The sequence below is a fragment of the Pseudomonas arcuscaelestis genome (assembly GCF_016881005.1).
GTDB classification, from domain to species: Bacteria; Pseudomonadota; Gammaproteobacteria; order Pseudomonadales; family Pseudomonadaceae; genus Aquipseudomonas; species Aquipseudomonas arcuscaelestis.
In genome coordinates this window covers 53211-108769 of the sequence record NZ_JACOPV010000015.1, presented here as the reverse complement: position 1 = coordinate 108769, position 55559 = coordinate 53211, and the positions used below count along the sequence as shown (strand labels likewise).

The 55559-nt window shown below is 59.2% G+C and carries 57 protein-coding genes and 1 pseudogene (2 of these 58 cut by a window edge); 16 read left to right on the top strand and 42 right to left on the bottom strand.

Annotated elements, in window-relative coordinates:
- A protein-coding gene (locus tag H8F21_RS22410) for an OprD family porin (protein WP_203543610.1) crosses the window boundary here: on the top strand, positions 1-1298 show its 3' portion. Its footprint begins 37 nt before the window's first position; only the last 1298 of its 1335 coding nucleotides appear in the window; its start codon lies off the left edge, out of view; its stop codon occupies positions 1296-1298.
- Between the two features lie 153 nt (positions 1299-1451).
- On the top strand, positions 1452-2945 hold the full coding sequence (locus tag H8F21_RS22405; RefSeq protein ID WP_203479537.1) for a GGDEF domain-containing protein: 1494 nt from the start codon (positions 1452-1454) through the stop codon (positions 2943-2945).
- Here the strand turns inward: H8F21_RS22405 and H8F21_RS22400 are convergent.
- Positions 2942-3418 (bottom strand): ferritin-like domain-containing protein, encoded by a 477-nt coding sequence (locus H8F21_RS22400; protein WP_203543611.1) that lies wholly within the window; start codon positions 3416-3418, stop codon positions 2942-2944. The genes H8F21_RS22405 and H8F21_RS22400 overlap by 4 nt on opposite strands.
- Before the next feature lie 202 nt (positions 3419-3620).
- Between H8F21_RS22400 and H8F21_RS22395 the strand changes: the two genes are divergently transcribed.
- Positions 3621-3842, top strand: coding sequence for a DUF3820 family protein (locus H8F21_RS22395; protein ID WP_203479433.1), 222 nt, complete (start codon positions 3621-3623; stop codon positions 3840-3842).
- Here the strand turns inward: H8F21_RS22395 and H8F21_RS22390 are convergent.
- The 3 genes from H8F21_RS22390 to ptsP are packed head-to-tail and all read right to left on the bottom strand — an operon-like array spanning position 3839 to position 9381.
- Positions 3839-5575 carry a PTS fructose-like transporter subunit IIB gene (locus tag H8F21_RS22390; RefSeq protein ID WP_203585364.1) on the bottom strand — a complete coding sequence of 579 codons (1737 nt, stop codon included), beginning with the start codon at positions 5573-5575 and terminating at the stop codon, positions 3839-3841. The genes H8F21_RS22395 and H8F21_RS22390 overlap by 4 nt on opposite strands.
- Positions 5572-6522 (bottom strand): 1-phosphofructokinase, encoded by a 951-nt coding sequence (pfkB, locus tag H8F21_RS22385; RefSeq protein WP_136474591.1) that lies wholly within the window; start codon positions 6520-6522, stop codon positions 5572-5574. Before pfkB ends, H8F21_RS22390 begins: the two co-directional genes overlap by 4 nt.
- Complete coding sequence (gene ptsP / locus H8F21_RS22380; RefSeq protein WP_203585363.1) at positions 6523-9381, bottom strand: phosphoenolpyruvate--protein phosphotransferase; 2859 nt, start codon at positions 9379-9381, stop codon at positions 6523-6525.
- A gap of 283 nt (positions 9382-9664) precedes the next feature.
- Between ptsP and cra the strand changes: the two genes are divergently transcribed.
- Positions 9665-10660, top strand: a complete 996-nt coding sequence (cra, locus tag H8F21_RS22375; protein ID WP_203585362.1) for a catabolite repressor/activator — start codon at positions 9665-9667, stop codon at positions 10658-10660.
- Positions 10661-10662: 2 nt separating this feature from the next.
- On the top strand, positions 10663-11472 hold the full coding sequence (locus tag H8F21_RS22370) for a TatD family hydrolase (RefSeq protein WP_203585361.1): 810 nt from the start codon (positions 10663-10665) through the stop codon (positions 11470-11472).
- On the opposite strand, the gene H8F21_RS22365 is transcribed toward H8F21_RS22370, so the two are convergent.
- Positions 11452-11802: a helix-turn-helix domain-containing protein gene (locus H8F21_RS22365; protein WP_203585360.1), complete on the bottom strand. Its 351-nt coding sequence runs from the start codon at positions 11800-11802 to the stop codon at positions 11452-11454. The two genes, H8F21_RS22370 and H8F21_RS22365, sit on opposite strands and share 21 nt — an antisense overlap.
- Entirely contained in the window at positions 11799-13115 is a 1317-nt protein-coding gene (locus H8F21_RS22360) for a type II toxin-antitoxin system HipA family toxin (RefSeq protein ID WP_203585359.1), read from the bottom strand. The genes H8F21_RS22365 and H8F21_RS22360 overlap by 4 nt, the downstream gene beginning before the upstream one ends.
- A gap of 336 nt (positions 13116-13451) precedes the next feature.
- Between H8F21_RS22360 and H8F21_RS22355 the strand changes: the two genes are divergently transcribed.
- The 4 genes from H8F21_RS22355 (at position 13452) to H8F21_RS22340 (ending at position 18056) form a co-directional block, all read left to right on the top strand.
- Positions 13452-14858 carry an NAD(P)/FAD-dependent oxidoreductase gene (locus H8F21_RS22355; protein WP_203585358.1) on the top strand — a complete coding sequence of 469 codons (1407 nt, stop codon included), beginning with the start codon at positions 13452-13454 and terminating at the stop codon, positions 14856-14858.
- Between the two features lie 11 nt (positions 14859-14869).
- Positions 14870-15217, top strand: a complete 348-nt coding sequence (locus H8F21_RS22350) for a cupin domain-containing protein (protein ID WP_203585357.1) — start codon at positions 14870-14872, stop codon at positions 15215-15217.
- 107 nt (positions 15218-15324) lie between these two features.
- Positions 15325-16497: an aromatic amino acid transport family protein gene (locus H8F21_RS22345; protein WP_236043175.1), complete on the top strand. Its 1173-nt coding sequence runs from the start codon at positions 15325-15327 to the stop codon at positions 16495-16497.
- Positions 16498-16559: 62 nt separating this feature from the next.
- Positions 16560-18056 (top strand): PucR family transcriptional regulator, encoded by a 1497-nt coding sequence (locus tag H8F21_RS22340; protein WP_203585356.1) that lies wholly within the window; start codon positions 16560-16562, stop codon positions 18054-18056.
- A 34-nt stretch (positions 18057-18090) separates the two neighbouring features.
- Here H8F21_RS22340 and H8F21_RS22335 read toward each other — a convergent pair whose 3' ends face one another.
- Entirely contained in the window at positions 18091-18693 is a 603-nt protein-coding gene (locus H8F21_RS22335) for a transglycosylase SLT domain-containing protein (RefSeq protein ID WP_203479421.1), read from the bottom strand.
- Positions 18694-19256: 563 nt separating this feature from the next.
- On the opposite strand from H8F21_RS22335, the gene H8F21_RS22330 reads away from it, so the two are divergent.
- The 3 genes from H8F21_RS22330 (at position 19257) to H8F21_RS22320 (ending at position 20871) form a co-directional block, all read left to right on the top strand.
- A complete protein-coding gene (locus H8F21_RS22330; protein WP_203585355.1) occupies positions 19257-19484 on the top strand; it encodes a hypothetical protein in 228 nt (75 codons plus the stop codon).
- An 81-nt stretch (positions 19485-19565) separates the two neighbouring features.
- Positions 19566-19850, top strand: coding sequence for a DUF3077 domain-containing protein (locus H8F21_RS22325; RefSeq protein ID WP_203585354.1), 285 nt, complete (start codon positions 19566-19568; stop codon positions 19848-19850).
- A 79-nt stretch (positions 19851-19929) separates the two neighbouring features.
- Entirely contained in the window at positions 19930-20871 is a 942-nt protein-coding gene (locus H8F21_RS22320; protein ID WP_203585353.1) for a LysR family transcriptional regulator, read from the top strand.
- A gap of 82 nt (positions 20872-20953) precedes the next feature.
- Here the strand turns inward: H8F21_RS22320 and H8F21_RS22315 are convergent, their stop codons facing one another.
- The 3 genes from H8F21_RS22315 to H8F21_RS22305 form a co-directional block, all read right to left on the bottom strand.
- Positions 20954-22138 carry an MFS transporter gene (locus H8F21_RS22315; protein ID WP_203585352.1) on the bottom strand — a complete coding sequence of 395 codons (1185 nt, stop codon included), beginning with the start codon at positions 22136-22138 and terminating at the stop codon, positions 20954-20956.
- 429 nt (positions 22139-22567) lie between these two features.
- Positions 22568-23215, bottom strand: coding sequence for a hypothetical protein (locus H8F21_RS22310; protein WP_203479418.1), 648 nt, complete (start codon positions 23213-23215; stop codon positions 22568-22570).
- Between the two features lie 195 nt (positions 23216-23410).
- Positions 23411-24187, bottom strand: coding sequence for a phytanoyl-CoA dioxygenase family protein (locus tag H8F21_RS22305; protein WP_203479417.1), 777 nt, complete (start codon positions 24185-24187; stop codon positions 23411-23413).
- Positions 24188-24404: 217 nt separating this feature from the next.
- Here H8F21_RS22305 and H8F21_RS22300 point away from each other — a divergent pair, with 217 nt between their 5' ends.
- The 4 genes and pseudogenes from H8F21_RS22300 to H8F21_RS22285 form a co-directional block, all read left to right on the top strand.
- Complete coding sequence (locus H8F21_RS22300) at positions 24405-24932, top strand: sigma-70 family RNA polymerase sigma factor (RefSeq protein ID WP_203479416.1); 528 nt, start codon at positions 24405-24407, stop codon at positions 24930-24932.
- Positions 24929-25870, top strand: coding sequence for a FecR domain-containing protein (locus H8F21_RS22295; RefSeq protein ID WP_203585351.1), 942 nt, complete (start codon positions 24929-24931; stop codon positions 25868-25870). The genes H8F21_RS22300 and H8F21_RS22295 overlap by 4 nt, the downstream gene beginning before the upstream one ends.
- 84 nt (positions 25871-25954) lie before the next feature.
- The gene (locus tag H8F21_RS22290) at positions 25955-28393 is read left to right on the top strand and encodes a TonB-dependent siderophore receptor (RefSeq protein ID WP_203479414.1); all 2439 of its coding nucleotides are present in this window, start codon (positions 25955-25957) and stop codon (positions 28391-28393) included.
- Between the two features lie 165 nt (positions 28394-28558).
- A pseudogene (locus tag H8F21_RS22285) lies at positions 28559-29473 on the top strand (transposase); the annotation flags it as partial.
- A 279-nt stretch (positions 29474-29752) separates the two neighbouring features.
- Here the strand turns inward: H8F21_RS22285 and H8F21_RS22280 are convergent.
- The 32 genes from H8F21_RS22280 to H8F21_RS29865 form a co-directional block, all read right to left on the bottom strand.
- Entirely contained in the window at positions 29753-30526 is a 774-nt protein-coding gene (locus H8F21_RS22280) for a hypothetical protein (protein WP_203585350.1), read from the bottom strand.
- A 66-nt stretch (positions 30527-30592) separates the two neighbouring features.
- Positions 30593-32800 (bottom strand): hypothetical protein, encoded by a 2208-nt coding sequence (locus tag H8F21_RS22275; RefSeq protein WP_203585349.1) that lies wholly within the window; start codon positions 32798-32800, stop codon positions 30593-30595.
- Positions 32801-32823: 23 nt separating this feature from the next.
- Positions 32824-34467 carry a phage terminase large subunit gene (terL, locus tag H8F21_RS22270; RefSeq protein WP_203585348.1) on the bottom strand — a complete coding sequence of 548 codons (1644 nt, stop codon included), beginning with the start codon at positions 34465-34467 and terminating at the stop codon, positions 32824-32826.
- Positions 34457-34795 carry a hypothetical protein gene (locus H8F21_RS22265; protein ID WP_203585347.1) on the bottom strand — a complete coding sequence of 113 codons (339 nt, stop codon included), beginning with the start codon at positions 34793-34795 and terminating at the stop codon, positions 34457-34459. The genes terL and H8F21_RS22265 overlap by 11 nt, the downstream gene beginning before the upstream one ends.
- Position 34796: 1 nt before the next feature.
- On the bottom strand, positions 34797-37364 hold the full coding sequence (locus tag H8F21_RS22260; RefSeq protein WP_203585346.1) for a hypothetical protein: 2568 nt from the start codon (positions 37362-37364) through the stop codon (positions 34797-34799).
- Positions 37365-37430: 66 nt separating this feature from the next.
- A complete protein-coding gene (locus H8F21_RS22255) occupies positions 37431-37802 on the bottom strand; it encodes a hypothetical protein (protein ID WP_203585345.1) in 372 nt (123 codons plus the stop codon).
- Between the two features lie 35 nt (positions 37803-37837).
- Positions 37838-39769 carry a hypothetical protein gene (locus H8F21_RS22250; protein ID WP_203585344.1) on the bottom strand — a complete coding sequence of 644 codons (1932 nt, stop codon included), beginning with the start codon at positions 39767-39769 and terminating at the stop codon, positions 37838-37840.
- Positions 39766-41781 (bottom strand): hypothetical protein, encoded by a 2016-nt coding sequence (locus tag H8F21_RS22245; protein WP_203585343.1) that lies wholly within the window; start codon positions 41779-41781, stop codon positions 39766-39768. The genes H8F21_RS22250 and H8F21_RS22245 overlap by 4 nt, the downstream gene beginning before the upstream one ends.
- Positions 41781-42287 (bottom strand): hypothetical protein, encoded by a 507-nt coding sequence (locus H8F21_RS22240; RefSeq protein ID WP_203585342.1) that lies wholly within the window; start codon positions 42285-42287, stop codon positions 41781-41783. The genes H8F21_RS22245 and H8F21_RS22240 overlap by 1 nt, the downstream gene beginning before the upstream one ends.
- Entirely contained in the window at positions 42277-42735 is a 459-nt protein-coding gene (locus H8F21_RS22235; protein ID WP_203585341.1) for a GNAT family N-acetyltransferase, read from the bottom strand. Before H8F21_RS22235 ends, H8F21_RS22240 begins: the two co-directional genes overlap by 11 nt.
- A 5-nt stretch (positions 42736-42740) precedes the next feature.
- Entirely contained in the window at positions 42741-44906 is a 2166-nt protein-coding gene (locus H8F21_RS22230; RefSeq protein ID WP_203585340.1) for a phage tail protein, read from the bottom strand.
- Positions 44906-45502 (bottom strand): phage connector family protein, encoded by a 597-nt coding sequence (locus H8F21_RS22225; protein ID WP_236043168.1) that lies wholly within the window; start codon positions 45500-45502, stop codon positions 44906-44908. Before H8F21_RS22225 ends, H8F21_RS22230 begins: the two co-directional genes overlap by 1 nt.
- A 73-nt stretch (positions 45503-45575) precedes the next feature.
- A complete protein-coding gene (locus tag H8F21_RS22220; RefSeq protein ID WP_203585338.1) occupies positions 45576-46040 on the bottom strand; it encodes a hypothetical protein in 465 nt (154 codons plus the stop codon).
- Between the two features lie 45 nt (positions 46041-46085).
- A complete protein-coding gene (locus H8F21_RS22215; RefSeq protein ID WP_236043167.1) occupies positions 46086-46955 on the bottom strand; it encodes a phage capsid protein in 870 nt (289 codons plus the stop codon).
- A gap of 202 nt (positions 46956-47157) precedes the next feature.
- Positions 47158-48015: a hypothetical protein gene (locus tag H8F21_RS22210; RefSeq protein ID WP_203585336.1), complete on the bottom strand. Its 858-nt coding sequence runs from the start codon at positions 48013-48015 to the stop codon at positions 47158-47160.
- Positions 48012-48245, bottom strand: coding sequence for a crAss001_48 related protein (locus H8F21_RS22205; RefSeq protein WP_203585335.1), 234 nt, complete (start codon positions 48243-48245; stop codon positions 48012-48014). Before H8F21_RS22205 ends, H8F21_RS22210 begins: the two co-directional genes overlap by 4 nt.
- Before the next feature lie 2 nt (positions 48246-48247).
- On the bottom strand, positions 48248-48493 hold the full coding sequence (locus tag H8F21_RS22200; RefSeq protein WP_194936583.1) for a Bbp19 family protein: 246 nt from the start codon (positions 48491-48493) through the stop codon (positions 48248-48250).
- Positions 48490-50109: a portal protein gene (locus H8F21_RS22195; protein ID WP_203585334.1), complete on the bottom strand. Its 1620-nt coding sequence runs from the start codon at positions 50107-50109 to the stop codon at positions 48490-48492. Before H8F21_RS22195 ends, H8F21_RS22200 begins: the two co-directional genes overlap by 4 nt.
- On the bottom strand, positions 50106-50312 hold the full coding sequence (locus tag H8F21_RS22190; RefSeq protein WP_203585333.1) for a hypothetical protein: 207 nt from the start codon (positions 50310-50312) through the stop codon (positions 50106-50108). Before H8F21_RS22190 ends, H8F21_RS22195 begins: the two co-directional genes overlap by 4 nt.
- Positions 50313-50316: 4 nt before the next feature.
- On the bottom strand, positions 50317-50724 hold the full coding sequence (locus tag H8F21_RS22185; RefSeq protein ID WP_203585332.1) for a hypothetical protein: 408 nt from the start codon (positions 50722-50724) through the stop codon (positions 50317-50319).
- A gap of 49 nt (positions 50725-50773) precedes the next feature.
- Positions 50774-50959: a hypothetical protein gene (locus tag H8F21_RS22180; RefSeq protein ID WP_203585331.1), complete on the bottom strand. Its 186-nt coding sequence runs from the start codon at positions 50957-50959 to the stop codon at positions 50774-50776.
- Positions 50960-51021: 62 nt separating this feature from the next.
- Positions 51022-51471: a lysis system i-spanin subunit Rz gene (locus tag H8F21_RS22175; protein WP_203585330.1), complete on the bottom strand. Its 450-nt coding sequence runs from the start codon at positions 51469-51471 to the stop codon at positions 51022-51024.
- On the bottom strand, positions 51468-51980 hold the full coding sequence (locus tag H8F21_RS22170) for a glycoside hydrolase family protein (protein WP_203585329.1): 513 nt from the start codon (positions 51978-51980) through the stop codon (positions 51468-51470). The genes H8F21_RS22175 and H8F21_RS22170 overlap by 4 nt, the downstream gene beginning before the upstream one ends.
- A complete protein-coding gene (locus H8F21_RS22165; protein ID WP_203585328.1) occupies positions 51977-52225 on the bottom strand; it encodes a holin in 249 nt (82 codons plus the stop codon). The genes H8F21_RS22170 and H8F21_RS22165 overlap by 4 nt, the downstream gene beginning before the upstream one ends.
- 119 nt (positions 52226-52344) lie before the next feature.
- Positions 52345-52620, bottom strand: a complete 276-nt coding sequence (locus H8F21_RS22160) for a hypothetical protein (RefSeq protein WP_203585327.1) — start codon at positions 52618-52620, stop codon at positions 52345-52347.
- 10 nt (positions 52621-52630) lie between these two features.
- The gene (locus tag H8F21_RS22155; RefSeq protein ID WP_203585326.1) at positions 52631-52966 is read right to left on the bottom strand and encodes a hypothetical protein; all 336 of its coding nucleotides are present in this window, start codon (positions 52964-52966) and stop codon (positions 52631-52633) included.
- Positions 52959-53168, bottom strand: a complete 210-nt coding sequence (locus H8F21_RS22150; RefSeq protein ID WP_203585325.1) for a hypothetical protein — start codon at positions 53166-53168, stop codon at positions 52959-52961. The genes H8F21_RS22155 and H8F21_RS22150 overlap by 8 nt, the downstream gene beginning before the upstream one ends.
- A 292-nt stretch (positions 53169-53460) precedes the next feature.
- Positions 53461-53709, bottom strand: coding sequence for a hypothetical protein (locus H8F21_RS22145; RefSeq protein ID WP_194936577.1), 249 nt, complete (start codon positions 53707-53709; stop codon positions 53461-53463).
- 9 nt (positions 53710-53718) lie between these two features.
- Positions 53719-54063: a DUF1064 domain-containing protein gene (locus tag H8F21_RS22140; RefSeq protein ID WP_194936576.1), complete on the bottom strand. Its 345-nt coding sequence runs from the start codon at positions 54061-54063 to the stop codon at positions 53719-53721.
- Positions 54064-54074: 11 nt separating this feature from the next.
- Entirely contained in the window at positions 54075-54242 is a 168-nt protein-coding gene (locus H8F21_RS22135) for a hypothetical protein (protein ID WP_194936575.1), read from the bottom strand.
- The gene (locus H8F21_RS22130; protein WP_328824527.1) at positions 54239-54871 is read right to left on the bottom strand and encodes a PRP11 family protein; all 633 of its coding nucleotides are present in this window, start codon (positions 54869-54871) and stop codon (positions 54239-54241) included. The genes H8F21_RS22135 and H8F21_RS22130 overlap by 4 nt, the downstream gene beginning before the upstream one ends.
- Before the next feature lie 4 nt (positions 54872-54875).
- Positions 54876-55559 carry the 3' portion of a DnaT-like ssDNA-binding domain-containing protein gene (locus tag H8F21_RS29865; RefSeq protein WP_203585323.1) on the bottom strand. Its footprint extends 132 nt past the window's final position, so 684 of the gene's 816 nt are visible here — the last part of the coding sequence; the start codon falls outside the window, past its right edge; it ends in the stop codon at positions 54876-54878.

Here is a 55559-nt window from a genome sequence, read left to right as displayed (position 1 = left end):
CACTGGCTGCAACGATCCCTTTCAACGCCCAGGCCGATGAGGAAAAAGCCGAAGGTTTTGTCGAAGGGTCCAGCCTTAACGTGCATTCACGCAATTACTACCTGAACCGCAATCAACTGAATCGCGGCGTGCGTGACAACCGGGAATGGGGACAAGGTTTTATCGGCAAGTTCGAGTCGGGCTACACCCAGGGCACGGTCGGCTTCGGCCTTGATGCCCACGCCATGCTCGGCCTGAAACTCGACGGCGGCGCCGGCACCTCCGGCAGCAGCATTCTGCCGATCAATACCCAGGGCGATAACGAGCCGGGAAAAGCCCCTGATGCGTTTTCGACCGCTGGGGCAGCGCTCAAACTCAAGGCATTCGATACCGAACTCAAGGCCGGCGACTTATTCTTGACCAACCCGGTGATTGCCGGTGGTGAGTCGCGCATGCTGCCGCAAACCTTCCGTGGTGTAAGCCTGACCAACAACAGCGTCGAAGGGCTGATGCTTGAAGCCGGCCAAGCCAGTTTCACCAAGCCGTACAACCAGAGTGGCCACCGCCGCATCGACACCTTCTACGGCGCCTTGCCGGATGATCGCGAAAGCCGCCACCTGAACTGGGCCGGGATGGCCTGGAGCGGTGTGCCGAATCTGACGTCGAGCCTGTACGCCTCCGAACTCAAAGATATCTGGAACCAGTACTACTTCGACCTCGACTACACCTATGAAGTGAATGACCTGCTGAGCCTCAACCCTGGCCTGCACTTCTACCACACCCAGGACACCGGCCAGGCGCTGCTTGGCACCATCGACAACAACACCTACAGCCTGCACTTCACCGTGAACATCGGCTACAACAGCCTTACCGCGGTGTACCAACGGGTCAATGGCAACACCCCGTTCGACTACATCAACCAGGGCGACAGCGTGTTCCTCGACAACTCGCAAATGTACTCGGACTTCAACGGCCCCAACGAGCGCTCGTGGAAGCTCAAGTATGCCTATGACTTCGCCGGCCAGGGCATTCCCGGGCTGACCTCGGTAGTCTCCTATTCGCGCGGTGAGCTGGACCTGACCAAGGTCGACCCCAACAGCGTCGGCTATGGCGAACACTGGTACAACCCCGAAGGCAAAAACGCCCAGCACTGGGAACGGGACGTCGACTTGCAGTACGTTTTCCAGCAAGGCAGCCTCAAGGACCTTTCGGTGCTGCTGCGCTGGGCCAGCCATCGTGGCAGCCAGGGCTATTCGCAGATCGACAATGACGTCGACGAATACCGGGTGATCATCGACTACCCGCTGAACGTATTCTGATACGTTGCCCGTGCTAGAGCTGGCTCTGGCCAGCTCTTTGCGTCGGCTGCCGAGCAAAGCGCTTGTCCGACAATCCTCAGCGCCCTAGAATATTGCCGCCGCGTAATCACGCCGCGACACTTTTGAAGGTCTTCGGCTGCTGCATCAATGACTTTGCCCTCTCGATCCAAGCGATCTGTTCTGTACAAGTCTCATCCGGAGCTGATCCTGAATCTGGGCAGTTGCCTGGCGGTGCTCGCCATTGTGAGTATTGTCAGCTACCTGGTGATGCGTGAGCGCAGCAACATCGAACAAAGCGCGGCCCGCTCGGCAAGCAACATTGTCGAACTGATCGAAAGCGACATCGTGCGCAATGTCGAACTCTACGACCTGTCGCTGCGCAGCTTGATATGGGCGGTGAAGCAGCCGCAGCTGCGCGCCTTGTCGGCCGACATGCGCCAACAGCTGTACTTCAACCAGGCCTTTACCAACTCGGCACGGGGCGACATTCTCTGGCTCGACGCCCAGGGTAATGTGACGGCCGATTCCGCCAGCGTGATACCACGCCAAGCCAATTTCGCTGACAGCAAAGTGTTCCAGGCCCATCGTCAGAATGCAGACCTGGGACTGATTATCAGCCCACCGTTCAAGGCACGCCTGGGCAATCCGGACTGGTGCATCAGCTTCAGCCGTCGCATTGACGGCGCCAACGGGGAGTTTGCCGGCATTGCTGCCGGGGCCTTGCGCCTGTCGTACTTCACCGAGTTGTTCCGGCGCCTGGACATCGGCAATGAAAGCAGCATCAGCTTGATGAACACCGACGGCGTGCTGCTGGCCCGCCAATCAAAAGTCGCCGAAGACACGCTTGTTGGCGTCAACTTCTCCGACCGCCCGAATTTTCAGCGCCTGCGCGCCGACGGCAGCGGCAGCTTTACCAGCTTCTCCGCACGCACCGGCCAATCCAGGCTCTACACCTTTGCACGGGTGGCCGACCTGCCACTGATCGTGGTGGTGGCGCGCTCCGGCAATGAGGTTTTCGAGTCGTGGCGGCGCTCCGTGATACTGGTCGGTGTGGCCACCGGGGTGCTGTGCGTCGGCATTCTTTGGCTGACCTTGTTGTTGGGCCGCGAATTACGTCGACGTCAAAGTGCCGAGCAGGACCTGGCGGAACTGGCAGCTACCGACAGCCTCACCGGCCTTGCCAACCGGCGTCAGCTCGATCAGGTATTGCGTCGCGAATGGGCGCGCGCCCAGCGCAACCACCGGCCATTGGCGGTGTTGATGGTCGATGTGGACCACTTTAAGGCATTCAACGAACGTCATGGTCACCAAGGCGGGGATGAAGCCCTGCGCAAGGTTGCCGATGCGATTGCCCGCAGCATTCGCCGTCCGGCGGATCTGGCAGCCCGCTACGGTGGTGAGGAATTTCTGGTGGTGTTACCGGAAACCGAGCGCCAAGGCGCGCAGGTACTCGCAGAGCGCATACGCCGCAGCGTCGAGGCATTGCCGATGTTTGCCGAAGACACCCAACCGGTTACGGTGAGCATCGGTATTGGCTGCTACACGCCAGGCGCCCAGCAAGATCTGGCGACCTTGCTGGGCAGTGCGGACGATGCGCTTTATTGTGCTAAACGCAACGGTCGCAATCGCGTTGAAACCGCAGATTAAGACTGCGCCCGAGCTCGGTCGCGCAGCACCTTCACCTGATCATGGTTACGCTGCACACCGTGATATTGGCGCTCGACCATCGCATAGACTTCATTGCCAGGCACCATGTGCAACTTGCCGAGTTTTTCCAGCGCATCCTTGTAGGCTTTAAGGGCATGGTCCTCGCCGCGCTCGACTTCGTTGAGCACTGCTTCTTCGTCCTTGCCGGTTAGCGCCGACTTGATATTTACCCAGGTACGGTGCAGGTCACCACTCACGCTGGTAGAGGTTTCCGGATCGCCGCCCAAGGCGCGCACCTGATGCTGCAACTCCGAAGCGGCACTAGCGCATTCCCCTGCGCGCTGCAGGAAGTAAGTTTTAAGCTCAGGATTCTTCACATCCTCAGCAGAGGTTTTGAAGCCTTTCTCACCATCTTTGCTGTACTCGATCAGTTCGTTGAGCACCGAGATAACATCTTTATGGGTATCGGTCATGACACTGCTCCTTTGCATGAGGGAAGATGCATAGAGATAGAGCAGTGTTCGTGCCAGTCTTGATACCAAAAATAAATCTATGCTTATCAAAGACTTATGATTAATTGAACTATCAGAACCCAAGCGTTCTGCATGAACTGGGCTTTGGCCTTCATGCAGATTGCATGTATGTTCGGGCCATCCCTTTGCAGAACTCCATGGCATGAATCCTGAAACGCTCAAACTGCTGGTTACCCGCGAAATGCCGTTCGGCAAATACAAAGGCCGGCTGATCGCCGACCTCCCCGGCCATTACCTGGCCTGGTTCGCTCGCCAGGGCTTTCCCCATGGCGAACTTGGCGGGCTGCTGGCGCTGATGCACGAGATCGACCACAACGGCCTGGGCGATCTGCTGGTGCCCTTGCGCCGCGCCCAGCGAACCTAAACCTTGACCGGTTGCACGGCCAATTCCACCCCTTCGCTGCGCTTGAGCACGGCATAAACCACCGCCGTGAGCAGGCTACCCGCCACAATTGCCAGCAAGTACAGCAAGGCATGGTTGATGGCGTTAGGGATGAGCATAACGAACAACCCGCCATGCGGCGCCATCAGCTTGCAGCCGAAGTACATCGACAACGCGCCAGTCAGTGCGCCCCCGGCAATGCTGGCTGGAATCACCCGCAGCGGATCTTTGGCGGCAAAGGGAATCGCCCCCTCCGAGATGAAGCACAAGCCCAACACAAAAGCGGCCTTGCCCGCTTCGCGTTCGCTCTGGGCGAACTTGCGCCGGGCAATGAAACTAGCAATGCCCAGGCCTATGGGCGGCACCATGCCGGCGGCCATGGTTGCCGCCATCGGTGCATAGCTCTGCGAGGCCAGCAGGCCCACCGAAAACGCATACGCCGCCTTGTTGATCGGGCCGCCCAGATCGACGCACATCATCCCGCCCAGCAGCACGCCGAGCAGAATGGCGTTAGTGGTGCCCATACTGTCGAGAAAGTGCGTAAGGCCTTCGAGCATGCCCGCCACTGGCTTGCCAACCACGTAGATCATCACAAGACCGGTGAACAGACTGGCCAGCAAGGGAATGATCAGAATTGGCTTGAGCGCATCCAGGCTGGTGGGTAAACGCACCCAGCGGCTGATGGCCTTGGCGCTGTAACCGGCCAGAAAGCCTGCGACGATGCCGCCGATAAAGCCGGCGCCCAGGGTACTCGCCAGCAACCCACCGATCATGCCCGGCGCCAGCCCCGGACGGTCGGCAATCGAGTAGGCAATGTAGCCTGCCAGCAACGGCACCATGAGTTTGAACGCCGCCTCGCCGCCGATCTGCATCAACGCAGCGGGCAAGGTACCAGGCTCCTTGAAGGCCTCGATACCGAACACGAATGACAAGGCGATCAACAAACCGCCCGCCACCACCATCGGCAGCATGAACGAAACCCCGGTGAGCAAATGCTTGTACACCCCGGTTTTTTCGCTGCGCGCAGCCGCACTATTGGCGCCTTGCGCCGCCGACTCCTCGCGGCCTTCGGCCAGGGCTTTGTTAAGCGTGGCCTGGGCCTGCTTCAAGGCCACGCCTGTGCCACAGCGATAAATACGCTTACCGGCGAAACGTTCGGTAGGCACCTCGATGTCTGCGGCCAACACCACCACATCGGCCTCGGCAATCGCGGCAGGCGGCAATGGATTGCGCGCACCGACCGAGCCCTGCGTTTCCACGGTCAGTTGGTAACCCAGCTGCTGCGCTGCCTGTTGCAAGGCTTCGGCCGCCATAAAGGTGTGGGCCACGCCGGTTGGGCAGGCGGTGATGGCGACAATTTTTGCGCTGCGTTCGCCAGCCTCGGGCGGGGCATCGGCAAGCGGCTGGTAAACATCTGCCTGCTCCGCCGCCTGGCGCAAAAAGTGCTGAACATCGCTGAGCGCCTGGGCCGGGGTGCTTTGGAACAAGCGCTTTCCGGCAAAGCGTTGCAAATCCAACGGGCCACTGTTGACCACCAGCACCCAGTCTGCAGCAGCAATCACCGCTGCAGACAATTGCTGCTGCGGATTCTGTGGGTCATGCACTTCAACACTGGTGCTCCAGCCCAAACGCTGGGCAGCGGCTGCCAGCAAACGCGCACTGAGCACACTGGAAACCTGGCCGTTTGGGCAAGCGGTGACGATGGCAATGTTCATCTGCAACCCTCTTGTTGTGGCTGGCCCACACGCACGTCGCACTCCAACTGCGCCAGCTGGGCGCGGTCGTTGATGCCAAAACCGATCTGGGTTACCGCCTGGGCGGCAATCGCAGTGGCCAGGCGCAAGGTGTGTTCGCCAGTGGTTGCGCTGAGCAAGCCATGAACCATGCCCGCCAACAGTGAATCACCGGCACCGACCGTGCTGGCCACCTTGACCGTTGGCGGCACCGCGGTAAGCGCCCCGCCTGCCTGGAACCAATTGACCCCATGCTCCCCCTGGGAAACCACAACATGCTCCACACCCTGGGCAAGCAGTTGGCCGGCCGCTGCGTGTTGCTCGGCAAAAGAGTGCACGCTGCTGCCCAGCACTTCACCCAACTCATCGGTATTGGGCTTGACCAGCCAGGGCGCACTTTTCAGCCCTTCTCGCAGGGCTTCACCGCTGCTGTCCAACGCCACCTTCAGGCCCATGGCCTTGAGCTGCGCGAGCAGTTGCTGCAGCCACTGCGGGCTGAGCCCACGCGGCAGACTGCCTGCGACCACCACGGCGTCGTGACCGGGAGCAATGTGGCTGAGCTTGCTCAGCAATTGCTCACAGGCGTGGGCATCCACCTGCGGTCCCGGACCGTTGATATCGGTGACACGACCGTCGGCTTCGACCAGCTTGATGTTGCACCGGGTTTCCCCCGGTACGCGGACAAAGCAGTCGGCAAAGCCACGCCGGGCGATCAGGCTTTCAAAAGGCTGAAGATTATCGGCCCCCAGAAAGCCGCCGACGGTAACGCTGTGGCCAAGGTCCGCCAGCACCTGCGCAACATTCAGGCCCTTGCCCGCCGCATGGCTGTGCTGGGCCTGGCTGCGGTTGACCACACCACTGTGCAGAGTCTCCAGGCTAACCGTGAGATCCAGCGCCGGGTTGAGGGTAAGGGTGAGTATCTTGGCCATTCAGTTTTTCTCCACCAACGCGCGTACGGCGCTGGCACTGCCCTGTAGCAGCGCTTGCTGGGCAAGCTGCCGGGCGTGTTCATAATTCAGTTCACGGACCTGGGCCTTGACCTCGGCAATGCTGCGCGCAGCAATGCTCAGTTCATCGACACCTAACCCCAACAACACTGCAACCGCCTGCGGGTCCGCCGCCAGCTCACCGCACACGCCCACCCACTTGCCATGGGCATGGGCGGCACGCACGGTGATGTCGATCAGTTGCAACACCGCCGGGTGCAAGCCATCGGCCTGGGCCGAAAGGCTGGGGTGACCACGGTCGATGGCCAAGGTGTATTGGGTCAGGTCGTTGGTGCCAATGCTGAAGAAGTCCACCTCGCGGGCCAGCACTGGCGCCAGCAGCGCCGCCGATGGCACCTCGATCATGATGCCGACCTGCAAATCAGTGACGCTGATTTCTTCGCGCAAGCGATCGACCATCGCCTTGGCCTGTTGCCACTCTTCAAGCTGGCCGACCATCGGAAACATGATGCGCAGCGGACGATCATCAGCGGCGCGCAACAACGCCCGTAACTGACTTTCCATTACCTGCGGACGTTGCAGGGTAAGGCGAATACCGCGCACACCGAGAAACGGGTTCTCTTCCTTGGCAATCGGCCAATACGGCAACGGTTTGTCGCCGCCCACATCCAGGGTGCGCACCACCAGTGGCCGTCCCTTCAGCCCATCGAGCACCCGCCGATACTCGGCCTCTTGCAGGGCCTCATCCGGGGCTTGCTGGTGGGCCATGAAAATCAGTTCGGTGCGCAGCAGGCCAACACCTTCGGCGCCGTGATCAACCACGGCATCAATGCCTTTGCTATCGCCAATGTTGGCGAACACTTCGATGGCATGCCCATCGCGGGTGACTGCCGGCTCCAGGCGATGCTCTCGAGCCTGTTGCAAGCGCTGCTCGCGGCGTTCGCGTTCAGCCAGAGCGCGCTGCAACTCATCGGCGGGCGGCGCCACCTGCAGGCGCCCGCGCTGACCATCGAGCAACAACGTGGTGTCCGGAGCAATCAGCAATACCGCATCGCCAGCCCCGACCACCGCCGGAATGCCGAGCGCGCGGGCGACAATTGCGCTATGGGCGGTGGCCCCACCACGCGCGGTAAGAATCGCGGCGACGCGGGTTGGGTCGAGACGGGCAACATCCGACGGTCCCACCTCCTCCATCACCAACACATAAGCTTGCTCTGGCACTGGCGCATCCGCTTCACCACAGAGCTGCGCCAACACCCGCCGACCAATGTCGCGCAGGTCGGCAGCCCGCTCGGCCAGCAAGGCATCGTGCAGGGCTTCCTGCTGACGCGCCGCCGCGTCGATCACGGCCATCCAGGCCGCTGGCGCACTCTCGCCCTGGCGCAGACGCTGATCGACTTCGTCGCTGAGTTCGGGGTCGGCAAGCATTTCCTGGTGGGTGATGAAAATTTCGCCAATGGCCTTGGCCTGGCTGCGCTGAATCAGCGCTTCGATCTCTGCATTGACCGTCGCCAGCGCCTGCTGCAAACGCTGGCGTTCAATTGGCAGCGACTCACCGCGCAGGGGATAGTCGAATTCACGCACGACCTGAATATGCGCCGGGCCACTGGCGATGCCGGGCGCAGCAGCCACGCCCTGAATCACCGCACCCGCCACAGGGGCGAGCAGTTCAGGTTCGGCCAGTGGCGCCGGCACGGCTTCAACCACCGTCGCCAGCGCCTCGACGTCCTCACCCAAGCCTTCCTCGATAGCCGCCTGCAGGGCTGGCAGAGCATCGGCGGCGACACTCGGCTCGGCGATAATCTCCAGCACCTGACCTCGTCGAACGCCGAGGCTGAGCAACTTGCTCAGGCTTTTGGCCGACACGGCCGGCTGGCCGCTGTCGAGCACACGCAGGCGAATTTCGCCCTCAAAGGCCTTGGCCAATTGCGCCAGCACCTTGGCCGGACGCGCGTGCAAGCCATGGGCGTTGGCAAGGCCAATGCGTACGCTCGGCCAGTCGGCTGGCAACTCGCCCCCCAACACTTCCAGCACTGCACGGCTGCTGGTGGCACGGCCCAGTTCCTGACCGCGGCCTTCTATCAACAGCGAGCATAAACGCTCAAGCAACGCCTGATGCGCAGCGCCCAGGCTGGCCAGGCAAAACAGCCCCAGCAGCGGCTGGTCGCGATAACGCAGTGGTTGTTGTGGCGTAACAAACGCCAGCCCTGGCTGACGCACAGCCTGCTCGCTATGCAGCCACCACAAGCCTTCGCCCAGCGGCAGCGGCTCGACCTTGTGCAACACCCCGGCAAAGCTGCCGTTCACACATTCAGCGCGGTGCAACAAACGCGCAGCCCGCCAGACCAGTTCGTCAAAGTCTTCAGCGGGCACGCCCAGGCCAATCATTTGTGCATCCAGGGCCAGTTCCTGCGGGGCGCCTTGCAGCAACTTCAGCAGGGCCTCGGCAGAACTCGCCCGGCGCAACGCCTCGGCCAGATCGGTTTCACCCAGGGCGCGGGTGAGCAGTTGCAGCAAACGCAGGTGTTCATCGGAGCGGGCGGCGATACCGATCGCCAGGTACACCCGATGGCCATCACCCCAGTCCACGCCGTCGGGAAACTGCAACAGGCGCACACCCGTGGTAAAAACCTGGTCGCGGGTTTGCGGGGTGCCGTGGGGAATCGCAATACCTTGGCCAAGAAAGGTCGAGCCCTGCGCCTCGCGGGCTTGCAGGCCGGCCAGGTAACCCTCGGCAACCAGGCCGTCACTGACCAGGTGCTCGGCCAGAAGCTGCAGCGCCGCCGACTTATCCACAGCCGTCTGGCCCATGGATATCTGCTCCACAGTGAGCTCGAGCATGACCTTCTCCTTTACAGCACCAAGTGGGTGCTGAGGTATTGTTGTGAATTTTTCAGCATAGGGCCAGTTGCTCGCGGCCCACGGCAGGCGGTGGTTCGGCAGAAAAGTCGCCTGCTGAAACGTTTAATCTGTAATTGTGAGCACGTTACTCGATAATCTTCGATCAATGAAGCCCCATCTTGTCGGACAATTGCGACAATGGTCGTCTGCGCCGTGAACACAGGATCGGCGACAATTCCCGGTCAGGCTGTGCAAGCAGCCCCGGTATAACAAGGAATTTGCGGTGAAACTCAGCGATATCGCCCGTCTGGCCGGTGTGTCCGTAACCACTGCCAGCTATGTCATCAATGGCAAGGCCGAACAGCAACGTATCAGCAGCAGTACGGTAGAGCGCGTGCGCGCGGTGGTTGAAGCCCATGGCTTCACCCCCAACCCGCAGGCGGCAGGCTTGCGTAGCCGTCACACCAAGACCCTGGGATTCATCCTCCCGGACCTGGAAAACCCCAGCTACGCACGCATTGCCAAGCAGCTGGAACAAGGTGCGCGGGCCAAGGGTTATCAACTGCTGATTGCCAGCAGCGACGACCAGCCAGACAGCGAGCGCCAGTTGCAGCAGCTGTTTCGCGCCCGTCGCTGCGATGCACTGTTCGTTGCCAGCTGCCTGCCGGCCGGTGACGACAGCTATCGCCAGTTGCAGGCCAAGGGTCTGCCGATTATCGCCATCGACCGTAGCCTGGACCCGGAGCACTTCTGCTCGGTGGTCAGCGACGACCGCAACGCCAGCCTGCAACTGACCCGCAGCCTGCTCGCCAGCAAGCCGGCGCACATTGCCCTGATTGGCGCCCGCCCGGAACTGAGCGTCAGCCAGGCACGCGCAGGCGGCTTCGATGAAGCCTTGCAAGGCTTCAACGGCAACGTCAGCCATTACCAAGGCGAAGCCTTCAGCCGCGAATGCGGCCAACGCCTGATGAACCAATTGCTCAGCGAGCTGGGCGGCTTGCCCGATGCCCTGATCACCACCTCCTACGTGCTGCTGCAAGGCGTGTTCGACGTACTGCAAACGCGTCCGGCCGACTCGCGCAGCCTGCAACTGGGCACCTTTGGTGACAACCAGTTGCTCGACTTCCTGCCGCTGCCGGTCAACGCCATGGCCCAGCAGCATGGGGTAATGGCTGAAACCGCACTGAAACTGGCCCTGGCCGCCGTGGAAGAAAAACAGTACGAACCCGGCGTACATGCCGTAAGTCGAACCTTCAAACAGCGAATCATCAAGGCCTGAACATGCGCCTGATCGACACCCACACCCATCTGGATTTTCCAGACTTCGACCCTGACCGTACGGCGCTGTTGGCCAACGCCAGGGCCGCGGGTGTCGAACGCATGGTGGTGCTGGGCGTGTACCAGAACAACTGGCAGCGGGTATGGGAGCTGGTCAGCAGCGACCCCAACCTGTACGCCGCTTTCGGCCTGCACCCGGTGTACCTCGACCAGCATCGCCCGCAACACCTGCAGGAGCTGGGCGACTGGTTGAGCCGCCTGCGTGGCGAGCGCCAACTGTGCGCGGTGGGCGAATTTGGCCTGGACTATTACCTGCCCGAGCTTGACCGCGAGCGCCAGCAGCATTGGTTTGAAGGGCAACTGCAACTGGCCGTCGACTTCAACCTGCCCGCCCTGCTCCACGTGCGGCGCAGTCACGCCGCCGTAATTGCCACCCTCAAACGCTACAAACTCCAGCGCGGCGGCATCATCCATGCGTTTGCCGGCAGCGTTGAGGAGGCCCGCGAATACCACAAGCTTGGCTTCAAACTGGGCCTGGGCGGTGCCGCAACCTGGCCGCAAGCCTTGCGCCTGCACAAAGTGCTGCCGCAACTGGCGCTGGAAAGCCTGGTACTGGAGACCGACGCCCCGGACATGGCCCCGGCAATGTTCGCAGGCCTACGCAACAGCCCGGAGCATTTGCCACACATCGCCGTGGCACTGGCGCAAATAATCGGCATTACGCCGCAGCGCTTGGCCGAGGTGAGTACGCATAATGCGTGTGAGTTGTTCGGTTGGACGCAAGGCTCTCACTTAGGCGCTGGCTTTTCGTAACCCTGGCCGGGCACCGCGCTTCTTGATAATCACCTGCTCTTGCGTGCCTTGGGTCGGGGCACTGATGATTGCGCCTAAGGTCATCCTCATGCCGAAGATGCGCAAAATGCCATTGAGTGTATTGATCGTGGGATTACCCCTGTCAGTTTCCAACTGATAAAGCGCTTTCGTCGACATTTTGCACATAGTGGCAAAAGTCGCCTGATCGAGCCCGGTCACCTCGACGCGCAAGCGACGAATCGAAACCCCCAGGGTTTCCCGGCCGGTTATATTCTGCTGCGTGATGTCCTCAATCAGCCTCTGGCGTTCTTCGATCGAGATGGTTTTCATCGCAGCCCCCATTCACCTAAACGGACATCCAAATTGTTCAAAGGAATTGACTGCGCGGTACGTACACTCTCCGGCATCTCGCTGAGCAGACCAGGAAGCGCACGGAAATCCTCAGCTGCACGCCTTAATCGGCTCATCAGGTAATTCGAGTCGAGCAGGCCATCAAATGAGGCGCACACAGAGTGCCAATCAGGGGCGCCAGCGCGCTCACTCTGCCACTTTGTTACTCGAGTAACGCCTTCAGGATCAAGCACCATCGGTGCCAGGTCATAGATAGGTGCCAGTTGCAGCCGACCCTTGTGATGAAAGATCGATGCATTGCGGCCATGGTTGTCAGAGTTGCCCAAAATTCGGTTGAGCAGATCGCGACGTACGTATTCGAAAACAAGGTCTTCGATCTCATCAGCTTGCTGATTGGCTTTCCACAACTGGCACAGGCGCTTTATCACGTTTTCATGCCTCATAGCAGAGCCAGGCACGGTATTTGCGCACACTGAATAGATCGACTCCATTGCGATGCGCTCTACCTTGCCGTCCTCTACACATCTATCGAAGCGCGGCATCCAAAGACTCGGTTTCTCGGCTTCCTCCAGCGCCAACCCATTGGTTGAGACGGTATCAAGGCCCAGTGCCGCAATCGCCCGATAATAATGGAACTCGGCACGCAGGATGTCTCTGTCGCGCTCGGTGACTTTGTTGCGAGCGAACTTCACCAGCCAGTGACGATAAGCCTGGTTGTCTGCGAGCACTGCATCAGCGTGCAAACCGCCATCCACATCCTCGGTCATGAGCAACTTCGGCGCCTCTCCCTGAGCACCCGTTGCACCGCCCATTGCCGCACCTAGTTCATACGCGTATTCGAGAAAATCGTTGGATCGCTCTACGACGTTTTGCCGAGCAAAGGCTATGTCTCTGGCGGAGTCGATCAGTTCGGCCGACTCTTTGATCCGTAAATGGCCAATGGGCGCCGGCGTGCACCGTTTGAACAGGAACAACTCCATGTCCATTCCCTCAGGCTTCTCGTGCCCGAAACGCGCTTCGAGGGATCTGCGCGCTGCACCGGCGGGGACGATGTCATAGACAAATGCCGGATAGCCGACGGTGTCCGTGTTCGTCCAGCTCAACGGTAGATTCACACTTACCGCGGGCTCGAAAATGGACTCAATGCTTTCGATGAACGCCAGCAAATAGCCTTGGTCATAGGCAGCGGAACAGCGCCCTTCAGCCACACGCGTACCATTTTGAGCGGTAAGAATCAAAGCGTCATGCCATCGTCCCTCTACGTAGGTTTGTAGAGTAAGTTGCTCTGCCATGAGGCCCTCGAAAGTCGGTACTTTAGTACTGCTTAATATAGCGCACCGGTCGTTAGTCGGCAATAAAGTTCTTATTACCTCTATTTTCAACACATAATAGGTAATTTAGTGCTGATTACTGGGATTAACGTGCTCTGCTATCTGGCGTGAAGCGGCAGCAACGCCTGGCTTTACGGTGAGCCAGCAACATTGCCGCGAGGCACGCCCACCACTGCCGGTGCAACATGGCTTCGTACGATCGTATGAGCACCCGGTACTAATTCCTAAAAGCGTCTAATTGTCGCACCGCATGCCCCCGTTGACACTGGCCCACATTCCACTAGCCAGGGGCTCACAATGAAACTAACGCTTACCCCTCCGCTGAAACCCAGCCACTGGATGTCAGCCACCGATCTGCTCGCCAACAGAACAGCCCCACTCACAGGCAACCATGACGCGGATGTGGTGATTATCGGCGGTGGTTTTGTCGGGCTGTGGACGGCCATGACCATCAAGGAGCTTGAACCGGACGCCCGCGTCATGGTGCTTGAACAGCATGTGTGCGGCGGCGGCGCTTCCGGGCGCAATGGTGGTTTCGTCATGTCATGGTGGCCGAAGATCGGCACCCTGCGCGGCTTTTGCAACGAAGAGCAAGCCCTGTTCCTCGGCAACAGTGCCGAGCAAGCCATCACAGAGCTGGGCGAATTCTGCAAACGCCATGGCATCAACGCCCATTTTCAGCAAAGCGGCTGGTTGTGGACGGCAACTACTTCGCAACATATCGACACCTGGAACGGCACCCTCGCAGCCTGCGAACGTTTGGGCGTGCAGCCTTTCGAGCGACTTGATGCCAAGGAAGTAGCGCAGCGCACCGGGTCAGCGGTGCACCTGGCCGGTGTATTCGAGCGTAGCAATGCCACAGTACAGCCCGCGCTGCTGGTCGAAGGCATGCGCCGCGTGGCGTTGGCCATGGGCGTTGAGATTCACGAAGGCACGGGTGTGAGTGACATTGAACCTGGCCAACCCGCCTTGGTGAAAACCGCCCAGGCTAACCTGCGGGCCCGCTCTGTGGTGCTGGCCGTCAACGCCTGGGCGGCAACGATCCCGGCACTGGCGAAGCTGATTGTGCCGGTCAACAGCTCCATCGTGACCACCGAAGCGATGCCACAGCGTTTGGCCGACATCGGCTGGACCGGTGGCGAGGCCATCACCGACTCACAACTGATGGTGGATTACTACCGCACCACCCGCGACGGCCGTATCGCCTTCGGCAAAGGCACTGGCGCTCTGAGTTTCGGTTCAAAAATTGGCGAAGTGTTCAGCGAAGATGCTGCCAGTCTGGCGCTGACCGAGGCCGACCTGCGCCGCACCTACCCCATGCTCGGTAAAGCATCGATTGCCGCGCAATGGTCCGGCCCTATCGACAGAACATACGACAGCTTGCCGGTGTTCGGGCGCTTGAACGCCCACGACAACATTCATTACGGCATTGGCTGGAGCGGTAACGGTGTCGGCCCCAGTCGCCTGGGTGGGCGCATTCTGGCAAGCCTGGCCCTGGGCCGTGCAGACGCCTGGAGCAATTGCCCGCTGGTTGAGCGCAACTGCCGCACCTTTCCGCCCGAGCCTATCCGCTACTGGGGCGGCTCGTTGGTGCGCAACGCCGTCATCCGCAAAGAACGTTCGGAACTGGCCGGCGCTGCGCCTGCCGCCCTGGACCGCTTTCTGGCCAGCCTTGCGCCGGCCGGACTCGAAGACAAAGCCTGAGGACTTCAATCATGTCGATCGTTCGTATTGCCACCCATGCTCCGCTGACCTTTGGCGAGGCAACCGCCCTCGGCGACCCCCTGCACACACCCGTTGCCCAGGCGCGTACCGCAGCACACCAGCAACTGCCCGACGGGCGCGGCACCACGGGGGTTTGGGAATGCAGCCCGGGCAGCTTCCGCCGCCAGGTAGCACAGGCCGAATACAGCTACATCGTTAGCGGCAGTGGCTGCTTCGCACCCGATCAAGGCGAGCCGGTGGTCTTTAGCGCCGGAGACGCCTTGTACTTCCCCGCCAATACCCAAGGCACCTGGACCATTGAGCAAACTGTTCGCAAAACCTACGTAATTCTTGAGTGAGCTGTTGACCGGCCACGCTTCCCACATACAAAACGAGGTAACAATAAGTGGGTGTACAACAACCTATCGAAGCGCCTTCGGGACTGAAGGCCCACGCCCTTGGGCGAATGGAAACCATCGGCATCATCATCGGCACGAACATCGGCGCCGGCGTGCTGAGCATGGCCTTCGCCGCGCGCAAGGTCGGCTACATACCCTTGCTGGCGTGCCTGGCCATCACCTGCCTGTTTTGCATTATCACCATGCTCTACGTGGCCGAAACCTGCCTGCGCACCCGTGAAAACAAACAACTGAGCGGCCTGTCGCGCAAATACCTCGGGCCGTTCGGCGGCTGGCTGATTTTTATTGCCGTGGCCGCCAATAGCTATGGCGCGCTGATCGCCTACATGACCGGCAGCGGCAATATCCTTACCGACTTCTTCGGCCAGTTCGGCCTGAGTCGGCAGATGGGCAGCCTGATCTTCTTTGTCCCCTCAGCCCTGGTGCTGTACCTGGGCCTCAAAGCCCTGGGGGTGGCGGAAAAGCTGATCAGCGCCGGCATGGTGATGATTGTCTGCCTGCTGATTGGCGCGACGGTAATGCATGAAGACACGCAACTCATGCACCTGTGGCAAAGCCAGTGGCAGTACGTGGTGCCGGTGTTCAACCTGGCGGTCTTTGTATTCGGTGCGCAGTTCCTGGTACCTGAACTTGTGCGCGGCAACCTGGACACCCCCAAGCGCCTGCCACGCCTGATCATCGGCGGCATGCTGCTGACCTTCGTGCTGGTGGCCGCTATCCCGGCATCGGTCATTGCCCTGGTGGGCACTGAAAACCTCAGCGAAGTTGCCACCCTCAGTTGGGGCCGTTCGTTGGGCCAGTGGGCCTACTACGTTGCTAACACCTTCGCCCTGCTGGCCATGCTCACCTCGTACTGGGGCCTGGGCGGATGCCTGTTCACCAACATCTTCGATCACTTCCGTCTAGGCGATGAAAGCCATCGCGGCAAACGCCTGATGGTGCTGGCGGTGGTGGCGATTCCACCCTTCATCCTTGCCTATTCGGGTGTCAGCGGCTTCGTCAATGCGCTGTACTTTGCCGGTACCTTCGGCGGCGTGTTGATGGGCATCATTCCGGTACTGCTGCTCAATGCCGCACGCAAGCATGGCGATAAAGAACCTGCGTTCAAATGTGGCTGGTATGCTCATCCAATCATTCAGGTCGGCATCATCGTAATCTTCGCCTTTAGCGGCGTGTATGCGGTGCTGTCCGCCATCGGAATGCTACCTTCCAGCTGGTGATGACGCGACTCACGGGCCGGATGATCCCGGCCCCCTGCGTTACCCACTGGAGCAGCCTGAGCATGTCACTTCACATCCGTGACTTGATTGCCCTCCCCGAGCTCCGCTCTCACCTTTTGAGCGGAGCCGATGGCCTTGAGCGCGAAGTGCGCTGGGCTCACGTTTGCGAATTGCCCGACCCCAGCGAATGGCTGGGAGAAGGCGATGTGCTGATGACCACCGGCCTTGGCGTTCCCGCCGAGCCCCAGGCGCAACGCGAGTATGTGCAACGGCTTGCCGACGCGGGCATCGCCGGCATGATGATTGGCGAGCACATGCAGGCGCCCGACAACCTCGATGCCCTTGCCGACTGCGCCCAGCAATTGGGTTTTCCGGTAATGCTGACCGAGTACGGCGTACCGTTCGCGGCCGTGACCCGAGCAATCATCGATGCCAACCAGAAAGAGGAATACCAGCGCCGCAGCGCGCTGGCACGGGTGTATGAAAGCGCCAGACTGAGCATCACCGGCCTGAGCCTGGCGGCATTGGTTGGGCGTTTGGAAGCCGACATTCAATGTCGCCTGTATGTGCTTGTGCTCGAAACACTCCTGCCCTGGGACGAACAACTCGCCCCCCTGCCCGATACCCAGCGCACCGCGCTGCTTGCCAGCCGCCCCCGACACGGCGAGCAACAACCGATGCTGCGCCGCCACACCTTGCCGCAAGGCGAAGCGCTGAGCATTGAACTGTCGACCGATCAGAGTTGCCTGCTGGTGGTGACCGGCGATCGCTTGCCCGACTATGGCCTGTTGCATCACCTAACCGCGGTGCTTGGCCTGGAAGTACAACGCCGCCAAGCCGAGCGTGAACGCCGTTTGCGACTGGGCTCGGAGTTGATAGATGACCTGCTGCACCAGCGCCTCGGCCACGAGCAGGCCAACCAGAGGCTGCACGAGCAGTTACCCGGCCTGACCTTGGACCAGGCCGTTTTCAGCGTGGCCCGAGCGCCGGGCCTGCACGGCAAAACTGAAACGCTGCTAAGGCTTCTGAACGAGCGATTGCTGGTACGTATTCAGGGTGAAGAACTCATCCTGCTGCACGCCGATGGATTGCAGCCGTTGCTGAGCGAGCAACTTGACCTGAACCTGGGCTCAAGCGCCCCCCTGCAAAGTTTGCAGCGCAGTGCAGAAGCGCTGCGTGAAGCCCTGCTGGCCTGCGCCCACACCCATGCCCAGCGGCGGGTGTGCTGCTTTGCAGAATTGGAAACCGACACCCCCTGGCTGCCGCGCACCCCGGACGAAGCCATGCGTGCTTTCCGCTCGGTGCTGGGCGCGCTGCATGCCTATGACCAAGCACACGGCACTGCCTTGCTTCAGACACTGCAGGTGTTTCTCGAAGAAAACCGCTCGTGGCTGCACGCCGCCAAACGCTTGCATGTGCACAAGCAAACGCTGGTGTATCGCATCCGCCGGATTGAAACGATCAGCGGCCGATCCATGGACAGTACCGCCGACGTGGCGACATTGTGGTTTGCCCTGCAAAGCCGCTGGGTAGTGGCCGATCTGCCGAACACCCCGTAACTAACAGCCAGTACGGACCCAGCCATCGACAGCATCAAAACCAGCCGCGATCATCCTCAAGCTCCGCCCGGCACTGCTTGAGCTGCGCACCGTAAACCTTGGCCTGCTGCTCCACCTTGCGCGCGACCTGCATCAGCCAGGGCTTGGCGCGATAGCTACCGCGACTGAAACCGCCACGGCCCTCGTGGTAGGCCAGGTACTGGTTGTAGGTGTCCCATTTGGAAATCCCCAACTGACGCTGGGTACCTGCGGTGTACCAGCCAATGAACATGACCGCATCATCGAAGTTGTCCCGCGAGCCGCCATTACCCGTACCAGCCTTGTACTCACCCCAGACTGGGTCCTGAGCCTGTGCATAACCATAGGCCGAGCTGACACGCCCCCACGGAATCACCCACAGCAGGTAATCGCGCGGTGGCAGCGCATCGTGGATGTAGCTGCTTTCCTGCTTCATGATCGCCATCGCTACATGTTGCGGCGTACCCCACTGCTTCTGCATCTCTAGCGAATCTTCGTACCAGTCAGGGTACTGGCGATAGATATTGCAGAGGTTGCCCTGATCCCTCGGCGGCGCGGTAGCGCAGCCCGCCAGAATCACCAACATCAGCATGAATGCCCAAAACCGCCCTTGTTTCATCAACCGCCCCAGCAAAAAATGAGGGCTTGGTTGCCCTTCGTATATTGCGCAGAACATGAACTGAGCACGCTCCACTGACCTCCTATGATGGCCCATGCCTAGGGAGGGTCACCTGATCGACGACATTGTTTTGTAACGCCAACTAATGCCACCTACGTAGACCGATAACCATCTTTAGCACAGGATGTCCAACTGCTTAGCGCTTGTTTGCTGTAGGAAACGGTCAGGACTTGTCGATTATCGGCGAGGTTTCGTTCATGGTTTGGCGCTTAATCTTCAGAATTTCCCGATTCCATGTAGTCCATTTCCGAATCATACTTTTGCCGCACTTGTGGCATTGCGATGGCCGTATGAGGGCTCTAGTCTCGGCGGGTCGTTGGTGTTCAACGACCGGTTTTGACAGGCCGTACTCATCGAAGACATGTGCAAGCTTTATGGCAATTGTACGTGGGGCACCTTCGTGTGCGCCGAGTTCTCCGGTGTTCGGTCTGTCAACCCGCGTACAGTTGCCACCCATTTGTTTGACAGCAGATTCGTGGCGGCTCCACTCACCGGGAGGCACCATGTTGAAAATCGTCCCAGATCCACCAAATGCCAACAACCAGTCTCTTGAAGACGTCCTCATCCAAATCTCCGAATACATGGTCTGCGCCCTGGCCATCGCGCAACAAACAGTCCTGCTGCATTCGAGCGCCCCAGGGCAGGTTCTTACCCTGGCCACCATGCACGAAATCGAAAACGCCCAAAACCTGATCGAAGTGGCCTTGAGCAAGGTGCAGTTGAAGCACTGAGTTATGCACAGGCGGGCACCGGCTTTGTTTCGGCAAGGCTGGTTGCTTTGGGGGTGGATGGTTTTCTGAGGAGAGGGATAAATGAGCGAGGCGTCGGTTGACAATAGCAGTTCAGGGTTTAGAACGATAGGTGTCGGGGTGTTTGGTGAGGGGGTAAGCGGCACCGCGGATGATCGACTGTTTCGGGTTGAGCCTGGGCATGATGCTGGGTTTGTTCTGGAACAGGCTGCGCTGCTGATGGGGTGTGTGGGGAAGCTGACTCAGCATGTGATGTTTGAGCAGGACGAAGCGATGCTGTGTGCTGCGCATTATTTGAGTGGGATGGCGAAGGCGCTGGTTGAGGATTTGGCGCATGGGATGGTGTAGGGTCTATTGGAGAATTCTGTACTTGCCCTGGTGCTAGCTTGCGGAGCACCTGGAATTTAATTCAATAATGGAGAGTGCAATGTTCTCGTCCGAGCGACTGAAAGGTATCGATGTCTTTGTCGCAGTCGCTGATTTTGGCAGCTTCACCGCTGCCGCCGAACGACTGAACCTCACAAGCTCGGCGGTAAGCAAAAGCGTGGCACGTTTGGAGAGTCGACTAGGGACTCGTCTTTTCAACCGCACGACGAGAAGTCTGGCTCTTACCGAGGCCGGTGTCGTTTTCTACAGAACGTGCGCATCCGTTTTGACGGATCTCGAAGAAGCTGAGCATGCAATTATCGCCGAGAACAATGAGCCTCATGGCAGGATACGGATCGATCTTCCGGCCTCCTTTGGGCGGCTACACGTTCTTCCCTTGATCATGGACTTTGTGCGCCTTCACCCCAAGCTTCAACCCCACATCTCTTTCACTGATCGCTTCATTGATCCTGTATACGAAGGCATTGATATCGTCGTGCGCATTGGTGGCGCTGATGTTTGGCCGGCAAATCTTGGCCATCAGTATTTCGGCGCTCAGCGCTTGATGTTCTGCGCATCCCCTGAGTACCTCGAACAACATGGCACCCCGCAATGTGAGCGTGATCTCGATAACCACCATTGCGTTGGATATGGGCAAAGCGACGGATTGGTCAGCCCATGGTTCTTTAGAGGGCGTCAGCCGGGAGAAATGGAACGCCGAACTGTCCACACGCGCATTGCAGTGGGCGATGGCGAGGGGGAAGTAGCGGCGGTGCTTGCCGGCTACGGCATAGGCCAATTACCGACGTGGCTCACTCAGCGCCACATTGAGCAGAAAACGCTCGTAGAGGTGCTACCAGATTTATCCACAGATGGCCTGCCGATGAATCTGGTCTGGTTGAAAAGTCGAGAGGGGCAACCCAAGGTTCGAGCGCTACTGGACTATCTACTTCCCAGGTTAACGCCGCACGGCGCACAACCTACAGTACTGCCTTTAGGCTGAATGCATAACGGAGCGGTAATCGCGCACGACAATGCGCCAGCCTGACTCACAGGCGGCGCAGCGAACCAACATGCTCCAATTGCTAAGGGGCAAGCTTGCGAACGATCGGAATCAGCGCCAAAGCGATCACCGCTACTGCGGATGCCACGTAGCCTAGATATTCAACCCCAAGGCTCGGAATTGTCATACCCCCAACAATGGCACCGATACCAATGCCTGCGTTAGCTGCCGATACGTTGGTGGTGCCCGCCAGTGCCTGAGAGTGGGAAACCGAACTCATGACTCGCACCTGGCTTACCGGATAAAGAGCAGTATTGGCGATTCCCCAAAGGCCAAGAGCAGCGCAGAAGATCAGTCCTGCATGTGCGAGTGGCGCAATGGCGGCCATACCAATGCTGAGCAATACCAAAAAGAGCGCAGTGGCCTTGATTGGGGATTTGTCGACGGCCTTACCACCGATCCAGTTACCGACCAGGCCAATTGCGCCAAATGCCATCAGCCACCATCCGACATTCTCTGGCGCCACACCTGCAACTCGCTCAAGAACATCGGCCAGGTAAGTGTAAGCGGTGAACATGGCTGTAAAGACCACCACCGAAAGGAACACATTCGCAAGGAAATAGGGCTCTTTGAAGATGCGTGCTTGCTTGAAAAAATCCACCTTCGCAGTACGAGCGACAGTGGGCATGTACACCGACATCGCAATCGCCATGATCAGCGACAAACCTGCCAGCAACCAAAACGCACCTCTCCAGCCAATCGCATTCGACACAACTGTGCCCACTGGAATACCGAACAGCATTGCCGCCGAGATGCCCAGGTACACTTTCGAGATAGCTTGGCCAGATCGCTGTGGGCCCGCCAGCTGTCCAGCCGTTTCACTGGCCGTTCCCCAGAAAACCGGTAGCGCTAAAGCAGGCACCACACGGGCGACTGCAAGGAGCCAAAAGCTGTCGGATACGGCCGCTAGGGCGTTTGCTGCGGCGAAGATCAACAGGATCGAGATGAATAATTTTTTCCGATCAAGATGAGAAAGCGCAGCCGTCAGGGGTGGGCCAAAGATCATTACTGTGAAGGCAAATAGGGTAACCAACTGCCCTGCTACAGAGATTGAGATACCAAGGTCTCTGGCAAGGGCAGGCAGCAAGCCCACGATCAGAAACTCGGTCGTTACGATGAGAAAGGCCGAAGAGGCCAAGATGGCTATGCTCAGCCCAACCCCCTTCGTGGAAGAAGCGGCTTGGGTAATGGATTCATAGGCAGACATATGCAGGTGCTCAGGTTGGTATGCCTGTCAGTCTATTGGTAATTAATTTTCCTATTTTTGGCAGTTTTTCATTGCACTAGTGACAATTTTTCAGGAATGACGGCGCTTGGTGTCATTTGAGTGGAGCAATGGGCGGATCGTGTTCGAATTGGCTTTTAGATGGGTGTTTCTGGCAAATAGCTCTTAGTTAGGACAGCGATCGGACCATTGCTGCACTTCGCCAATGGCTGCTTCCGACTCAAAGCTGCCCACCGGTTGAGTCCATGCAGCCAAAAGTGGCTAGTCAGCAATGGTCGCGTTCTCCAGCTTCGCTACCCTCGCTGAGGAAAAGCACGCTGCAAAGCAGCCTCAGCTGTCTTTCACGAAATCCTGCTTCGTCCTCCCGCGAACACTCTGCTCAGGGTGTTTCATTGATTGCGCTGATGATTACTATCGTACGGCTTGCCTGTTTGGTGGCTTCAGGTAAGCAACTGGTGCAATAAGCACTACGGAAATGTCGTACCTTACATAGCCACGTCTCATTGTTTTATAGATATTACAGCGCATTTTCCCCTCTCCCCGAGGAGGAATTACTTTAATAACTTCATATCCTCTGTCCCGCCCCCTGGATGCATCTAAGCTCGACGGCGCAGAAACCAGCTCTCCCGTCTCAATCCTGGAAATCACAAGATCCTTCGGTGTAGTTAAGCGCGACCTTAGCCTTGCTTCATAATACAAACCCTTGAGTCCCCGGGCACTCAGAGTCACACACATATCATCCCACTGCGTCTTGAGCGTTTTGCCATCCTTCTTGGGGGGCCACCGCACAAAGCCACCCTCAATAGACCAGACTTCTTTTTTTAGCAAATTTTCACCTTCTGGTCGAAGTCCAGGGGTGTCCGCAGCGAAAACATAGTTAGCCATCGGTGGGAAAGCTGCGGATAATAAACGCGGGTTGATGTTGGCGAGACTCTGTTTTACATACGCCTCTGTATACCATCGAGCCTCGACAAATACTCTGTCTTTGTTGTTCTCCGCGTAGGCTCCATTGAGGACGGCCAAGGAAAAAACGGTTGTAGCAAACACACCGAAGTTCATGTGAGATCCTTTCTGGCTTTGATCTGAGCCGGCCGATATGTAGACAACCGTACGCCAGCAGCAGTTGAGTGAAATTTCCGCAGATTACAGACGCAGTTCCAAGTTCGTCTCGACCGATTTTTGTCTGTCATAACAGGCCGCTCTGGGGCGTTTTCTGCCTTGGGTGACGGGCAGAAAACGACCCATAGCTGACGCTCAGAAATCCACAATCCGTCTCTCTAAAGTGTCTTGGTGAAAGGCTAAAAGATCTTCTCGCGTCGATAGGGACAATGTTTCGTTAGCTTGGTAACGAAGAGTAGATGAACACACACCAAACTGGATAACGATAACGTCTCGTTCCTGCTCACTACGATTAGGTGAACCGCCGTGCAGAGTGCCTGAGTGCAGTGCCAGGCAAGCACCGGGCACTACTTCAGGGCAAAACGCGGCGTCTATAGGGGTGTCGATTTGAATGTGGGAACCAGGAACTACTGCTGTGCCGCCATTGCGAGCAGACATGAACTGAAGCGGTATCAGTAACCGCAAAGTGCGCCCATCATGGCTGGCGAAGTATTTATTTTCAGCGTCCCGATGCCACCCAATGGCGGGACCTATCTCGCTGGGTTTGCGTGTGAGATTGCAGAAGTGAAAGCGCAGATCGCTGGGTGCACACTCGAGTAGTTCGGCGACGCAGGTCCAGATGGACTGCTGGGAGAGTAGTCGCGCAAAACGGGAGTCCAGAGCGAGGAGGTCGCCGATGATGAAGGGCTCGAGCTTCCATCGATCTGGTTCAATGTCTGGATTGCGCTGTGGATGTTGCCGGCTAACGTCGCTAATGGCGACTCCAACAGACAATGCTGTCGGCTCACTGCCCCGATAGCGATCAACCAGATCGGTGACCAGCTCTCGTGTAAACGCCAGTTCTTGTTCACAAATGAGTCTGGGTATTACTGAATATCCATGGGAGGCAAATTTCACAGTCCTTGTGTTCAAAGCAGGCTCCGGTTGCAAGATAGCCGATGTCTCAGGTAGCGCGAGCCTACGGATGTGAAGGTGAGTCGTCCATCTCTGTCTGCTTTTGGCTGTGGATTCAACCGGTCGATGCAACACAACTAAATTCTCCTGAAGCGATCAGTACGGATTGCAAAGATCCGGGCTTTTCTTATAATCGCGATTAATTCACATTCACATCTAGAGCAGGAAGCACTCGGTGTCCTACGCGCACCCTCCCACCACCTTCCATCGCGAAGCGGTTCATGACCTCTACCGGGATCATGCACAGTGGTTACACAGCTGGATCCGCAGACGCCTTGGCGACAATGATCGGGCCGCTGATATTACGCAGGACACGTTCGTACGCCTGATTAGCAGTGCAATCAGGCAGGCACCACGTGAACCACGTAGCTACCTCGCTACTGTGGCCAGGCGTGTGATGATCGACCAACTGCGTAGGCGAAACCTGGAGCAGGCGTACCTGGATTTCCTGGCTCGCCAACCGGCACTGGAGGAGTGTTCCCCCGAAGAGCGCCTGCTCATGCTGGAAACACTCATGCAACTGGATGCCATGCTTGACGGGCTCGGCAACAAGGCGCGCCAGGCTTTTTTATACGTGCAACTCGATGGCTTGACCTATCAGCAGGTGGCCGAGCAACTCGGCATCTCGGTGAGCTCCGTCACGAAGTACATGGCAAAGGCCACCGAGCATTGCCTGCTGTTCGCTTTTGACGCGCAGTTGTGAACCCAGCCAGTCAACGCCAGGCCTTGAAAGAGGCAGCCCAATGGCACGCGAGGCTTTGCGGCAACCCACGTTGCGCAGTTTCCCAGGCACAATGGCAAGCATGGTGTGACGCGGATACCGTGAATGGCTGGGCCTGGATACAGCTGGAGCAGCTCCAGACAAGCTTTCATGGTGTATCCGGCCCCTTGGCACGGCATGCGCTTGCAGCAGGTGCGATCGAACCTGCGCGGCGCAACGTGCTCAAGGGGCTTATGCTCGCGCTCGGCGCCTCCGGGGTTGCCTGGACAGGCTATCGCAATGCCCCCATATGGCTCGCCGATACGCGGACGGAAACGGGCGAGCGTCGTCGGATCACCTTGGACGATGGCACGCGTTTGTCACTCAATACACGCTCTGCGGTAGACATCCAGTACAACACCGAGCAGCGCCTGATTACGCTGCGGGAGGGGGAGATCTTTGTCGAGACGGCAGCCGATCCACGTCCAATGTGGGTCCGCAGCCCCCATGGTGCCATGCGTCCACTGGGTACCCGCTTCGATGTACGACTGTTTCCAGACCACACCAAGTTGGTGGTAGTCGAGCACGCTGTCGAAGTGCGCAACGCTGCGACCCGCCAAGCGGTCAAGGTGAATGCGGGGATGAGCCTGGCCTTCGATAACGGTGTCCTGCCCGAGCCCAGCATCGCCGACCTGGGGATGACCGAGTGGAATATGGGCCGTCTGGTTTTCGATGGTTGGCGTCTCGACCGAGCACTCGCCGAGCTTCAACGCTATCGCCCCGGCTTTCTGCGGTGCAGCGACGATATTGCAGGCTTGCGCCTCTCCGGGGTTTATCCGCTGGACGATAGCGATAGCGTCCTGGCCGCCATCGCACAGGCATTGAAGCTGAAAATCGAGACCCGCACGCGCTACTGGGTAACGCTCACATCGCTCGGATAAAAAATCTGCCGACCATTGTCGGTTTGGCTTCTCTCGTACGAGCTCTTTTACAAAACGCCCTTCCCGGCATTGAAAGGAGCCGTCATGCCGCGCATCGTACACCGCCCCAAAGCACGTCGCACACTCATTACTCCCCTGCTGCTGGGCGGGGCAATGTCAATCCATGCGGGGTTGCTGTACCCCTTGTTCTCACCTGCTGCATCGGCTCATGCCGAACAGGCTGTGCGCGAATACAATATTCCCTCCGGGCCGCTCGGGCCGGCACTCAACAGGTTCGCCAAGGAAGCCGGCGTGTTGCTGTCGTTCAACGCGACACTGACGCAAGGGCTCGAAACAGATGGGTTGAGAGGGCGGCTCAGCGTCGAGCAAGGGTTTGCGCGACTCTTGGCTGACCATTCGCTACACGTACTGCGCATTGAAAACCGTTATGTGCTGACCACCCATGTCGAGTCCGATTCAGCGATGCAGCTGGACGCGACCAGCATTAACGGACAAGGCTTGGGCACGACCACTGAAGGCACCGGTTCCTACACAACTGGCCTCACCAGTACCGCAACCCGGTTGGGACTCTCGCCGCGAGAAACGCCCCAGTCCGTCAGTGTCGTCACGCGCCAGCAGATGGACGACCAGAACATGCAGTCGCTGGAAGACGTTGCCAAGGCCGCGACGGGCATCAGCACGGTCAAAGGGTTCGGCACAGAGCGCCCGCTGTACTACTCACGCGGGTTTCAGGTCGACGACCTGCAGTTCGATGGCCTGCCGAGCAGTGTCACCGAAAGTTTCTCAATGGACGTCATGTCCGTGAACAACATGGCCATCTACGACCGGGTGGAAATCGTCCGGGGCGCAAACGGCCTGATGCAAGGGGCAGGTAACCCGTCTGCGGCGATCAACATGGTGCGCAAGCGACCTACGCGTGATTACCAGCTCAAGGCGGAAATCGGCGCAGGCTCGTGGGACAACTACCGCACCCAGCTCGATGTCGGCGGCCCGCTGAATGCTGAGGGCACTCTGCGTGGCCGCACGGTGCTGATGTACAACACGAAAAACAGCTACCAGGACTACGCTGGCAAGGACAACCAGCTGTTCTACGCCATCGGCGAAGCAGACCTGAGCGACGCGACCACGGTCGCGGTGGGTGCATCCTTCCAGCAGGACAACAACAATGGCTACGACTGGGGTGGTTTGCCCACCCACCTGGACGGTAGCTCGTACAACTTCTCGCGCGCGAAATCGTTCGCCGGCAATTGGGCCTACCTGGACAAGACCAACCGCAACGTCTTCGCCGATATCAAGCACCGCTTCAACGAAGACTGGAACCTCACCGTCGCTACCAACTTGATCTGGTCCAACGCCGACTTTCTCGCACAAGTTGGCTATCACACCAACGAGACGGATTCGACGATGCGGTATTGGCCGAACAGCGCCCGTTACGATGACGAACAGGTCAACCTCGACGCGGCGCTCAACGGCGCATTCACCCTGCTGGGGCGCAAGCATGAAGTGGTGATAGGGACCAACATGCGCCGCGACAGGCTGCAGTACGTCACTGGCTCAGCCAGTGTGAATCCTACAGTCGACATCTTGGACTTCGACACCTCGAAGTTCCCCAAGCCGCAGATAGTGGGCAACCTGACGCACAGCCGACATGTGCGTAAGGACAAGGGGGTCTACGTCGCCACGCGCCTCAATCCGATGGACGATCTGCACGTCATTCTCGGCAGCCGCTTGAGCTGGGTCGACTATGACACCCAAGGTCCGTGGGAAACCGATCGGTTCAAGGAAAATCGCAAGGTCATTCCCTACGGCGGTATCGTCTACGATCTCACGGACAACACCTCGGTCTACGCCAGCTATACCGAGATCTACAAGATGCAAAGCAACTACAGTGTCGACAACAAATTGCTGGAGCCGACGACCGGCAGCAACTACGAGGTCGGCGTGAAGAGCGAGCTGCTCGATGGTCGCTTGAATACCGCCCTCGCGCTGTTCCAGGTGGATCAGACCGGCCTACCACAGGTGGTGCCCGAGGCAGGGCGCGTGTGCGGGCCCTCGCGCGATGCGCGGTGCTACACCAAGGGTGCCAAGGTGCGAAACCGCGGGTTCGATGCAGAGGTTTCAGGTGAATTGATGCCCGGTTGGAATGCGTCGATGGGCTACACCTACAGTCATCCGCAATACGTCGCCGGTAGCAGCAAGGGCGACACCTATGGCACTGAGAACTCGCCACAGCGACTGTTCAAGGCCGCCACCACCTATCAACTGCCCGGCGGGTTCGATCAATGGCGAGTGGGTGCCAACCTCTACCATCAGAGCAAGTTGTACCTGAATGATATTTCCCAGAGCGCCTACAACCTGGTGGACTTGAACACCAACTTCCGGATTGACCAGAACCTGAGCGTTCAACTGAACCTCAACAACATTTTCGACGAGAAGTACTACACCGCGATTTTCAGTCAGAACACTGGCAACTATTACGGTGAACCCCGCAACTTTGCCGTTACGCTGCGCTATGAGAACTAGTCTCTAGCCGGACGTTTCAGAGCGCTCTGAATCGCCCCCCTTGGCAGATACCGTCCAAGGGGCGGCTGTTGGCTTTTAGCCGATCTAAACCAACGGCCGCTTTGGTCCAGGCTGTGTGAAAAGACCTGCGATTGTCTAACCTTCTGATCGTCGGGATCGTAGCGGATCTATGGCTATCTCAATCGGGTTCAGTCCAGCCACCGGCTTGAGCGCGAGACACAGCGCAATGTCGAGCTGATGTGGCTAACGGGCCGGTTAGCTCCCGACTCCAAAACGATTGCCGACTTTCGCCGAGACAACGGTAAAGCCATTCGCTGCGTCTGCCGACAATTCGTAATGCTTTGCCGCAACCTCAATCTTTTCTTCCAGTCGATCGTCGCCATCGACGGTAGCAAATTCAAAGCCGTGAATACCCGCGACCGCAACTTCACCCAGGGCAAGATCAAGGCGCGCATGCAGCAGATCGAGCAGAGCATTGATCGCTATCTTGCGGCGATGGAGTCGGCGGATCGGACAGTGCCGGAAGTGGCCGAAGCCAAGACTGAGCGGTTGAAAGACAAAATCGAAAAGCTGAAACAGCAGATGACGAAGCTTGAGGACATTGAAGCGCAGCTTCACGCCAGCCCAGATCAGCAAATCTCTTTTACCGATCCTGATGCACGCTCAATGGCCACGAGTGGCCGAGGTACTGGCAAGGTTGGCTACAACGTACAGACAGCAGTCGATGACAAACATCATCTGATCATTACCCATGAAGTCACCAATGTTGGCAATGTCCGAACGCAGTTGAGCAATATGGCGAACCAGGCACGCGAAGAAATCGGTACTGAGTCGCTGACAGTGGTAGCCGATCGAGGCTATTACAAAGGTCCGGAAACTCTTGCTTGCGAGCAGGCCGGGATCACAATTTTTGTACCGAAGGCGCTAACATCAAGCAGCAAAGCGAAAGGCCGATTCGGCAAGCAGGACTTTATCTACATCGCTGCATCGGATGAATACCGATGCCCTGCGGATCAGCTATTTAGCCACAGGCATTCTTCGGTGGAAGACGGCATGTTGCTGCACTCCTACTGGTTCTCTGGAGGAACGCTACCCCTTTATCGGCTGGTAGCTGTCGGATTCCGACGCAACGCCATAACGAAAAAACCCGCCAAAAGGCGGGTTTTACGGGGGTTCCAGAGATTTTGGTAGCCTTCGCTGGAACCTGAACTGGTGCCGGAGACAGGAACCGTACCAATGGCTTGAAAGCCTTTATCCATTGGTCGTTATCACTTGCAGCGCCAGCAAATGTACTTACCACTGTACTTTTAAAGCTTCGCTGGCGCCTTCTCTCCGCTGATTGAAGATCACTCTACCCCATCAATTGACGATGAAGAAGTCGACGGAGACTTCTCGGTCAGGGGCTTCATTAAGCGTGACCTCGAATGAGCCAAGAGCGGGAGTGATCTGGGCGCTGTTAGCTGTTGCCCCTTTCGTGGTGACGTTCCCAAACACATGCGAGGAAGCCTTCGCAAGCGAGTTGGTCACGACAACAGAGGTCTGACCAGGGCTGAATTTTATACGGCCAGCCGATTTGTTGATCGTCACAGGGCCAGCAGTAGCTGCTGACTCGCTGTCGATGAAGATCCTTTTGAATGACATGCTTGGCGACCCGAGCGAGGTCTTACCGTTTGTAAGAGGCTTGATGTCTCCATTGAAGGAAGCCTCGTCCATGGTCAACACAAACCCGTACTTTCTCCCGCTGTCATCCCAGACATCGCCATCGGTATCCATGGGGGGAGCGTACTGGAGGTACAACCCTTGAGTGTTCAGCGCCAGCCAGTAGGCGCTTTTGGTTTTCTCGTAGAGCCGGTGGACGCCGTCGGCATAGTCCATGTTAACGGCGAGGTTCATCTCAAAAGAACCGAGAGCACCAACCGAACCTTTTACCGACTGGCCCGACCGTTGAAACTCAATGTAATTCGGAAACGTCGAAAGACTTGTTGCAACAGGACCAGGCTTGGCGCGCAGCATCGATATAGGTGGCTTCTCAAATGCAACGACATCTATAGACGAAGCTTTTATATCGTCAGCATTAACAAACGTTGATGCCAACAAGGAGACTGCAAAAGAAACCAAAGAAATACGTTTCATAATTATCCTTTAAGCCTTGAACCACTTGAAATATCAAGCACTTCCATATCAACAAAAAGCGGATGGTTAGGTGACTCCGAAGTCGGTCCGCTCCCAGGCTGAGCCGTTGTAGACGAACCGCGCGTTTGTCGATGCCGTGTAGTTGACCCCCAGCACCTGGACAGCGCTTGCCCCGCTGGCCCCTGCAAGCCTGATCACGTCAACAATATCGCCAATGCTTCCGGAGGCTGGCAGCACGACTGCCCGCGTTGCCGTCAAAGGGACCTTGAAGATTACGATGGTGTAGGCGTTCGGCTGCAGCGTTACCCCTGTGTCACCTGGATAGATAGTCGAATGGACCTCTTTCCCGTTGATGAACAGGGTACTGCTTCGCGCCGAAATGCTGCTGTAACCAGACACGATGCTGTTCAAGACAAGCTCGTTATCCGCGATATCAACACCACCAGAATTGACCAGGTCGACTGGCGTGGTTACCGCGTTGAACTTGACATTCTGGCGAAGTCTACCACGCGCAGTACTACCAATGACTCCGCCTCCCATTGACGCACCGCCGATCCTCAGCCAGGTATCCGCACTGCGAATTTCACCATGCACGTTATGGTCGAAGTTTTTCGCGGCAAGGATTTGCGTTACAGCCACAAGCGGGTTGGATGCGAGGAAGACCAAAGACTCCTTCACAAGGTCGTTCATAACCGAGACATCAAGTTTTGCGCCGTCTCCCCGGAAGTCGACCAGAACTTGCTGAACGTTCCTGCAGCGCACTTCACCGGTAATCCCCACGTGAGGTGGTGTTGCTGGTGCAGCAGAGGGAGCATCAATGCCAATAGCCGCGCCGCGGTACGCATTCTCCACGTCGATATCAAGCACGCAGCCTTTGGTTGGGTAGTTAACGAAGTACGCATAAGGTCCGGTGCAGCTGAATCCGTGAGACACGCCTTTCGCCCGAACACGAAACCGCACATTCTCGAAAGGAAGCAAGCTGGTATCCAAAGCTTGCAAGCTGCACGCGCTCCCACCATCAACAGATCCGGCTCCCTTGTCGATGAAGGGAAGATCTTTACAGGTCGCTTCGATGTAGATATTCCTACCGCCATGAACAACAGACACACCGTTCGTACCTGACCCAAGCGTCGTCGTGATGAAGCCTTCGATCTGCGGGAACCCGATAATAAAAAAGTTCTCAACACATACCAGGTTGAATACGTCGTTGCCGTTTGCGGACGTGGTTTGGAACTTCGCCAGGGGGCTCGCAACAATCCCAGCAAAGTTGTAGTTCCGGAACGACGCCGATGGAACATCGCCAGTTCGAAAAGGGTATTTCACTGGACCGTTGTCATACACACCAGGGCCAACCTTGAGGCACACACGGTTGGCGAACATGTACGCCTCGATGGCGGCAAACTCAACGTTGTTGAAACCTGACGCGAGAGGTAGCCCCCAGAAAGAAGCGTCAATCATCCCATCGTGCGTCAGATCCCGAACCCATCCACCCAAGCGCATGCCGCCATCGTCAGGACCGGCTGCAGGGTTGTACGTTACCCACCCCTTGCCTTTCCCGTCCCCGGGCAGATAGTTGTTGATGAAGCCTCGATCACCAATAAATCGCCCCGGGGTGGCGCGAAGCTCGGCAACATCATTGAACTGCAGTGGCTGGCGACCAACGAGGGCAGAGCCAAGCAAAGGGTCCGATGTGTTGGCAAGATCCTGAACTGCGTTGACCGAACCATAAGGGCCCATCAACAGGATGTTGGCGGCGTTGTTAAGCGGCCCCTGGCCGGTGGCCAAAACCTCGGTGACAAAGTCGACAACATCCTTCCAGTTCGTCGCCGAAGTTGCGACCCTGTTGGACGAAGCAAGGTTAGCGATCCCGTTGCCCTTGGCGCGATACTGGCCGGCGCCATCGATGTCGAACTGCCCGAGGCGCAACGAACGGTCCGAGTAGCGCATCAGTTGCTTGAGTGCCTGCCAGATTCGGTCGTAGTCGTTGTTTACGGTTTTAGCCAGGAAGTCGCCATTCTCCTGGTAGTCGTTCAGGCGCTCGAACGGAACTTCCAAAGTCAGCAGAATCTGGACGCTGACTGCTGGAGCTATGGAGAACGTCACCGAGCTGGTGGGGTTCCCGACGCCGGACTGGGTGTACCCGGACGTAAGCTTGGTCCCATCAACGTAAACCGCCAGGTCGGAAGCTTGAATCACCAGGAAAGGGACGGTGAAGATGGTAGTAACGCCGTTGCCGACGTAGCGTTGCTCGGTTGGTCCTGCTGGAACTGCCATGGTTGCCCCCTGGTGCTGGCGGGCTAGTAATCGACTTGCACCTCGTGCACGCCCGCATTGGTGCGCCAATGGTCCTGCCGGACCTCTGTCGGTTTCCCGACTATTCGGCCAATGCGTACGGGGGTTTGAGCGATGGCGCCGGCGCCGGAATCGAGGTAGTCGTCGTCCTGATCGGTGAGCGCTGGGTTGAAGTCGCGCATCTGGTCCCACAGTGGGCCACGCAGCACGCTGACATGCGCCCACAGGAACCGAGCCGACAGGGGCGACTCCAGGGCATCGAGGATGCGTTTCTGTTTGTTGGTGCTGCTGTGTTCCTCTCCTACCCCGCAGCCGGTACCTTTGAGCGCTTGCCGCAGGATCGTGGGCACGAAGCCGCCCGGGCCGTTGGTCTCAACCACAACGCGGGTAATCTGGTACTTGATGACCAGGTCACGCACCTGCTTGACCTGGCCGCCTGTGATTTTCTCGGTGCGCTCGTCGAACTCGGCGATCTCGCCTTCCAGCCCCACGCACACCTGCCAATAGAGCTGGCCTCGGGCGTCGGTAAGGATCAGCGAGAACGCCGAGGCGTCCGACTTCACCTTGCCGAGTGAGCAATCCCAGTAAGCCGCAGCACCGACAATCTGGATGTTCCCCAGCCACATGGCGCACTCGCCGTTGGCATAGCGGATCTCTGGCTCGATGTCGTAAGGAATCATGCGGGCCGGATCGAGACGAACCTCGGTCACCGGCTTGCTGTGCAGCTGGTACTGGCTATCCCATTCGTTGATCGTCCGCGTCTTGCGGCGCCGCTTCTGCAGCTCCTTCATGTCGAAGCGTTCAGGCCAGGCGCTGCCAGCGTAGAAGTCGACCAGTCCGCCCGGCGGCTCCTTGAATAGAATCCCCTTACCGGTCTTCGTTAGCTGGTAGTCCTTGCCTGGCTCCAGCACACGAGCCAGCTTGCCGATGCCGAAGAAAACCACCTCTGGCACGAATGGCAGGTCGTAGGTGCTGTGCTTGGCGTCCTCAACCCTGTGCTCTTGCGCGAACATCTTGATGGTGAGGCAGTCAGCGCCCATCGCCTCCATCTCGTCGTAGAGGCTGTCGTGCGTGTGCGGCGTTCCTATATAGAGCTGACTCCCGCCCGGTACCAGAATGTGCGTCTGCTCGCCCAACCGGTACCGAAGTTTCTCCCGAGCCTCTGGGGTCTGGATGTTCTTTGGCACTTCCACGTCGTCGTTCTGGCACTCGTCGGCGCGGGCCGAAGTGACGTTCGACAGGATGCCGCGCGCGTACATGGACGAGTTCCGGAAGTCCGCAGCGCCTTCAACCCACCACTGCTCGACCTGGCCCTTGTTGGGCGGCAGCATGTGGCGGGTCAACGGGTGACTGCGGATTACGTTCTGCGTATCACGACTGGTCTTGTACGCGGTACCGTCCGACTCGGACTGGTGGAGAATCCGGAATGTGGGGTCGCGGTAGTACTTCCAAGCGTTGTAGATAGCCAGGATCGTGGACTTGCCGAAGCCGCGAAAGCAACGCAGCACGGCCAGTTCGCCCTTGGTTTCCAGCCACAGCACAGCCCTGATATGGATATCAGGGACTGCCCACTTCCGGCGCTTGGCCCAGATCAGGAAGAAGACTAGGAAGCTGACTTTCTCGACGGGCTTCTCAGGCTCAGTGGACATTCCCGCTCTTCTGCATCCGTTCGATGATGGCCTGTGCTTCACGCTCCGCTGCCGCAATCTCGCCGTCGAGTTCGTCAATCTCTGAGCCTGCATCCGGCGCTGGCTTCTGGCGGTTCAGGATGCCGGCTATGTTCACCGTCTTGAGCAACAGCGTCATGGTCGCCGCGGCGTTCTTCTTGCACCAATACCGATCACCGCGTTCCTGCTGGGTCAGCTCGCCCGGCTTCTTGTCGGCGCCTGGCCAGTTGTGCGGGTCAATCTCATTGATGACAACTTCACCAAGACGCTCGGTCAGCGCCTGCAACCTTACGATCTGATCATCACGCATATCAGCGCTCCCCTACTGCTGCGCCCATGGACGGTGCGCGGTCTGGCGACATCTCGCCCGGTTCCCACCAAAACTCTTGGCCAAAGTCCTTTCTTGCGCGCTGGCGCATCCGACGCATGTAGCCTGGGGAGAAGTACTCCTGCAGTTGGTGAAAGATCATGTGATCGGTCGCGGCCTTGGTGTACCAGAGGTTCGCGGCTGGGGTATGGCTCTTTACCAGTCGCACCAGGTTGCCCCCTGTGCTGTCGACATTGCCGTCAGCCGCGGTGCCCTTGAGCTTGAAGATGGATTCGATATCGCCAGCAATAGGGCCGCCAATAGCCGCCAAGCCAGACTGCCCGCCCTGAGTCTGATCACTGAACAGAAAGTCGCCGTAAAGGCCTAGGGATCCACCCTTGAGGAAGGCGGCAGCACCGAAGCGCAGGCCAGGAACACCAAGCGCACCATCGTCCAGGATGTTCTTGGGGTCACGGCCGCTGGCCACCTCGTTCAACTGAATGGCCATAGCGCCCAGCACCGTGGTACTGGCCATCAACGAAGCCAGATAACCAGCTTTGCCCCAGCCTGTTTCCTGAGCCATGGCGCGATTGAAGTGCCGCATCATCATGGCGATCGAGAAAGATTTGAACTGCCAGAAGCTGCGCTGCAGCTCACCGCCCCAGGTCCCACGCTGCACACCACCATGCATGAACGCCTTTTCCCGGGCGCCTGGCTCGATGATCGCCATGTTGGTTTCATCCAGAACGGTACCCAGCAGCTTGGTGGCTGCCTGGTCCTTGAGACGCTGCGGCGTAGTCTTGAGCTGCTTGGCCAGGCCGGTGAGCTGGGCATCAGGGATGCGGTAGATGCTGCCGGCGGTCAGCACCTCATCGCCAGCGCCGCGCCAGTCCTCGGGCTGAGCCAGCCGCCAGACGGACCAATCAGCATCGGTCACACCCATGGCTTGCAGGCGCTTGGCGTCACCGGCATCCATGCTGGCGAAGTCCTGGAAGCGCCGGGTCATGCTGCCGATGGTGTCCATCATGGTGGCGCCGAATGCGCGTTGAGCGCCGGCCGTCATGGCGTTCATTCCAGAAACCTGCATTACCTTGCTGGCAGCGGCTTGGGAGAACTTGGCGATTCGCCCTGATATCGCCTCAGTGGTGCCCAGGCCGTCAGCTCCCCACCGATTAAGGCTGCCGATCATCTGGTTCAGGCCCAAGCCTGCGCGCTGTGCAAAGCGCCGGTCTGTGGCGTTGGCCGGATTCATCATGCGCAGCTCGTTGGCAAACACCTGCATAACCGGCATGCCGTTGATGGAAGCAGTAAGCCCAAGCGTCCCCTGATCGGTGACAGAGGTAATGACCGCCGAGCCAAGACGACTGGCCACGTTGAGGGCGCGGTAGGTATCAAAGCCATTGGCGATGGCTGCGGAGGCTGGCGGCTCGCGGGTACCGGCCACTTCCTCGTACAAGCTTTCTATGCGTTTGCGTTGCTTCTCGACAGACTCGCGGGCCTTCTCGCCCTTCTTGCCTGGCACGGTCAAGGCCTTGTCCATCTGCGCTTTCTGCCCGGCTTCCAAGAAATAGCGCATCTGGTGGTTAGGGTTGGGCCCCAGGTTCTCGACCAAGGAGATATCGCGGGCTGCTCGATCAATGTGACCAATCAGCAGCTCGAGCAGGTTCTTATCGCCGTAGGCCTGCTGGGCGGCAATGAAGCTTTCGGCATCCTTGTAGTGGATCTGGCGCGACTCGCTGCCCCGGTTGGCGCGCATTCCGTTGCCGGAGACAGCACCAGGCTCAAGCTTGTTCACGCCGCCAGTAGCCAACGTTTCCCAGGCATGCCCAAGGAAGTCGGTCAGTTGCTGGTCATTCATCGGCGTGCCGTCTTCGTTCAGGTACTTGCCACGGTTCGCCCATTTCAGGTGATCGCTGACCCACGTAGCCTGATCGCGGGCAACCTTAACCTGCGAGTGATCGCGCGGCATGGCCCAGTCATCAAGCTTGCCAACGTCGCCACCGGCACGGTTGAAGCGAAGGCGCAGCTGCTCAGTGACGTCTTGGAACGACTTGGCCGCAGCCTTGGCCGCAGCGTTGCCGGAGTCTTCGCCGTGCAGCTCTTTCACCAGCGCCAAGTTGCCAGCGCGGTCCTGGAATAAGCCCATGAACTTGCCCTTGGTAGCGTCGATGACATCGATCATGCGACTTAGGGAATCATCACGGATGGCGCGGGTTGCAGATTCGATGGAAAGGATGCCGCTCTTGCCGTCGCTGGAGAACGCCAGCAGACGGTCGAGGCCTTCGAGTGGCTGTTCTGGAAAGCGCTGCATGTAGCTCTGCACCCGGTCATGCGCAAGGATGGTCAGGGCAACACGCTTCTTCTTGAGGTCAGCTTCGGCCACCAGGTCTTGGGCAGACTTGCGGGCGGCTTCGGTCAACCGGTCGACGGCAGATTTGGATTGCCACTGCGGGTCAGTCTGCGCCAGCTGCTTCATGTTCTGGCGTACCCGGTTTTCGATGCCTTGGATTTCCTGCTGGTTAAGCGTGCGGCCAATCGCCTGCGTGACGGCCTGGATACATTCTGGGCGCATTAGCTTGCTCCTTGGGGAATGGAGCAAGCCTATGGCTTGGAGATAGACGGTTTCCCGACTATTTGGCTACTGCGAGACGCAGTTGTTGCCGCGCCAGTTCCAACTTGTGATGACCCCGTCGGCGATCTCAAATGTTGTTACGCAAGAGAGCTGGACGTTCATGGCTGGAGTACCACCGTACGAGTTGGTGTAAGCCGTGTTTCCGTAGTACGTGGTTTGGTAAGTGGGAGCAGTACCTGGCAGGTACATGTTTCCACCAGACGAGTAAACCAAGAAGCGGTGGCCACCCGTATCGTACGCCTGTTGAGGTGGGCCCCAACTCTGGATCAACGCCAGTTCACTGGAACCGACCCAGCTTTGTAGAACAGCCTCATATTTCCCTGTTGTAGCGCACCCTGATAAAACCAGCGACAGCATCGCCAGCGAAAGCCATTTCATTGTTATTCCTTATGTAGTGATGGCAGATTGCGCATTCAACCCAAACCACGCTGGAGAAAGCAAGCTGCCGCTGCAGCAAAACCACGCGCATCCTGCTGAGCGGCCTTAATTTCGTCGTCGGCCTGCGCCAGCAGTTCGCGGGCAGAGACGGTGACCGGACGGCCCTCGTCATCAAGCGCGCCGGTAGGAAGCCGCATATCATCCATTCGAGCCATGATCTCGTCAGCCAGCTGGATGGTTGGGTCGGAATCGGCCTGGCTGGGGCTGGCCAGATCGGCAGGATCACGCTCCGGTGTCAAAGGTTTCGATCCGGATGTAACGCTTTCTGCCTGTTTTGTCGCGGCTCCAGCCGGTTCTGTAACGCTATCTTGAGTTTTCGTAACGGCCTTGGGTGTGCCGATATCCAGCCCAACCGGCTCAGCTCGAGGCGCCAGCGCATCCTGCTCCGCGATCAAGCGGGCAATCTCCTGGCGGGCAACAGCAGCCAAGTTCATCCGGGCATTACCCTGGGTCACACCGGAAGCCAGAGGCTTGCGCTCGAAGCCCTGCATGATCTGGTCAGCCCGTTCCTCTATGCGCGGCTGCAAACGCTCCGGGGTTTCCCCGCGGGCCAATGCGGCGAGCTCCCCCCGAGCGAGCTCCCCAGTTCGATTCCCGTTTAGGGAACCTTCCAGAGCTGCAACACGATCCGTCAGCTCTTGACGCTCCTGCTCTATCGCCTTACGTGCTGCAGTCTCGGCACCTTTACGGCCCATGCCTTCGTCTTGGAACTCCTTTGCTCGAGCACGGAATGTTTCATCTAGCCCTTCAAGGCTGCGGGACACAGCTGCAAGCTCGGTTCTAACATCGGCCACGTTCGGCAATACACCAACCGCTTCCTGCTCCAGCTCGGCACGAACGATTGGTTCCAGATCCTGGCGAGCAGTGGTAATGGCTTCCTCGCGGGTGGGCGCCTTGGGCGCTGGGGGCTCGTTCCCACGAAGAAAGTCGGCGCTATGAATGCTCTCCGGTACCGCCACAGGCTCGCCGCGACTGAGCTGGCCAATAGCGGTGCGCAACGCCTCCTGATGAGACATAGCCGACCGAGGGTCAACCGGGGCGCCAGGTGCAGCATCAACATCGAAGTGCTGGGTAGTACGCTCAGTGAGGGCGGCATCGACCTGGTCAGTAGTTGGCTTGCGCATACTGGCCCGACCGATGCCGAAGAAGGCAGCGCCAAGAATGGCATCAGTGGCGATGGCGGTACCATCCATCATGCGGTACTGCGCGGCCTGGGTGGTGTAACCACCTTTCTCCAGAACCTCAGCAGTGAGGCCGCGACCAGCCATGCCAAGCCCAACGTTTGCCCCGACAGAGATTGCGGCATCGCCCAGCACTGGACCAACGAACCGTGCAACCGGCAGGATGGCGCCAATCCCAACGGTTCCCGCATCGATCGCGCCCTTGAGAGTTGCCGTTGTCTCGTCGATGCCCTCGGCCATGGCCACCTGTTTGCCGCTGTAGCCCGCAGGCGCACCAGCAGCAACCGCAGCGCCAAGAGGGCCACCGGCAACTGCCCCAGCCACAGTACGCGGCAAGATAGCGGCAGCCTCTCCAAGGATCTGACCAACAACCCCAACCTCGGTGAGATCGGGGCGCAGGTTCATTACCGACTTGGCCGTTTCCTCGCCAATGCGCCGAGCCTCACCCTCGCCGAACTCCTGCTGCGCTTCGACCTGGCCACCTTCGAACTCGGGGAAATAGCCTGCGCCAATCGACAAGTCTGATTCGATAGCAGCGCTACCAAGCTGCATGGCCGTGGTCTGAATCGTACGCCCCGCCTCGATGGCACCACGAAGCAGCCCAGGACCAACTGCACCAAGGGCGCCAGTGAAGGCGCCCGGTGCAAGTTTCTCGGTGGTTCGGTCGTACAGCTGATCCTGACTGGCCACCTCACCCGCATCGACCATTTCATTGAGCCAGCTCATTTAACCCTCACAATCATCGGTTCGTTGGTCTTGGGATCAACCTGGATGCGGTCCGCGTTCATGAGGTAATAGATCCCCTCCTTGCCCGGTACCGGCTCAAGCGGCATATCCTCAAGCTGGCCGATGGGGAACTCGGTTCGCTTGGAAAGGCCTTCCAGTTCAATGTCCACGACCTTGTTGAAGACATGGTCAGTCATTCCATAAGGCTTGATGACCTTGTGACTGGCTCGCTCGGCGATGCCGCCTGTGGCCATTTCAACAGCCTTGTCAGCTGTTTTGCTATCAGGGTCATCGCCTGTCTCGTATCCTTTCCCGGTGGCCATTGCGGTACTGGCGTACAGAGCCTTGAATCCCAGATACGCCTGTTCGCGCTGTTGTGAACCAGGGGTCAGTGATAGACCGACTCGCTCGTCAAATGCGGCAGCCAATTTCGTTTCTTCCGGCATAGGCACAGATTTGTCAGCCAGGATCTTTTGTCCCTGAAGGAGCATTTTGGGAACATCTGTTCCATCTGGCCCCTTGTAACCCTTGAACGTCGCGAAACCCGCCAGCACGGTGACAGGCTGATCAGCAACCAGCGGTTTGATGGATGCCGCGTAATCCGCACCTGTTGGAGCGGACTGGGCCAGGGTGCTGAAAATCGTCAGCTTGGTGCTGTCGTCTGCCTGCGCAAGTACTGCCGCTAGCATGGCCTGTTCGCCCGGTTTCCAAGGGTTGCGCGCTACCTGCGGACCATATGCACTGCGCACCGAGTTCACGATGTCGTACCGCTGGCCAAGCTGCTCTGCCAGCTTTACTTGACCCTCAGGCGTGGCAATGCCGCTGATATCCAGCGGCTCTACGTCTTGCCCGGTGCGCATGGCGTTAAAGGTCAGCGGGTCTTCGCGCATCATCTTGATGTTGTTGTCGACGGCAGTCTGTAGACGGTTCAGGTTGCTGATCGATGCGGGCGACCCGCCAGTCTCTGCCATCTGCCGGCGCTTGCTGTCCAGGTACTGCTGCTGCTCGAGCATTGGCTTGCGAAGTAGGTCCTGCACTTCGTTCATTTCCTGGACGCGGGTGTTGTACTCGCCAGCCATTGAGGTGCCCGCCAAGCTTTCGCGCCAGCGTTGCTGCTCAGCCACCGTGGGTGGAATGCCGGTAGCCGCCTGCCGGTCCATCTGGGCTAGCACGCGCTCGGCCTTCATTTCCCGCATTTCCCCTTGGCGTTGCTGGTGTTCCTTCACCTGGTAGATACGGCCGGTGACGGTATTCAGCAGCTGGTTGCGCTTCTCCGGATCAAGCTTTCCAGCATAGAAGCCGTCAGCTGCGGTGAGGTCGTGCTCGATCTGCTGCAGGTTGCCCAACCCATCACGCGCCGCAACCACCCGCTGAGTGGCCTGGGTGGTCCAGTTCGCATCCTTGGCTTCCTGTTTCCTCGACGCCCACATGTCGCCAAAGGCAAGACGTCCGGCCATATCCACGTCTTCGCTATCAAGGCGGGCGTTGAGCTTGCTGATATCGGCGCCGGGCATGGCTGCCTCTTTGCCTATCAGATCCAAGCGGGTGGCAAGATCGCCCTTGGCAGCATCGGCACGGGCACCAATTGCCAATTTTCGAATGCCGTCCTGGCCTTGCAGTTGCAGGCGTTGCTGGGCCAGACCCATACCTTCACGGGCTGCATCGTCCAGCCCATCCATTTTCAGCGGCTCAAGCTTCGATACGGCGCTTGTGTAGGCTTCTTCAAGCTTGTCATGGCCCAGCGTGCCAAGCCGCACTTGCTCGGCCAGGTCGTTGTTGATGGTGCTGATCTGTGTTTCGCGCTCGAACAGCGCGTTGCTCGCCCTCACTCGGGCAAGGGCTTGGTCTTCCCTCTGCTTGTTGTCCAGCACGTTCATGGCCGTGCGTTGAACCGCATCAGCTACCTGCTGGGCACCGCGCGACTGCAAGCTAGGGTCCATAGTGATGACACGGTTTTGCTGCGCATCAGGCAGCACACGGGCAACGCTTGGGCCAATTGGAATGGTTGCCATCAGCCGTTACCCCCTGCTTGCGACACAGTCCCGTTGCGACCTGCAGCGCTGGCCTTCCACATGCCAACCTGTGCACCAGCGTTGAGGACGCTACCAATGGCCTGCGAATTGGCAGCAGAACGCTGCTGCTTGCCGTACAGAGACATATTGGAAGCATCGGTGTATCCGCGCTTCCGCTGGTTCTCACCATTGAGGATGGTCATTACGGCATCTTCCTCGGCGTTGCCGTAGATCTCTTCGTTGATGTTGAGGGCGGTGCCCTCGCCAACGTCTACGCCTGAAGCGGCTAAAGCGGCCCTGGCCTCTCCAGACTGATTGCGTGCCATCTTGCGGATTCGGTCGGCCTGCACCTTGGCTGCGCTTGCCGCGTTGTCTGCGTCGATCTGCGCTTGCTCCGACTGGGCGTCAGCATTCAGCTGCGCTTGCTTTCCCTGCTGAACCGTTGAGTACACAGAAAAGGCGGTAGAAGCCGCCATGGCCGCCAAGGCCGCGGTTTCAATTCCCATGGCTTACCTCCATCTGGAAAAGAGGGCCCACGTAGTTGAAGCCCATGTGCTTGTACAGCCTGGACGTGCCTTCGACGTTCATGCCGGTGGTGATGCCCATCCGGATCTCCTTGGCGCCCTTGGCCTTGGCCCAGTTTTGGAAGGCCAGAATGAGCTTAAGAGCCGTTAGGCCCTGGCGCTTGGTTGGCTCGATGAACAACGAGTAATCGAAGGCGATCAAGTCGTCACTGAACCACTGTTCGGTGATGGCCCCGGCGAAGCCCCCTATAACCTCGCCCCCTACCTCGGCTATGAATACAACGCCAAGGCCATCAATCAACTGGCCAAGCAGGGTAGATACCTTCTCGGGATTAAACCCGACGCTGGCATAGCTGCTGGTTGCGTGGAGCAGCTGGCCAAGCTCGACCAACCGCGGGATATCGTCATGCTTTGCTGCACGGATCATCATGCACCTCAGTCGTTAATGGTCATCTTCTTGATGACGCTGAGCAGATGGAATGGGAGCGGCTGGTCTTGGATGATCTCTAGGGAGGCTTCGCCGCGCTCCCACCCCAGATTCTCCAGGCGCTTTACGCCGCTGTAGTTTGGTGGTGGCTGATCAAGCACATCCTCACCAAGGTTCCGGAAGCTGATGGTTTGCTGATAACCGCCTGATCCCTTGATCTTGCATCCGGTCGTATTCAGGAAACGCAGCGTGATTTCACCAATGCGCATGCTGTTGCCCTGGGCGGTACCGGTGCTGCCCTGAACCTCTGGAGTCAGGGTCTTAACGCGCGTCACGAATGCCAGACCGATCTGCACGCTCTTGGCTTTGCGGGGCAAAGTTATCTGCCCCCCAGTAACCACCTGCTGCTGCATGGGGACGCCGTCGGCGACGACATCTACAGTCTTGCCCTCCAGGTGGCCAAGGCCAGTCCATATGGTTTGGCCGCCAACGCTGGAGGCTGCAATGCCGTCATCGACCTGGCATCCCTCGACGAAGCGCTCGATGTGCCGAACCGTCTGGCCGTTGATCACCCGGCGAACAACTGCCCATATCTGATCGCCGCCCTCAACAGGAATGGTGGCCACCGATTCGTAAGCCCCATCCGTGGTCTGGCGGGCCCAGCCAATAACGTCCTGATCTCGATCGACAGTCATCGTGGCTAACACGCCATCGGTACGAGGCATGAAAAGGATGCTTTCAGGCTCCTGCTGATACGCCATGGAGACGATGCCAGACTCGGTGATGTGCTCGGAAAGCACCGACATATCCGGGGAGCCGTAAGCGTCGGAGTCGTACTTGTAGGCCATAGCCCGCAGCTTGCGGCCGGCGCGCTGCACGAAGTAGAGCTCGTTACCGATCCGCACCGGGCGAACCCGGTTACATCCATACACCGACTGGTTCTTCACCTGGATGTTGGTCGGGGTGATGGGCTTCTCGATGCCGCCTGTGATGGTGAACTCACCGCCGTAGGTCAGCGCCACCAGGGTCTTGACCTGCGCAAGGTGCAGGATGGGGTTGATCTGATCAGAAGAAACGGTGAAGGACGTGGCGTCGTCATCCTTGGTGCCAAGTTCAAAGTTAAGCGACTCGCCGGTCTTGGACGACCAGACGGTCTGCGGGAAATTCGGCGAGCCAGCGGCATGCAAGCGCTGCTCAAACAGCGTTCCTGTCCCGGGGTATCCGTCGGTATCGTTCCAAACACTTGATTCAAGCGACCAGGAGTTTGCCGGCGCAGCCGTTACAGACGTTGCCGCTACGATGATCTTGGCCGACACAACCTTGGCGTTGGTGAAAATAGTGATTTCCATCAGGCCACTGTTGATCTTGACCAGCTTGCCCACATCACCAGAACGCCACCCGTCATCAGTCAGCGTCATGGTGATAGTCGAACCAACTGGGCTTGAAGCGCTAAGCGTGTTTGGCGTCTGCGGGCTGCCCTTGAGTGACCAGGTGGGGTTAGCCACTCCAGGGAATGCGTTCAAAATTTCCACCGTGACCACGGTTGGACTGGTAAAGGCCGTGACCTTGGCCACGCCAGGGCCTGCCCACACTTCGCGACCAACATCGCCAGCCAGGAAGGCCGGCGCCGATGAGGTCAGCGTGCGTCCGGTACCGACCGTCGCGTCACTCAGGGTCATGCTGGTGGTGAAGTCGATGCCACGCTCGTCGAAGGGCTTGGTCACGAAAGGGGCTACGGCCAAGCTCCACTGGGTATTGGTAATGCGGCGCAGGCGATTGATCGGAACTCCGTTGTGAAAGATGAACATGGTGTCTGCACCCTGCACATACTCGAACTGGGTAAGCATCGCCACGCTGTAAGGGCTTGCCAGCTCAACGCCGGAGTAAGTTCCGTCCGGAAACCAAATGCGCACGTACAGATCGCCAAACTCGCAGATGTAGGCCTGCTGAGTGTTGAACACGTAAGGAATCAGCACCGACTGGCGGTCTGGGTACTTGGCAGCACCGCTGTGCAGTGAGCCATAGCGGCGCATTGCGCCACCGTGCACCACCGGCCAACAGTTCTCCATGATCATCGCGCCGTTCTGATAGCGCGCGATATCGACACGGCCATACATGCGAGGCGAGAGCTCGCCGGCAGTGAAGTTGGTTTGAATCAGGGAGAAGCGCGCCATCAGCGAATCCCCCAACCATTGCCGAAGCGGGATGCCAGCAGGTGTTCATTGCCCAGCATTTGTGGCGGATCTTCCTGTCCATCCACAGCCTTGGCCTGGCGCAACAGGCTTTGAAACTCAGCCTTGCGGCTGTCGCGCTCTGAGGTCGACTGCGTCACCGGATAGGCCAGAACCGCCACCATGGCGCAAGTCATCAGGTCGATGAGGTGGGTATCCCAAGTGGATTCGTTTTCGTTGCGGAACACGTAGCGCAGCTCGAGCACTGACGTGTCAGCAAGGATTCGCCGGGCTTCGACCAGGTAATCAATCTGCATATCCTTGGTCCCGACCTCGAGCACGCGGATGCAGTCAGCCGGCAGTTCGAACGCAGACGGATAGCCGAACGCCGGCGCCTCAGCGAGAGGGGCCAGCACAATGCGCTTGATGCAGCAGTTCCATGGGTGAGCACGCAGCACGCTATCGCGCTGGAAGGGGTAGAGGTTCGCGCACAGCTTGGCCCGGTCAAGGTTGTTCTGGTCGGCGAAGTCGTTGATGGTCTGCGCGCCGAGCATCAGCAACGCGTTGGAGCAGATCGAAACACCGGTTGCCATTGCCATGCCTTGTGTCTCCGGAAAAAAGACCGGGGCCATTAGGCCCCGGCAAGTGAAACGCCATCCATGGCAGCCGCGCTCAGTTCTGCTGGGCGTACTGGGCAACCAGGGTGATGACCTGGCCAGCCTGTAGCGCTGCGCCAGCCACGACCGAGCGGAGCTCGCTCTGGTCGGTTGCATCGCCTGGCTTGACGACAGCAACGTCGAACAGCCCGCCGTTGGCGAAGACTGCTTCGGCAGCTGCGTTACCGGCACTGGTCACTGCGGTAGCAGCGAGGTAGCGCGCCGGCGTTACTGGGTCGCCCAGGTTGAGGGTGGAAGAAGCCGCGCCAGCTGCGAAATACAGCTTGGTGGTCGGCATCAGGCGTGCACCGAAGGGCAAGAAACCCCACGAGATGTACTCGCCAATGCCTGGACCGCCGCTTGCTGGGACGGTGTAAGTGCTGATGAAGACCTGCACGTCACCGCCTTGCAGGTTGGGTTTGGTGAGGGTCTGCGGGTAGGCCGTGCGGGCCGCTGCGAGAGAACCGTTGCCGTTTGCCATGGTGTTGCTCCTGAATGGGGTTGAGGGCGAGAACAGCGAAGACCCTTACGGGTCGTTCGCGGCGATCTCGACGACCTTTTCCTCTTCCACGCGCACGGCGCCCAGGCTCTGCTTGGCGTAGATCCGAACGTTGAAGCCCTTACCCGGGTCCTTGCCAACCTCGGTGGTGATCTCCTTACCCTTGCCCAGCACAACGCCCGATTTGGCCCAGGCATAGACAAAGCGGGTGTTTCCGGTCTTGGCGAAGCGCTCAGACGGAATCCAGCGGAAGCCCATCCAAGTGCCTTTCAAGGTGCCTTCCTGCAGCATCTTGACGGCCATAAAGTCGGCGCTGGTGAGGGTGGTGTCGGCCAGGATGTCGACCAGAGCTTGGGCGTGGTAGCCCATGTAGAGCTCTTCGCCGGCTTCCTCGTCAGCCTCGTTCAGGCGGAAGATCTTCTTCGCCTGGATGATCTTGGCCTTGGTGAGACCAGTGCCGCCCACGGCAATCTTCTGGCTGGCTGGCAGCGGGACAACGATGCCGCCCTGCGTGCTGCGCGAGCCACCACCGAACGCCGAGACAATTACGTCATCCTTGGCGCGGTTCATGCCGGCCACCATGGCCTTGACGTAGTCAGAGGTCGGGTCAACCAACATACGGATCTTGTCCTGGTCATCGACCATATCGCCGTCTTCCCAGTCGTAGAGGTCCACGAACCGGGTCGAATGCGGTTGATCGTTGATCGGGGTATCGCCGTGGCGTTGGGTGCGGCGCTGGGCAGTACGCTGGCCAAGACGGTTCACAGACTTGGACATACCCACGATGTTGGGCTCGATGGTCACCGCGCTTTCGAAACGGGACATGCTTTGTTGAGCGACGTGCTTGAAGTTGTCAGCGAACTGCTGCACGAACGCTTCGGTGATTTGCTGGGACATACAATGCACTCCAATGCAGATTAGGGATGCCTGCCGGTTGTCCGCATGGCGGGCCGGTGTTCCTGGCGTGCATCGGCATTGCTGCGCCTGGGGCTGTCCGGTTGTCTGCGTGCCACCGCAGGCCGGCCCGGTATTGCTACCGGGATGCCTGTGATGGTCGGAGTTGAGGGGTGTCGGTTTCCCGACTATTTGGCGGGAGCGCTTACGCGCCGAGGCGAGAGGACTGCTTGTTGTACCTGGCTGCGTACAGGTCGTTGAGCTTCTGCTGCACCTGCGGACGCTTCGGATCGTGCGGAGCAAGCTCTTCTAACTGCTTGCGAAGATCGGCGGTCTTGACCTCGAAGTCACCCTCGTTGACCACTCCATTGGTGATCAACGTGTCTTCTGCCAGCTCCTTGCCGATGTTGGCGGTGAAGGCGATGAAGTCCGGGTCGTTGCCGTACTTGGCCATCAGGCTCTGGAAGTTGCCCGGCTGTCCTTCAGGGCTGGCAAAGGCTTCGGCTGCACGGTAGGACGAGCGAACACCAGACTGCATGGCCTGGTCATCAGCCCACACGCCCTTGAGCGCCGTGGTGCAGTCTTCCTGGCTAAGCTGAACGCCACCACTGATCAAGCCCGGTGCCGCCTTCATGTACTCGCCGATTACATACTCGACCTGAGCATTGGTCATGCCTTTGGCGTGCGCGCCCTTCAAAAACGACTGAGAGGCCTCATCAGCCTTGAATTCATCCCAGTTGAAACCCTCGACACCTTCCAGCTTGACGGCGTATTCGTCTGCGGACTTGGGCGGCGCATCGCCGGTACCCAGGCGCGTCTCCAGCTGCTTGTAGCCCTCGGCAATCTTCCGCGACGATGCTTCAAGATCAAGGGTGCCATCCTCTTTGTTGATGCGGTGCTTCTCTGGAAGCCAGTCGTTGGGGGCGCCACCGTTGAGCACGGTGCTGGTCTGCTGTGCCGGTGGGGTTGCTACTGGCGGAGTGGCGCCGCCGCTAGGGTCGCCACCCTCGCCGGCCTCTTCGTGCAGGAAGTGGCCAAGGCGATTATGTACAAACAGATTCATACCGAACCCCCAAGCGCTTTAATCCGATTGCCGAGAACTTCCGAATAGACACTCATCGCATCGATCTGGTGATAACGGCGACTGAGCTCATCAGGGCTTAAGGCTTGTTGAGCTTCGTCTGATACCGATTCGCGAAGCTTTTCCAGATTGGAATCGAGCTGTGCCTTTTCAGCGGTCAGAAGCGGCAGGCCTGATTCGTTGGCTTGAACACCATCTGCTGGTGATTGCATGGTCATTCCTCTTGGTTATTAGGGTCATCGACCCCGTTTGCGCGGTTGATGCGGAGCAGGATGTGGTCAAGCACCTCACGGTGCCCGGCCTGCAGGTAGGTCTTGAGCACGGCATCGATGCCGCCCACGGTTACGGCGTTCTTGCTGAAACGCTGAATCAGGTGTTCGAGCACAATCACGCCCTCGGCGTGCTGCTCGAATACCCGCTTGAACATGTCGTCGAGCTGTTCGGGTGTGTACTGGGTCACGCTGCGGCTCCTGGTGCTTGCTTGAGGGCGGCTTGAGCAACGCTCTGCTGCATGGCTGCTTGCTGTTCCTGTTCGAGGGCTGCTTGCTGTGCCTTGGCCCGGTCTTCACGGATGCGCTCGACGTCGGCCTTGTTGCGCATGACGTCGTTGGGCACGCCCAGCGCTTCGCCGCGGAAACGGGCGGCGGCATCGAGGTCGACGTTGTCCATGGCGTCGGGCTGCTGGCCGGTCTTGGCCTGAACCTCTGCCGCCATGGCGCAGCCAGTGACGTATTGGTCAATGGCGCTGACTTCTTCCAGCTTCTGGGCGCGGGCCAGCGGCGACAGGTAACGGACGGTGTAGGGGCGGCCTGCTGCCAGCGACTCAGGCGGCTGGCCCAAGATGCCTGCGCGCATGGCGATGCCGAAGCAACGCTCGATCAGGGGTTGCAGGTACTCGGTCTGTAGACGGCCGTAGACTGGGCCCAGCAGCTGGCGGATCAGGTTCACCCGCACATGCACCTCAGTTGCGGTCATGGCGGGACCGTCCTGGGCCTGGAGCTGGTCGGCCATCATGGTCTTGCGGATAGCGCCTTGCAGGCGGGTGATGCGGCTGTCACTGTAGTTGAAGTTCGAACCGCTCTGCAGCGGCTTCATGCTGTCGACGGAGTTGGCCACGATGATCTTGCGCGGGCCAACCTTGACGGTACGGGGGTTGAGCACGCCGTCGTCTTCCGCGATCCACATACCAGCGATGGCCAGGTCTGCGGCTGCCAAATCCATGCGGACCATTTCATTGAGAGTGCGCGCATCCGGCAGGGCTTCGGCGACTGGGCCGGTGGCATACACGCTGTCTGGAATCATCATCCAGCGCGGAACGACCACAGGCATTTCGTGATAGCCCGACTCACTCACCAGCTTTTTGGCTTCCACCTCGACCTTGCAGGAGGCGATGGGCATGTTCTTGGCCAGGCGCCCACCAACCACGTAGGTGGTACGCGGGTAGATGGCGTGCACGAACTCGACCAGCTCTTGCGGCTTATCCTTGGATAGCTTGCGGGTGTTCTCGCTGACGTTGCCTTCGCCGAACTCGTTGACGGCCTGTTCAGCGGTCAGCTTGTACGAGCGGTAAACGGTGTCGATCTTGCCGCCCGGCGCGGATGCCGAGCAGTACACGCCAGAGATTGGCCACAGGTCGAAGGTGTACCCGCCCCGCTCCCGGTCGCTGTCGATATACAGGGCACACCAGCCAGCGCATACAACGTCGAGAACGCCCTCAAAGGCGGCGGCGTCGAAGTTAGAGGCGTGGATGTTCTCCCAGATGATCTTGGCCGACTCGTCCAGCCAGCGGCGTTCGTCCTCGGTGGCCTTGGCCACGTCCATGCCAAACCACAGGCTGTTAGCTGGGGTCAGTCCAGACTGGACCGACGAGGACAAGGTGCGCGCCGAGTCAGTGGTGGTGCCGTCCAGGATGCGTGCCTTGCGGTTCAACGCCTCCTGGGCGTCCATCATTTCGTTATAGAACCCGTTGCCCCGCATGGGGTAGGTGTGGTCGAAGCAGTCGCGCCAGACCTGCTCATGCGGGTTTCGCAACGACTTCAGCGTGCTGAGGGTCTTGCAGATCTGGTCAGCGTTCATGCCCCGAGGGTCCTTTTTCCTTGCTCAATGACGGTGCCAGCGGCGCCGGCTTGTGAAAGCAGGCTGCTGCGCTGCTTCTTGGCACGGGCTGCAGCGGTTTCCTCGTTCGCCTTCTTGGCGGCCTCGTCGGCTGCTTTCTGGGCTGTTACGGCGGGGTCTTCGGTCTGCACGACCTTGGGCTTGCTTGGCTTTCCACCACACATGGCGTCACTCCTTCGAGTAGTTGGCCGGCAGCTCGGGAACGAGCCAGCCTTCGGGGGTGAGCACGGCAACACCCGGCCTGGTCTGCTCGGGGGCGGTCTGGGTGGTAGTTGCGGCAGGCGCTGCGGCTTCAGGCTCTGGGTCTGCTGGCTTCACGAATGGAGCACCGCCAGCGTTCAGGCGGTCTGCCTCGACCTGGGCGGCTTCCTTGGCACCTTCACCAGTAGCCACGAAGTCGCTGAACCAGTCGCCATGCTCGGCGCCGGTTGGCGTGTAGAAGATGCGATAGCGACCGCCACCGTTGTGTTTGCCGACATACTCCGGCTCTTTCGGCTCGGTGCTGGTCTGCTCGGGGGCGGTCTGGGTGATCGGCTCGCCCGGGGTCTGGACGGTAAGGTTGTCTGGGGCTGGCATGCTGCACTCCTTGGAGATAGGGGGCCCGGCGCATAACCGGGCCTGAGGTTCAGCCGAGCTTGGCGCGGACCAGGTAGTCTTTGGCTTCGAGCAGCTTGCGCAGTCCGGCCGACTTTTCGGCTCCGTCTGGCAGCTGCTGGTCCATCAGCTGCGCCAGCTCGCCGATAGGCTTGCTGACTTCTTGAAGGTGCGGAGGAAGGTGGGCGAACTCGAAGTACTTCATGATCGGGGACATGCTGAAGCCTCATTGGTTGGTAGAGGCCCCAGCATCATGGGGGGAAGGCGTCGGAATCCCGACTATTTGGGAAGTGGGCAGGCGGCGCGCACCGTGTCGATCAGTGCGTTGAGCTGTCTGATTGCGTCGTCTCCGTCTGGTCCGACGGAGATAATTCGTTCAGCAGCCGCTGGGTTAAGTTCGGCTCGCGCTTCTGCAGCATCCACGCCGGGATAGGCATCGGCTCGCACGACGGGGCACTTGGCGAGGACTGACAGCCGGCGCTCACCAGTAGCGACAGCAGCACGAAGATTGGCATTGGTCTGGTTCGCACGTTCGCGCTCCTGGGTGTGTTCGGTGTCGAGGTCTGCGAGCAGCCGCATCGTGTTACGCCGTGACTCGTTGGAGGCTTCCAGCTCTCGCACACGCTCCGTTGAGGCGTCAAGGCTGGCCGTGACATGGTCGAGGCGCCAAAGCGTCAGGATCGAGACGAGAGAGAGCGCGGCGATGATTGCCAGAAGGCACTTAGTCACTTCTGCGCCTCCATACACTTGGCATGGCGTTCAAGCTGCCGTTTCCAGACTCCCCAGCAGCGCTTGTTGCCCGGTGTGCTGCAGTCGTAGCCAGCGGCGTACTTGTACTTGAGCAGGTTGTGGCAGGCCTGGACGTAGTCACCGGCAAGCAGGCTGCGCCGCGGTGAGCCAGCGCTCCAGGTGCCCATGCCGTACTGGCCCACAAAGTCCATGTACAGATGGAACTCGTCCTGGTGCAGCTTGACGCCCGGCAGGCTGGCGGCGAACTCCTTCTCGGCCTGGCTGTTGAGCGTACGGGCCAGCACCTCGGCGCGCTGGCGGGTGATGGTGTCGCCCATCCGGACGCGGGTGCCGTCCTCCCAGCGCGTAGATCCATGACCGATTGTGGGCACGTCGCCTTTGGTGGGGATGACCGCGGTGTCGGTAAAGCCCTCGCTGGCTTTCCACGCGCTGAACCCTGATGCGCTCAGGGTCAGCAGCACCACTGCAATGCGCTGACGGCCATTCATCGCTGACACTGATCCTTGAGCGCCTGGATGCGAGCCTCACTCTCGCGGGCCTCGCGGCGGTCCTTGCGGATCTGGAACCAGGTGTTGACCAGAAAGCCCAGGGCTGCCAGCAACACGCCGATGATGCCGATCCAGTTGGCCTGGGACAGAAAGCCCACCAAGCCGGTACCCGCCCCTGCAAGCATGCCCTTGCTCGCTACGGAAACGCCTACCGCCTCGACTATCCCTTCGGGGTGATTCGCCATACTGCTGCTCCTTACTGGGGCTTTCATGGGCGCCTCCAGGGTGTGGACAAACAAAACCCCGCACGGTGGCGGGGCATCGATGACCACAGGGTCGGTGCAGCTGGGCGTCGGATTCCTGACTATTTGGGCTGACGGTACCCGGCAATCAGGGCTGGAAGCGGGTCAACACCCTCTGCGACGTATACCGAACCAACGAAGCCGCTTGAGCTGTGCATGGGGTGGCGGTGGTAAACCGGGTGGCTGGCGGTTCTGGCCACGTTGGGCGCCGAAATATCGCCCAGAAAGGCCGCGGGCTCCACCGGAACGCACACCTGCACTGTCGGAATGCCAGCCATCACGCTCATCCGTTGCCCATCGCACGGCCCGCCAATCAGCAGAATTTCTTCGTATTTCATCGTTTCGCCCTCAAGGCTTGAAGTGATAGTCCCACGCCGCGCACATGGGCAGCTTGTCCCGGCTTTCGCCAGTGATCTTGCACCAGAGCAGTACCAGGCGCTCGCCCTCGCTGTAACGAGGCTCTGCCCCCTGCTTCCAGCCAATCAGCGTGGTGCGGGCCACGCCTATCTCATCAGCCGCACCCTGAATCGAATACTCACCAGAGCGCAGCACGGTGGTGATGACGCGGAACCAGTCGATGCGCTTGGGCCCCGGACGGGACGGCGGCGGCACGACAGGCACGAACGCGCGAACCGCCACGGAAACCCGGGGCGGCTCGGCGAACAAGGTCAGCTGGTCAGACACCGGCGCTTTCATCGTCTTTCAGCCGTGGCAACCGCTTGCCCTCCAGCACCTGAAGGGCCAGTTCGGAGAATCGCTGCGAGAGCTCGTTGAGCTTTATCTGAGCTTCGCCAGTCGCCTCGCCTGCATCCCGTGCAGCGTGTCCAGCAGCGAGAGCCAGGGTACTGGCATCGGTCAGGTCGATAGTTGGGTTCTTGATGGTCATGACTGATGCTCCTGGTTGGTAATAATTCCGCACTCTCGAAGGTGCCGCTGCACCGCCTTATCCCTAATCGCTTTAATGGCATTGAGCCTGGATAGAACATCGTCGGAGTAAGTGGTGGTCACACGACCTGTCGCTGAGTCCCAGACGACGTCGGGGAGACTGAAAGACAACAGGTCGTGAATGAGGTTGTTGTACGGCTCGCAGATCAGCTGCACTTCACGTTGAATCTGCACTGCCTGCTCTAAGCTCAAGGGCCTGGGTGCAATGGCGCCGCGCCCATACAATTCTTCCCTCACTGGCCACCCCCAAACGCGCACGCACGCGAAGCAGGCTGCGGTTGCGCACTCACCCGCCCCATGATTTCGCTCATTTCAGCGATGACAGACATGAAGCACCCACGGGGGTCGCGCACGTTGTCGAGTTGAAGCGGGTGAATGCTTTGGCGGTAGCCCATCAGGCCTTCGCCTACGATCTGATCGGCGCAGATCACGATTACGCCGTCCTCGCCAATTTTACGGCAGAACCACACTGGCTTGTTCATGCAGCCTCCTCAGAACTCTTGGAACGCCCATCCACCGCCAGACTTCTTGGTCTTGGCAGTGACGGCGATGATCTTGAATGGGTACAGACTGGCGGCGACCTTGGTCTTGACCTTGGCGTCGTCAGTCCAGAAGCCCTTAACTTCGTGGAGCTGCATCTCGCCGTTGGCGAGCATCACCGCAAAGTCCGGGGTGTAGAACGTGTTGTCAGCCAGGCGCAGCTTGATGCCCTCGAACTTGAACCAAGCGATATGGCCAACGAACTGTCGGTCCTTGAGATACTCCCCGTAAGCGGCCTCGGTCTTGTTCATCTCGCCGGTCTTGAGCCGACCGAGAGCCTGTAAGCCACGCTTCATCCCTGCTGCCATCACTTCACCCCCACGATTACAAAGCCAGCGGCCTGGCGGGTCTTGGCGCACTGCTCGTGGTCGCCCTTGTTGCGTGGCTTGCTGCACACGTCGCAGAAGATCGACATCGAGGCGCGTGAGAACGGCTGAAAGCCGTGGGCTGGGCGCTGTTGCGGTTCGTAGTTCATGCGGGCCTCCGGATGCCCATCTTGGCCAGCAGCAGAGCGCGTGCGGCCTTTGGGTCTGTTGGTATGTTCTGTGCGGCCATCAGGTCGCGTGCTTCCTGGTGCGATGCGGCGAGCTGGATTTGTCTTGGTGTCTTGGATTCGTGGCCAATGCCGGTCGGGATCTTTCCATCCAGGGGCTGAGCGTTCTGGGCGCGGCGCTGGACGATGGCGTAGTTGCGTTCGAAACGCTGGTAGAGCGCTTTGTCGGTGGCCTTGGCCTGGCGAAGATCGAAGGTGCCAGTGGCCTCAGCTGCGACCTTCACGGCTTCATGGGTGTACTTGCCCTGCAGAGCCTCATGCCATGCATGCTCAACCGGTGGAAGGTCATCAACGCGGCGGCACAGCTCCAAGAAGTCGCAGGGCGCTGGTGGAAACTTGCACTCAACGACAAGGCGGCGCAGTCCACGGTCAATGGCTTCATCACCCACGCCATCAATGCTTGAGAGCCAGACGCGACGGGCCATTGCTTCGGCTTTCTCGTCGCCATAGTGCTTCTCGTACCAGGCCGGGAAAGTGATCTTCAGCGTTGCGAAGATCCGGCGAACAGCGCGGCGAGCCTGTTGCTCCAGCGGCGAAACGTTGTCGGCCACAGGCTCACCAGTTTGGGTCGGTGAGGATGTCGTGAGCGTTGCGCGTGCGGCTTCGAGTAGTTCGTCCACGGGTTTCATGGGAATAGCCCTCGGTGGATTGCTGGGTACGAGATTGGCGTTTCAGTTGCTGGGCGAGCGCGTGCTCCCACTGGGCCTGTGTCCGGTGGCGGTCAGGATTGGAGATCCAGTAGGAGCGGAATTCGAGGAGTTGGTCTGGGTGAAAGGTCTGCCCGGCCATGCCGTTGCGGTACAGCACGCCAGTGAACGTGGTGGGGTCTGGCTCCCACGCATCGGTCATCGCGAACTTCACGTGCGCGGTATGTGCTGTGTATGTATTAACGGATATCGGAGGTAGGTTGCTGATCAGCGATCCGTCTGATTCTGATCCGGTTGCTGATCCGTCTTCCACTTCGCTGTGGCCCAGTGTTTCCGGGGGCTCTGGCTGCTCCTGCTGTGGTTGCTGATCTGGTTGCTGATCTGGTTGCTGATCGGTTGCTGATCGTTTAGACGAACCATCCCAGTCCGCATTTGGCAGCTGGAAAACGTAGGTTCCAATGGGGGTTATTGCACCAATGGTGATCAGGCGATCAACCAGCGATCTGACCTTCTGCCTGGTGGGGGATCCAGACTCATGACGGCCTCGCGTGGGGGCAATATACAGCTCTTCGCGGAACATTTGTTCGCTGAG

What these genes read in the sequence shown, in the direction of transcription:
- H8F21_RS22170 (WP_203585329.1), bottom strand. Translation starts at nt 51,980, where the DNA reads ATGAATGGCCGTCAGCGCATTGCAGTGGTGCTGCTGACCCTGAGCGCA.
- H8F21_RS22135 (WP_194936575.1), bottom strand. Translation starts at nt 54,242, where the DNA reads ATGAACTACGAACCGCAACAGCGCCCAGCCCACGGCTTTCAGCCGTTC.
- H8F21_RS22370 (WP_203585361.1), top strand. Translation starts at nt 10,663, where the DNA reads ATGCGCCTGATCGACACCCACACCCATCTGGATTTTCCAGACTTCGAC.
- H8F21_RS22350 (WP_203585357.1), top strand. Translation starts at nt 14,870, where the DNA reads ATGTCGATCGTTCGTATTGCCACCCATGCTCCGCTGACCTTTGGCGAG.
- H8F21_RS22340 (WP_203585356.1), top strand. Translation starts at nt 16,560, where the DNA reads ATGTCACTTCACATCCGTGACTTGATTGCCCTCCCCGAGCTCCGCTCT.
- H8F21_RS22360 (WP_203585359.1), bottom strand. Translation starts at nt 13,115, where the DNA reads ATGGCAGAGCAACTTACTCTACAAACCTACGTAGAGGGACGATGGCAT.
- H8F21_RS22365 (WP_203585360.1), bottom strand. Translation starts at nt 11,802, where the DNA reads ATGAAAACCATCTCGATCGAAGAACGCCAGAGGCTGATTGAGGACATC.
- H8F21_RS22220 (WP_203585338.1), bottom strand. Translation starts at nt 46,040, where the DNA reads ATGGCAAACGGCAACGGTTCTCTCGCAGCGGCCCGCACGGCCTACCCG.
- H8F21_RS22195 (WP_203585334.1), bottom strand. Translation starts at nt 50,109, where the DNA reads ATGAACGCTGACCAGATCTGCAAGACCCTCAGCACGCTGAAGTCGTTG.
- H8F21_RS22260 (WP_203585346.1), bottom strand. Translation starts at nt 37,364, where the DNA reads ATGCGCCCAGAATGTATCCAGGCCGTCACGCAGGCGATTGGCCGCACG.
- H8F21_RS22355 (WP_203585358.1), top strand. Translation starts at nt 13,452, where the DNA reads ATGAAACTAACGCTTACCCCTCCGCTGAAACCCAGCCACTGGATGTCA.
- H8F21_RS22165 (WP_203585328.1), bottom strand. Translation starts at nt 52,225, where the DNA reads ATGGCGAATCACCCCGAAGGGATAGTCGAGGCGGTAGGCGTTTCCGTA.
- H8F21_RS22325 (WP_203585354.1), top strand. Translation starts at nt 19,566, where the DNA reads ATGAGCGAGGCGTCGGTTGACAATAGCAGTTCAGGGTTTAGAACGATA.
- H8F21_RS22210 (WP_203585336.1), bottom strand. Translation starts at nt 48,015, where the DNA reads ATGAATCTGTTTGTACATAATCGCCTTGGCCACTTCCTGCACGAAGAG.
- H8F21_RS22275 (WP_203585349.1), bottom strand. Translation starts at nt 32,800, where the DNA reads ATGGCAGTTCCAGCAGGACCAACCGAGCAACGCTACGTCGGCAACGGC.
- H8F21_RS22150 (WP_203585325.1), bottom strand. Translation starts at nt 53,168, where the DNA reads ATGACCATCAAGAACCCAACTATCGACCTGACCGATGCCAGTACCCTG.
- H8F21_RS22345 (WP_236043175.1), top strand. Translation starts at nt 15,325, where the DNA reads ATGGAAACCATCGGCATCATCATCGGCACGAACATCGGCGCCGGCGTG.
- H8F21_RS22335 (WP_203479421.1), bottom strand. Translation starts at nt 18,693, where the DNA reads ATGAAACAAGGGCGGTTTTGGGCATTCATGCTGATGTTGGTGATTCTG.
- H8F21_RS22230 (WP_203585340.1), bottom strand. Translation starts at nt 44,906, where the DNA reads ATGGCGCGCTTCTCCCTGATTCAAACCAACTTCACTGCCGGCGAGCTC.
- H8F21_RS22320 (WP_203585353.1), top strand. Translation starts at nt 19,930, where the DNA reads ATGTTCTCGTCCGAGCGACTGAAAGGTATCGATGTCTTTGTCGCAGTC.
- H8F21_RS22315 (WP_203585352.1), bottom strand. Translation starts at nt 22,138, where the DNA reads ATGTCTGCCTATGAATCCATTACCCAAGCCGCTTCTTCCACGAAGGGG.
- H8F21_RS22240 (WP_203585342.1), bottom strand. Translation starts at nt 42,287, where the DNA reads ATGGGAATTGAAACCGCGGCCTTGGCGGCCATGGCGGCTTCTACCGCC.
- H8F21_RS22250 (WP_203585344.1), bottom strand. Translation starts at nt 39,769, where the DNA reads ATGAGCTGGCTCAATGAAATGGTCGATGCGGGTGAGGTGGCCAGTCAG.
- pfkB (WP_136474591.1), bottom strand. Translation starts at nt 6,522, where the DNA reads ATGGCCAAGATACTCACCCTTACCCTCAACCCGGCGCTGGATCTCACG.
- H8F21_RS22160 (WP_203585327.1), bottom strand. Translation starts at nt 52,620, where the DNA reads ATGAAATACGAAGAAATTCTGCTGATTGGCGGGCCGTGCGATGGGCAA.
- H8F21_RS22225 (WP_236043168.1), bottom strand. Translation starts at nt 45,502, where the DNA reads ATGGCAATGGCAACCGGTGTTTCGATCTGCTCCAACGCGTTGCTGATG.
- H8F21_RS22205 (WP_203585335.1), bottom strand. Translation starts at nt 48,245, where the DNA reads ATGCAATCACCAGCAGATGGTGTTCAAGCCAACGAATCAGGCCTGCCG.
- H8F21_RS22140 (WP_194936576.1), bottom strand. Translation starts at nt 54,063, where the DNA reads ATGAAGCGTGGCTTACAGGCTCTCGGTCGGCTCAAGACCGGCGAGATG.
- H8F21_RS22280 (WP_203585350.1), bottom strand. Translation starts at nt 30,526, where the DNA reads ATGAAACGTATTTCTTTGGTTTCTTTTGCAGTCTCCTTGTTGGCATCA.
- H8F21_RS22245 (WP_203585343.1), bottom strand. Translation starts at nt 41,781, where the DNA reads ATGGCAACCATTCCAATTGGCCCAAGCGTTGCCCGTGTGCTGCCTGAT.
- H8F21_RS22255 (WP_203585345.1), bottom strand. Translation starts at nt 37,802, where the DNA reads ATGAAATGGCTTTCGCTGGCGATGCTGTCGCTGGTTTTATCAGGGTGC.
- H8F21_RS22310 (WP_203479418.1), bottom strand. Translation starts at nt 23,215, where the DNA reads ATGAACTTCGGTGTGTTTGCTACAACCGTTTTTTCCTTGGCCGTCCTC.
- H8F21_RS22330 (WP_203585355.1), top strand. Translation starts at nt 19,257, where the DNA reads ATGTTGAAAATCGTCCCAGATCCACCAAATGCCAACAACCAGTCTCTT.
- terL (WP_203585348.1), bottom strand. Translation starts at nt 34,467, where the DNA reads ATGTCCACTGAGCCTGAGAAGCCCGTCGAGAAAGTCAGCTTCCTAGTC.
- H8F21_RS22265 (WP_203585347.1), bottom strand. Translation starts at nt 34,795, where the DNA reads ATGCGTGATGATCAGATCGTAAGGTTGCAGGCGCTGACCGAGCGTCTT.
- H8F21_RS22180 (WP_203585331.1), bottom strand. Translation starts at nt 50,959, where the DNA reads ATGTCCCCGATCATGAAGTACTTCGAGTTCGCCCACCTTCCTCCGCAC.
- H8F21_RS22400 (WP_203543611.1), bottom strand. Translation starts at nt 3,418, where the DNA reads ATGACCGATACCCATAAAGATGTTATCTCGGTGCTCAACGAACTGATC.
- H8F21_RS22145 (WP_194936577.1), bottom strand. Translation starts at nt 53,709, where the DNA reads ATGAACAAGCCAGTGTGGTTCTGCCGTAAAATTGGCGAGGACGGCGTA.
- H8F21_RS22235 (WP_203585341.1), bottom strand. Translation starts at nt 42,735, where the DNA reads ATGATGATCCGTGCAGCAAAGCATGACGATATCCCGCGGTTGGTCGAG.
- H8F21_RS22215 (WP_236043167.1), bottom strand. Translation starts at nt 46,955, where the DNA reads ATGTCCCAGCAAATCACCGAAGCGTTCGTGCAGCAGTTCGCTGACAAC.
- H8F21_RS22185 (WP_203585332.1), bottom strand. Translation starts at nt 50,724, where the DNA reads ATGCCAGCCCCAGACAACCTTACCGTCCAGACCCCGGGCGAGCCGATC.
- ptsP (WP_203585363.1), bottom strand. Translation starts at nt 9,381, where the DNA reads ATGCTCGAGCTCACTGTGGAGCAGATATCCATGGGCCAGACGGCTGTG.
- H8F21_RS22290 (WP_203479414.1), top strand. Translation starts at nt 25,955, where the DNA reads ATGCCGCGCATCGTACACCGCCCCAAAGCACGTCGCACACTCATTACT.
- H8F21_RS22390 (WP_203585364.1), bottom strand. Translation starts at nt 5,575, where the DNA reads ATGAACATTGCCATCGTCACCGCTTGCCCAAACGGCCAGGTTTCCAGT.
- H8F21_RS22190 (WP_203585333.1), bottom strand. Translation starts at nt 50,312, where the DNA reads ATGTGTGGTGGAAAGCCAAGCAAGCCCAAGGTCGTGCAGACCGAAGAC.
- H8F21_RS22395 (WP_203479433.1), top strand. Translation starts at nt 3,621, where the DNA reads ATGAATCCTGAAACGCTCAAACTGCTGGTTACCCGCGAAATGCCGTTC.